The following is a 53488-nucleotide window of genomic DNA, read 5'->3' as shown; positions in this document are numbered from 1 at the left end:
AGGGGTGGGGGCCCGGTCCGTCGAAGCCGATCGCGGCGATTCTCACCGCTTCGTGCACCAGTTCGTCGAGCGTGGCGACGTCTTCGCCGCGCAGGACGAACCGCCCGCGCAGGATGATCTCGTCCAGCCTACCGAACTGCTGCGGGGCGTTCACGGCGACGATCAGCGCCGCCTTCTGGAACTGCGCGTCGTCGACGTGGAGGAGCCCGATCGGCTTCTTCCGCGAAGTCGCACGCTTGCGCGCGGCCGCGCGTCCTCGGGCGGCCTCCCGCATCCGTCCGATCTCGAGGGCGATCCATGACCTGCCCTCGGGGATCTTGATGCCGACGGTCGGTGGCGCCGGCAGCGTCGCATCAGCCACGATCGCTCTCCCTTGGCCTCGCGGCGCGGGTTGCGCCGCATGCTGTGAGGAGAGCGCACACGCGCCTCGTGATACCCCGGCGGACGAACGGATGCCGCGGCCGGGCGGGTCGCGGCATCCGTTTCACGTCGTGCTTACGCCGTCGCGTCGGCGCGCTTGGGGAGCACCCAGCCGGCCCGCGGGAAGTGGCACGTGTAGCCGTTGGGGATGCGGATCAGGTAGTCCTGGTGCTCGGGCTCGGCCTCCCAGAACGGGCCCTCGGGCTCGATCGTGGTGACGGCCTTGCCGGGCCAGAGACCCGAGGCGTCGACGTCGGCGATGGTGTCGCGCGCGACCTCGGCCTGCTCGGCGGACAGCGGGAAGATCGCGGAGCGGTAGCTCGAGCCGATGTCGTTGCCCTGGCGGTTCATCGTCGACGGGTCGTGGATCTGGAAGAAGAACGCCAGGATGTCGCGGTACGAGGTCTTCGCGGGGTCGAAGACGATCTCGACCGCCTCCGCGTGACCCGGGTGCTTGCGGTAGGTCGCGTGCGCGTTCTCGCCGCCGGTGTAGCCGACACGGGTGTCGAGCACGCCGGGCTGGCGGCGGATGAGGTCCTCCATGCCCCAGAAACAGCCGCCGGCGAGGACCGCCGTCTCGGTTCCGGGGGTGCGGGTGATCTCGCCGGTGTCGAAGGGACCGCTGGTCATGATGCGTGCTCCTGGTTCTCGGTGGTGAAGAGGTGTCGGTAGGCGCCGTAGCCCTCGTCCTCGAGCGACGATGCGGGCACGAAGCGCAGTGCGGCCGAATTCATGCAGTATCTCAGGCCCCCGGCCTGCCGTGGGCCGTCGGGGAAGACGTGACCCAGATGGCTGTCGGCGCCCGATGAGCGCACCTCGGTGCGCGGCAGCAGCAGCTTCCAGTCCTTCTTGGTCGAGACGGCGTCGGGCTCGATGGGCTTGGTGAAGCTGGGCCATCCGGTTCCGCTGTCGTACTTGTCGGTCGACGAGAAGAGCGGCTGGCCCGAGACGACGTCGACGTAGATGCCGGGCTCGTGGTTGTTCCAGTAGGCGTTGCGGAAGGCGGGCTCGGTGCCCTCCTCCTGCGTGACGCGGTACTGGGTGTCGGTGAGGCGGCTCAGCGCCTCGGGGGTCTTGCGGTACTCGTTGCTCACGATTCCTCCAGTTCGACGCGGCTGGCTGCGGCGTCATAGAGGAGAACGGATGCCTCGCGGGTTTTGGTCCCGCGAACCTGGGAGCGAGCTTCGAGTTCTGGGCGACGGGTGTCTCCGGCCGTTTCGCATACGCCGACGAAACATCGGTTCGCGTGGACTGGTCCGGCCGGAGCCCCCGATCCCCGGCCGGAAGGCGTCGACCATGAACGACCGCATCACCACGGGCCCGCGCGTCGTCGCCGGCGCCGTCGCCCTCCTCGCAGTGGCGGCACTGACGCTCGGGCCGCGTGCGATCGTCGCGCCGGCGCGCGGTTCGTTCCTGCGCGCCACCGAGGCCGTGGCCGCACCCGTGTCCGCCCTGCTTCCGCACGCGAGCATCGATCAGATCCTCAACGCGCTCCTGTTCGTGCCGCTCGGCGCAGCACTGGCACTGCTCCTCCCGCGCGGGCTCTGGTGGGTGGCGATCGTCGGCGGCCTCGCGCTGTCGGCCACCGTCGAGTACCTGCAGGCCTCGATCCCCGGCAGGGTGCCCGATGTCGACGACGTGCTGTGGAACACCGTCGGAACGACGATCGGCGTGGTCTCGGTGACGCTCGTTGCTCTGGCCGTCGCGGCGGTCGGACGCCTGCTGCGGCGTTCGGTCAGGCCGAGCCGAGCTCACCGCTGAGGCGGCGGTGGAAGCGGGCCGCAGCATCCGTCATCCCGTGCAGCTCGACGGATGTTCCGCGCGCCTCGTACTTCGTGACGATGGTGTCGAGGGCGGCGACCGTCGACGCGTCCCAGACGTGGGTGCGCGAGAGGTCGATGACGACGTGAGGCGGGTCGGCGGCGTACTCGAACTGCGTGGTGAGGTCGTTGCTCGAGGCGAAGAAGAGCTCGCCGTCCACGCGATAGCGGGCGGTGTCGCCGTCGACCTCGCGCGTCACGGTCGTGAAGTGCGCGACGCGCCGGGCGAACAGCACCATGGCGGCGAGCACGCCGAGGATCACGCCGACGGCGAGATTGTGCGTCCACACCGTGGCCACGACGGTCACGAGCATCACGAGGGTCTCGCTCAGCGGCATCCGCTTCAGCGTCGACGGACGGATGCTGTGCCAGTCGAACGTCATGACCGACACCACGATCATCACCGCGACGAGGGCGGCCATCGGGATCAGCCCGACGATGTCGCCCAGGGCGACGACCAGGATCAGCACCCACACGCCCGCCATGAACGTCGAGATCCTCGTGCGACCGCCGGAGGTCTTCACGTTGATCATCGTCTGGCCGATCATCGCGCAGCCGCCGGTGCCGCCGAAGAACGCCGAGGCGATGTTGGCGACGCCGAGTCCCCACGCCTCACGGGTCTTGCGCGAGTGGGTGTCGGTGATGTCGTCGACGAGCTTCGCGGTCATCAGCGACTCGAGCAGACCCACCAGCGCCGCGGCGAACGCGTAAGGCGCGACGATCTGCAGCGTCTCCCACGTCAGCGGGACGTTCGGGATGAGGAGCTCCGGAAGGCTCCGGGGGAGCTCGCCCTGGTCGGCGACGTTCGGAACCGCTGAGAGCCCGAACACCACGACGACCACGGTCAGCACCACGATCGCGATGAGCGGTGCGGGGATGGCACGCGTGACGCGCGGCCAGACGAACAGGATGCCGAGCCCTGCGGCGACGAGCACGTACACCGCCCAGGGCACATCGACGAGCTGCGGCATCTGCGACAGGAAGATCAGGATCGCGAGGGCGTTCACGAAGCCGACCATGACGCTGCGGGGGATGAACCTCATGAGCCGGGCGACGCCCAGCACCGCGAACAGCACCTGGAGGATGCCTGCCAGCGCGATCGTGACGATGAGGTAGTCCGAGCCGTACTCGCGTGCGACGGGTGCGATCACCAGTGCGACTGCGCCCGCGGCGGCGGTGATCATCGCCGGACGGCCGCCGGTGAACGCGATGACGACGGCGAGCACGAACGAGGAGAACAGTCCCACCCGCGGGTCGACGCCCGCGACGACCGAGAACGCGATGGCCTCGGGGATGAGGGCGAGTGCGACGACGAGCCCGGCGACGACCTCACGGGTGAGCAGCCGCGGCCGGCGCAGCGCCTGCAGCACGGTCGGCTCGCTGCGGTAGCGATCGGCGGAATCGGCGACGACGGACACGGGTGCTCCTCGGATTTCGCGCGCACCGTTGCGCCCGCAGGGGGTGGATGAGGGGAGGGATGCCGCGACCCGCGCGGCCCTTCGACTCTAGCCGCGTACCCAACGACGCCATCGAACTCAAGGCCCTCCCCGCCACGCGCCACGCCCGTCAGGCTCGGAGGACGGTGACAAGGAGGAACGATGAAGATCACCGACACGAGCGACCTGTGGTGGAAGAGCGCCATCATCTACTGCCTGGACGTCGAGACGTACATGGACGCCGACGGCGACGGGACCGGCGACATGCAGGGGCTGGCGCAGCGCATCGACTATCTCGCGCAGCTGGGTGTGACCTGCCTGTGGCTCATGCCGTTCTACCCGACGCCGGATCGCGACGACGGCTACGACATCACGGACTTCTACGGGGTCGATCCACGGCTCGGCAACCACGGCGAGCTCGTCGAGGTGATCCGGACGGCCAACGACCGGGGCATGCGGGTGATCATGGATCTCGTCGTCAACCACACCTCCGACCGGCACCCGTGGTTCCTGAAGGCGAAGCGCAGCGTCAACTCGCCCTACCGGGACTACTACGTGTGGCGCGACGATCCGCCGCCCAAGGGGCAGAAGAACACCGTGTTCCCCGGTGAGGCGAAGGGCATCTGGACCGAGGACGCAGCATCGGGCCAGTGGTACCAGCACAGCTTCTACGAGCACCAGCCCGACCTCAACATCGCGAACCCCGTCGTGCGCGACGAGCTGGCGCGGGTCGTCGGGTACTGGCTGCAGCTCGGGGTCGCCGGCTTCCGCGTCGATGCGGTCCCGTTCTTCCTCGAGATGCCGCCGGGCGCGCAGATCCGGGATCCTCACGAGCTGCTGCGCGATTTCCGGCGCTTCCTGCAGCGCCGATCGAGCGAGGCGATCCTCCTCGGCGAGGTGAACCTGCCGTACGAGCAGCAGGTCGAGTACTTCGGCGGTTCCGAGGTCAACGAGCTGTCGATGCAGTTCGACTTCATCGGCATGCAGGCGTGCTACCTGTCGCTGGCGCGCAAGAACCCCGCGCCACTCGTCGAGGCACTGACCTCGCGCCCCCCTCTCCCCGAGGACGTGCAGTGGGCGAACTTCCTGCGCAATCACGACGAGCTGACCCTCGACAAGCTGTCGGACGCGGAGCGCGAGGAGGTGTTCGCGGCCTTCGCGCCCGACGAGCGCCAGCGTGTGTACGGCCGCGGGATCACGCGTCGCCTGCCGCCGATGCTCGGCGACCCGCGACGCATCCGCATGGCCTACAGCCTGCTGTTCACGCTGCCCGGCACCCCGGTGCTGCTCTACGGCGAGGAGATCGGAATGGGGGAGAACATCGACATCCCCGGGCGCCTCGCGGTCCGCACGCCGATGCAGTGGACGGGCGACAAGAACGGCGGCTTCTCGTCGGCTCCGCCGTCCCGTCTCGTCGCTCGCCCGCCGGGGGACGGCTACGCGCCCGAGCACGTCAACGCGGCCGCCCAGATCACGGACCGCAGCTCGCTCCTGCACTTCTTCCGCGACCTGGCGTCGCGGTACCGCATCTCGCCCGAGCTCGGCTGGGGCGCGTTCGAGGTCCTCGAGCAGCCGGTGGAGGCGGTCCTGGTGCACGCGCTGCGCGCGGACGTCGGCCGGATGGTCGCGATCCACAACTTCGACGAGGTGCCGGCGACGACGCAGTTCGCGCTGCCGGACGAGCCCGAGGGCACGTGCCTCGTCGACCTGCTCGGGTCGGACCGCCTCGAGCTCGATGAGAAGGGTCGCGTCGAGTTGGAGCTGCCCGGCTACGGGTATCGCTGGCTGCGGGTCGCACGACCGGGCGACGGGCGCGTGTCATAGGGACGGTCCGGAGTAACGTGGAGGCCGATGTCGGCCTCCGTGTTCACAGGGCATCTGCCCGGCGATCGGGCGTACCGCCGGCTCATCGCGGGGCTGTTCTTCGCGGGCGTCGCGACGTTCGCGCAGCTGTATTCGCCGCAGGCGGTGCTGCCGCTGATCGCCGCCGAGTTCGCCGTGCCGCCCGCGACCGCGGCGCTCACGGTGTCGGTGACGACACTCGCGCTCGCCGTCACCGTCATCCCGTGGTCGGCCGTCGCCGACCGCGTCGGCAGAGTCCCCGCGATGACGGTCGGGATCATCGCGGCGACGGTGTTCGGCCTGCTCGCTCCGTTCAGTCCCGACTTCGGCACGCTGCTCGCGCTGCGCCTGCTCGAGGGTGTGGGTCTCGGCGCAGTCCCGGCGATCGCGCTCGCCTATCTCAGCGAGGAGGTGGATGCTGCGCACACCGCGGCCGCCGCGGGCAGCTACATCGCGGGCACCACGATCGGCGGGCTCGCGGGCCGCATCGTCGCCGGACCGATCGGCGACTTCGCCGGCTGGGAGATCGGGGTGCTCGTCGTCGCGGTCGTGTGCGCCGTCTCGGCGGTCGCCTTCCTGATGCTGGTGCCGAAGGCGCGCGGGTTCGTAGCCCTGCGCCATCGCCCGCACCCCGGGCCGTCGCTGCTGCACCGGCTGGCAGTGAACCTGCGGTCGCGGCGGCAGCTCGCACTGTACGCGCAGGGGTTCCTGCTGATGGGCGGCTTCGTCGCGCTCTACAACTACCTCGGCTTCGCGCTCGCCGAGCCCCCGTACTCGATGCCGCACTGGGCGGTCAGCCTGCTGTTCCTCGCCTACCTCGCCGGCACCGTCGCGTCGCCCATCGCGGGAACGCTCGCGTCGCGCTTCGGGCGGCTTCCGGTCCTGCTGATCTCGAGCACCGTGATGGCGGCGGGAGCGGCGCTCACGCTGGTGCCGGCCGTCCCCGTCGTGCTGGCGGGCCTCCTCGTCTTCACGGCCGGGTTCTTCGCCGCGCACGCCGTGGCGTCGGGCTGGGCGCCTGTCGCGAGCACGCCGGATGCGCGGGCGCAGGCCTCGTCGCTGTACTACCTCGGCTATTACGGCGGCTCCAGCCTGTTCGGCTGGGCGCTGGGCCTCGTGTTCGTCGCGGCCGGGTGGGACGGCGTCGCCGTGGCGGTGCTGGCGCTGATCGCGACGGCCGTGCTGCTGGCGGTGGCGTGGCTGCGTCCGGCGGCGCCGCGCGTGCGGTGAGGGAGGAGCGGATGCTGCGGGTCGAGGCATCCGTGGCCGAATGGTGGAGCGTCTGAGGCGTCGAGTCAAGGGGGTGTCAGCTGTTCACCCCGTCGACCTAGAGTCGCTCGAGTGGTGGACCGAGCCAGCGCCCAGCCCGACCACTCGGGTTTTCGCGCCGATATCCAAGGACTGCGTGCGATCGCAGTCGGCTCGGTCCTGCTCTATCACGCCGGCCTGCCGTTCCTGCCGGGCGGCTACGTCGGTGTGGACGTGTTCTTCGTCATCTCGGGCTTCCTCATCACGTCCCATCTCCTGGGTCAGCTGGAGAGCCACGGCAGGCTGAGGTTCGGGGAGTTCTACGCGCGACGGGCGCGCCGGATCCTGCCGGCATCCTTCGTGGTGCTCACGCTCTCGGTCGCCGCCGCGCTCATCTGGTACCCGCCGCTGCTGATGAAGGACCTCTGGGCGGCGGCCGTCGCCACGGCGCTCTATGTGCCGAACTACTTCTTCGCCTCTGCGAACTCGGACTACCTCGCCGAGTCGTCGAACCCGTCGCTGTTCCAGCACTACTGGTCGCTCGGCGTCGAGGAGCAGTTCTACCTGCTGTGGCCGGCGCTGCTCGCGCTGGTGTGGGTGCTGGTCCGGTCGCGGCGCGCGCTCGTCGGGGTGCTCATCGTCGTGGTGGCCGCGTCGTTCGCGCTCTGCGTGTGGCTCACGTTCGCCGCCCAGCCGTGGGCGTTCTTCTCGCTCCCCTCGCGCGCGTGGGAGCTCGGCATCGGCGGGCTCGTGGCCGTGCTGCTGCAGCGGAGGCGCGGGATCGTGGGCGAACGGTGGGCGGCGCCCCTGGGGTGGGCGGGCATCGCGGCGGTGGCGGCATCCGTCTTCTTCTTCTCGTCCGAGACGCTCTTCCCGGGCGCGGCGGCCGCGCTTCCCGTGCTCGGCACGGCTGCCGTGATCGCGGCGGGCGAGTCGCGGCGCGGACCGACACGGATGCTGTCGGCCCGGGGCATGGTCTTCCTCGGAACGATCTCGTACTCGCTGTACCTCGTGCACTGGCCGGCACTCGTGCTGCCCGGCACCGCGCTGCTGGGGGAGCTGCCGCTGTGGACGACGCTCGGCATCGCGGTCGCGTGCGTGCCGGTCGCGTGGCTGCTGTACCGGTTCGTGGAGGATCCGGTGCGCCGGACGCCGCTGCTCACGAAGCGGCGGGCGCGCGTCACGCTGGCGGGTGCGCTGGCCGGCTCGCTCGCGTGCCTCGGGCTCGCCAGCGGCGCGTACGCGGTGGCCGACACCCGGTCCCTGCACGCGGAGCGCGCGGCGTCGAGCACCGTCATCGCCGACGCCCCGCGCGGCACCGACTTCGTGCCCGACAACCTCGCGCCCGCGCTGCGCGACGCGCGCGACAGCCTTCCCGAGGTCTACGACGACGGCTGCATGCTCGGCATCGCCTCGACGGATGCCGAGGGCTGCGTCTACGGAGATCCCGCGGCGCCGCGCATCGTGCTGTTCGGCGACTCGCACGCCGCGCAGTGGTTCCCGGCGCTCGAGGGCTTCGCGACCTCGGCGGGGTACTCGGTCGAAGTGCACACCAAGAGCTCCTGCCCCGCCGCCGACATCGAGTCGCTCCGCCGCGGTGCACCGTACCCGCAGTGCCCCGAATGGCGTGATGCCGTGATCGACCGCATCAACGCCTCGCCGCCCGCCCTGGTGCTCGTGGCCACGTTCACCGACCCCGAGCTCGCCCCGGGCGTCGACGACGATGCCAAGACATGGGCGGCGGCGTTCGGCCGCACGCTCGACGCGATCGACGCGCCCGTCGCGATGATGGCGGATACCCCCGACATGAGGGAGGACCCGGCGCCCTGCCTGTCGGCGCACCTGTCCGATGCGGCGGCGTGCGCGCAACCGCGGACGGTCGCGCTCGCGGGGGCCGCGCGTGAGGGTGAGGTGACCGCCGCCGAGAATCGCGGCATCCCGCTCGTCGATCTCAACGAATACCTCTGCGACGCTGACGCCTGCCCGCCGATCATCGGCAACACTCTCGTCTACCGCGACTCGCACCACCTCACCGCCGCCATCAGCGCCGACATGGCCGACGTGCTCGGCAAGGCACTGCAGCCGCTGCTGCCACCCGCTTCGGGCGGCTGATCGGGGCGACGCCCGGCGGCCGGCGGGCCGGCCGTTGCGCGCGGCCCCTCCAGCCCGGAACGATGGGGGACATGCGCGCGGTCGTATACGAGCGGTACGGGTCGCCCGAGCGGCTCGAGGTGCGCGACGTCCCCCGGCCGGTGCCCGCCGCCGGCGAGGTGCTCGTGGAGGTCTTCGCGACGTCGGTCAACCTGTCGGATTGGGAAGGGCTGCACGGCAGTCCCGCCTATGCCCGAATCGGCGGGCTGTTCCGGCCCCGCCGGAGGATCCTCGGCTCCGACATCGCCGGCCGGATCGCGGCCGTCGGCGACGGCGCGACCCGCTTCGCGGTCGGCGACGCGGTGTTCGGCGACATCATGCCCCGCTACGGCGGGTTCGCCGAGTTCGTCGCCGTGCCCGAGTCGATGCTGGCTCCGAAGCCTGCCGAGCTGTCGTTCGCCGAGGCGGCCGCTCTTCCGCAGGCTGCGGCGATCGCGACCCATGCCGTCGCGCTGGCGAAGCCGGGAGCACGGATGCTGCTCAACGGCGCCGGCGGAGGCTCGGGGAGCCTCGCGATCCAGCTTGCGGCCCAGCAGGGCGTGCACGTGACGGCGGTCGACAACGCGGGCAAGCTCGACTTCCTTCGCGCGCTCGGCGCGGACGAGGTGATCGACTACCGCCGCGACGACTTCACGCGGCACGGGCCGTACGACCTCATCGTGGACCTGGTCGCCCGCCGTTCGGTGTTCGCCTACGCCCGCGCGCTTGCGAAGGGCGGCCGGTGCGTGATGGTGGGCGGAACGGCACGGACCCTGATACGGATGCTGACCGCCGGCGCGCTGCTCGGGGCCCTGACCCGCACGCACCTGGGCGTGCTCGTCGTGCGCCAGGGGCCGTCCGCGTTCGTCCCGGTCGCCGAACGCTGTGCGGCGGGCGAGGTGCAGGTGCAGATCGACCGCGTGTTCCCGCTCGACCAGGTGCCCGAGGCGCTCGCGTGGCACGGCGAGGGCCATGCCCTCGGCAAGGTCGTGGTGGCGGTGCGCTGATGCGGGGCTCGAGCCATCCTCGAGCCGACGCGACTCGCGGTGGGTATCAGTCCGACGCGCAGTGTGTCAACGGGCAGGCGGATCCGGGTACCTCCGAATAACCTGGCGGAGCAACACAAGCAGTTCAGCGCGTAGCGGTCGAGCTTCGGCGTTCGGGTCGCCGTACCGTCTCCCGCGAACGCGTGATGGTCCCGGTGGGAGGGCAACCCACCGGGACCATCTTGTTCGTCGGGGACTCCGGATGCCGCGTGCCGAGGCATCCGTCCGGTATTAGCCTGTCGGCATGCACCGGATCTTCTCGATCAGCTTCGCCTCGGTCTACCCGCTCTACGTCACCAAGGTCGAGAAGAAGGGACGCACGACCGCGGAGCTCGACGAGGTCATCGAGTGGCTCACGGGGTTCGACGACGCCGAGCTGAAGCAGCACATCGACGAGCACACGACCTTCGAGGACTTCTTCGCGGACGCCGACCTCAACCCGAACGCCTCGCTCATCACGGGAGTCATCTGCGGCATGCGCGTCGAGGAGATCGAGGACCCGCTGATGCAGAAGATTCGCTACCTCGACAAGCTCGTCGACGAGCTCGCCCGCGGGAAGTCGATGGAGAAGATCCTCCGCGCCGCCTGATCGACCGGGTCGACGCCCACCTCGACGCCGTCGAGCCAACGGCGGACGCGACCCGCGTCGTCGACGATCAGGCCGGTCGTCGGGCCGGCGCGTCCGATCCACCCGAGGTCGTCGACTCCGGCCACGACAGCCGCAGTGGCCCAGACATCGGCGTGGGCGAGGCTTGCCGACACCACCGTCGCCGACACGGCTCCCGTGGCCGCGCGGCCGGATCGCGGATCGATGATGTGCGCTCCGCGCTCCGCGCTCCCCGAGGTGGCGACGGCTCCATCGCGCACGGGCACGGTGGCGAGCACCCGCGCCCGGTCGGCGGGATCGACGATCGCGACGTTCCAGGTCCAGTCCGCTCCCGGCGCGGTGAACAGCTGGAGGTCGCCGCCCGCGTTGATCCCCGCGGCGACCACGCCCGGGCGCTCGAGCAGCGGGGCGAGGTGCGCACGGGCCGTCCGCTCCGCGGCCCAACCTTTGACGTAGCCGGTGGGGTCGAACACACCGGCCCACGTCGCGGTGAACAGGCCGCCGGTGTCGGACTCGGCCTGCGCGCACGCCCTGGCGACCTCGGCGACCCAGGGCGAGGCATCCACCATCGCGAGCTCGCCGCGCGCCACGCGCAGCAGGTCGGAGTCGTCGCGATACGGCGAGAAGACCCGATCCACGAGGCGCAGCTCGCTGAAACAGGCGGCGGTGGCGGTGGCGAAGACGTGGGCGTCGATGTCACCGATCACATGCACGCTGATCGCCGTGCCCATGATGTCGGCGACTTCCACGTGCCGGGGCGGACGCCTCATGCCCGTGCCTGGTCGATCGCGCTCTGCAGCGACTGCAGGTAGCCCTGGCTGGTGTACGTCGCGCCCGACACCATGTCGATGTCGGCGGACTGGGCGGCGGTGGTCTCGGCGACGAGCACGGGCAGTGCGCGCTGGTTGATCTGGCGGTCGCGGGGGTTGCCCGACGGGTACTCCGGCACCTGGACGTCGGTGATCTGCCCGCCCGAGACCGTGATCTGCACCTGGACCGGGCCGAAGCGGGTGGTCGCCGACGAGCCCGTGAAGGTGCCGTCGGAGAGTCCGGTCGACGACGCGGATCCTGTCTCCGAGCCCGTCGCCCCGGAGGTCGCACCGCTCGAGCCCGCGGCTGAACCCGCATCTGTCTCGCCGCCGCTGTCGGTCTGGGTCCCGGTGCCGGTCTGAGTGCCGGTGTCGGTTTGAGTGCCGGCGTCGGTTTCGCTGCCCGTCGAGCCCGACGAGCCGGACGAGCTCGACGAAGTGGTCGCGGTGTCCGCGGCGACGGGCTGGACCGCGTCGACGTGCGAGGTGCGATAGCTGAACAGCAGCACCAGGCCGCTGAGGGTAGCGAGGACGGCGTAGACGATCTTCTTCATCGCGGACTCCTGGAACGGTGCATGACGGCCTCAGATCGTGAAGGACTCGGTGTGGATGCGGGCCGGCGCGACGCCCGCCGCACGCAGGTCGCGGGTGACGGCATCCATCCACAGCTGCGGACCGCAGACGAACACGTCGTACGCGGCGAGGTCGGGCGCGAGATGACGGAGGGCATCGGCGCCGTTCCAGGCGGCATGCGTCGCGGGCAGCCACGGCGTCGCGGACGACGCGCGCGGCCCGTCGAGCCGAACGTGTCGCACCCCGCGATCACGCACGAGCGCGGCGATGGCGGCGTCCCGCAATGCGGCGTCAGGGGTCGAGTCACGGGTGACGAGCGTCGCGTCGCCCGGAGCGTACGGCTCGGACTCGAGCAGCGACACGAGTGGTGCGACCCCGGCGCCGGCGCCGACCATGAGCAGCTTGTGCCCGCGGCGCTCGTCTCCGGTCATCCGACCGTACGGGCCTTCGATCAGCACCCGCGTGCCGGGGCGCAGGGCGGCGAGCCGGGCGGTGCCGTCCCCGACGATCCGCGCCGAGATGGCGAGCTCGCCGCCGCGGGGTGCCGAGGAGAGGGAGAACGGATGGCCGCGCGACCACCCTGCGCCGTCGAGGAAGCGCCAGACGAAGAACTGGCCGCCGCGCGCGCCGAGGCGCTCGAGCCGGCGTCCGCGCATCCGCACGGTCACCCCGCCCGAGCCGTCGGCCTCGATGGCGGCGACCCGCAGACCGTGCCGCCACGACCGCACCGCCGGAACGCCGAGGCGGAACACGACGACGGCGGCGGCCGCGAGCGCCCACAGGGTCCACCAGTAGACGGTGGCCCACGGCGACGCCGTGAAGTCGGCGCCGGCCCACAGCTGGTGCGGCAGCGCGATGCCGACGCCGATGTACGCGTACAGGTGGAGCAGGTGCCACGACTCGTACCGCAGCCGGCGCCGGGCGCGCCGCATCGACGTCACCGCGACGAGCACGATGAGCACGGCGCCCGCCGTCGCGAGCAGCATGCCGGGGTAGTCCCACACGAACTCCCACAGCTGCACGAACGGGTTGATCTGGGCGACCGACGCGTAGCCGGCGACGAGCAGCGCGATGTGCGCGAGCATGAGCCACAACGACCAGAACCCGACGACGCGGTGCATCCTCGTGATGCCGTCGCGGCCGAACCCTCGCTCGAACAGCGGCACCCGCGCCATGAGCAGCACCTGGTAGAGCAGGAGGTTCGCCGCGACCAGGCCGCAGAGGCGCCCGACCGCGTTGACTGCCTCCGCGCCGCCTCCGAGGACCGCGTCGACTCCGCCGCCCGACACCCACAGCGCCGCCACGAACAGGCTCGTCAGCCAGATGGCGAGGATCGCGCCGGCGTTCCACGCGGTTGCGCGGTGCGGTCCCGCCGAGACGGACGGATGCCGCAGCGCGACCGGTGCGGTCGGTGACGCGATCGTCGCCATGGCTGCTCCTCAGGACTCAGGGCTCAGAACTCAGACTCAGGACTTAGGGGGAAGGCTCAGGACCCGTCGGAGTCGGTCCCGGAGCCGGAATCGGAGTCGGAGTCGTCGCCGCGCGGGTCGCCCTGACCGGGACCGCCACCGGGTCCGCCGTTCTGCCAGCCGTCGTCGGGGCCGCCGCACTGCCCGGACCCGTCTCCAGGCCGGCCTGGCGCATTGCCGTCCTGGTTCCAGCCGACCGGGCCGCCGGCGGGTCCGCGCGAGCTGCCCGCGGCCCAACCGGTGCCGAAGCCGACGCCGAGGAGCAGGACGGCGGCGACCGCGGCACCGGTGATCTTGACCCACGTGCGCCGCAGGAACGGCGGCTTCTCCGTAGCGGGCGCGGGGGCGGCGGCCACGACCGGAGCGACTGGAGCGGCCGCTGTCGCATCCGACGCGGGGGTCGACGGCGCGACGGGTGGCTGCGGCGGGACAGGCGTCGTCGCCTGGGTGGGCGCCGCAGGGGCGGGTGTGGTGGGCTCGGGCGTGACCGGTTCGGTGGAGGCCGCCTCGTCGGGCGTGCCGGCGGGCTTTTCAGGCGTGCTGTCGGACATGACCACACTGTCGCGCCGCGGTTCCAAGACTGCTCAAAGAGTCGGTCGATCTGGGCATTCTCATAAGTTCACGCCGCGTCATCCTCAGCGTTCGCGCGTGCGCCGGCCACCCGACGGCAGATCCAGCAGGAACGTCGTGCCGGCGGGCGACGTGTTCTCGACACGTACGCTGCCGTCGAAGCGCGTGACGATGTCGCGCACGAGCGCGAGGCCGAGCCCGAAGCCGCGTCGCCCGTCCTCGCTCGGAGCGTCGTTCGAGCGCGCGAAGCGGTCGAACAGTCGATCGGGATCGATGCCGGCGATGCCGCTGCCCTGATCGACGACCCTGATCTCGACGTGGCGACCGGCGGGTCGTGCGTGGACGGCGATCGTCGAGCCGGCGGGCGAATAGCGCACCGCATTGTCGAGCAGCGCCATCAGCGCGCGCGTCAGCGACGTGTGGTCGGCGGCGACGTGCAGATCGGCGGATGCCTCGGCGACGAGCGCGACGCCGCGCTCGACGGCTCTCGGCTCGATGACGGCGATCGCGTCGTGCGCGGCGGCGGCGACCGATGCCACGGCGTCGTCGTCGCCGGCGCGGGCGCCGGCGGTCTCGGCCGTGAGCAGCAGGTCGGTGAGCACCGCGTCCATCACCGCCGCGTCGCGGCGCAGATCGGCGAGGACGGCGTCGACGTCACCACCGCGTTCCACCCGATAGTGCGCGAGCTGGATGCGGCTCGTCAGGGTGGTGAGGGGAGTGCGCAATTCGTGGCTGGCATCGGCGACGAAGGTGCGCTGCACCTCGAGGGCGTCCGCCAGCGGCTGCGCCGCCCGCTTGGAGGCCCACCAGGCGACGAACCCCAGCGCGACGACGCCGATCAGCCCGATGAGGATCGCGAGGGGAACGACGTCGTCGAGGTCGATCACCCGATCGCCCGGTCCGTCCCAGCCGCCACCGCCCGGGCCGGGGTGCGGCGGACCGTGTTCGGGGCGTGAGGTCGCGAACATCACGGCGACGATGACAGCCGTGATAATCGCGACGACCGCCGCCGCGGCGACGGCCACCCACACCCCGGCACGCAGGGCAGCCTGCTGCACGCGCCGCCGGTCGGCGGCGGTCGCAGCATCCGTCCGCTCGCTCATCGGGGCGTCCCGCTGCGATACCCGCGCGCGCGGACGGTCTCGATGATCTCGGGCGTCGACTTGCGGCGCACGTAGTGCACGTAGGTGTCGACGGTGGTGGCCGAGCCGCCGGGGAACACGTGCGCGAGGATCTCGTCGCGCGAGAACACGTGCTCGGGGCTCGAGGTCAGCAGTTCCAGCAGCTCGGACTCCGCCTGCGTGAGCGGGATGCGGCCGTCGGCCGGGGAGTAGAGCGCCTGCGAGGCCGGGGTGAACACCCAGTCGCCGAGCTCGCGGCGATCGCCGGCTCCGCGCCCGCGGCGGAGCGCGCGCAGCCGGGCGCGCAGCTCGGCGAAGTCGAACGGCTTCACGAGGTAGTCGTCGGCGCCGGCGTCGAGCCCGGTCACGCGGTCGTCCACCGCGCCGAGCGCGGTGAGCATGAGTGCGGGCGTCGCGATGCGCGCCGTGCGGACCGCGCCGACGAGCTCGACGCCCGACATCCCAGGCAGACGGCGATCGACCACGATCACGTCGTAGCGGCGACCGAGTGCAAGGCGCAGGCCCTCCTCGCCCGTCGCCGCATGGTCGACGTCATATTCGTCGCCCAGCATCTCGACGACGATGCCGGCGATCTCGGCCTCGTCCTCGACGTACAGCAGGCGCGGCGCGAGCGACGGCGGAGACGACGAAGAGGGCACGTCCACAGTCTGGACGTGCCCTCTTCGAGGCTGTCAGGCGAGCCCTATGGATCGCCTATGAGGTTCGCGGCGGTGATCAGTACCAGCCGGTCGACTGCGAGTGGCTCCACGCGCCGCAGGGGCTGCCGTAGCGGCCGGAGATGTAGCCGAGGCCCCACGCGATCTGCGTCGCCGGGTTGGTCTGCCAGTCGGCGCCGGCGCTGCCCATCTTGCTGCCGGGCAGGGCCTGCGGGATGCCGTAGGCGCCGCTGCCGCGGTTGTAGGCCTGGTAGTTCCAGCCCGACTCCTTGTTCCAGAGCGACACGAGGCAGCCGAACTGATCGTCGCCCCAGCCGTAGCCTCCGAGCATCGATCGAGCGGTCGCCTGGGCGTCGGCCGGGCTGGTGCCGCCCACGGCCCCGCCGGTGGCGAACACCGGCGCGCCGCCGCCGGACGAACGCGGCGCCGACGACTTCTTCGCTGCGGCGGCCGCTGCGGCCTCCTCGGCGGCCTTGGCGGCTGCGGCGGCCTCGGCCTCCTTGCGGGCCTTCTCCTCCGCCTCGCGCTGCGCCTTCAGCGCGATCGCGGCGTCGAGCTTGCCGCGCAGTCCCTGCGCCTGCTCGTTGACCGACGCGGTGAGGGTGGTCACCGCATCCGAGACCTCGGTCGTGTACTCGGCCGGGAGCGACTGCGCGCGCTTCAGCTGAGCGACGGCGCCCTCAAGCTCCGTGGTGTCGACGGTCGTGTCGGGCGTGCCGACGTCGAGGCCCGACGCGGCGATGTCGGACGAGACGGTCGTCGCCGCGGACATCGCGGCGCTCGCGTCGGCCACGGTCTTGTCGAAGTCGCTCGGCGCGGCAGCGGCCTCCGCAGTGACGGAGCCGGTGGAGTACGAGGCCAGCGCGAAATCGGTCAGCGAACCAGAGGCCTCGGCCTGCGAGGCGGGGGTCGCCGTGCTGAACGCGGCGGTGGCCAGCACGCCGACCGCAAGTGTCGCCGCGACCAGCACCGGGCGGCGGCGGAGGCGGCGTTCGGCGCGGCGGAGAGTGCGACGGGCGGGCGATGACGACGTGTGGGAGCGCATGTAAGACCGGGTTCCGTATCAGCGAAATGCGCCTTCGGGAGGCGCGTCGTGACCGTTCGGGCGGGCACAAGTCCCCGAGTCTCCCGGGCCTTTCTGGATGCTTCCGGTGCGTTACCTGAACGTTACATGTGAGTGGAATGTTCGAAAAGGCCAGATCAAAGGGCCGTATCCCGGTCCGCGGGGCCGCCTGGGAAGGTCCTCCGAACTACGATCGAAGCACCCGTCGCACGTCTACAGGAGGCTCATCCGTGCCCTCGTCCACCGCTCCCCCCCGCTCCGCAGCCCTCGCGCACGCCGACGATCTCGCCGCGTTCGTGGCGGCGTCGCCGTCGAGCTTCCACGCCGCCGCCGAGGTGGCGAGCCGTCTCGAGGACGCGGGGTTCACGCGTCTCGATGAGGCCGCAGGCTGGCCGGCGCCGGCCGGCGGGAAGTACGTGGTGGTGCGCGACGGCGCGGCGATCGCGTGGGTCGTGCCCAAGGGGGCGACGGCGTCGACGGGGGTGCGCATCTTCGGCGCCCACAGCGACTCGCCGGGGTTCAAGCTCAAGCCGAAGCCGACCACCGGAAAGCTCGGCTGGCTGCAGGCCGGCGTCGAGATCTACGGCGGCCCGCTCCTGAACTCGTGGCTCGACCGGGAACTGCGTCTGGCGGGTCGCATCGTGCTCGACGACGGCACGGCCGCGCTCGCCGCGACCGGCCCGCTGCTGCGGCTGCCGCAGCTCGCGATCCACCTCGATCGCGAGGTCAACGACCACCTCGCCCTCGACAAGCAGTCGCAGACCCAGCCGGTGTGGGGCCTCGGTGAGGCGGAATCCGCCGACATCCTCGGCGAGCTCGCCCGCGAGGCCGGCGTCGACGCCGCGCGCATCCGGGGCTACGACGTCGTCACCGCCGACGCCGCGCGCGGTGCGACCTTCGGCCGCGACGACGTGTTCTTCGCGTCCGGCCGCCTCGACGATCTCGCGTCGGTGCACGCCGGCGTCGTCGCGCTGGAGCGCGCGGCGGACGGGCACGACGCCGACCACATCGCGATGCTCGCCGTCTTCGACCACGAGGAGGTGGGCTCGGGCACCCGGTCGGGTGCGGCCGGCCCCTTCCTCTCGGACGTGCTCGAGCGGCTGTGGCTGTCGCTCGGAGCGGATCGCGAGCAGCAGCTGCGTGCGCTCGCCGCGTCGTGGTGCGTGTCGAGCGACGTGGGCCACTCGGTGCACCCCAACTACGCCGACAAGCACGACCCCGTCGTGCAGCCCGTGCTCGGCTCCGGCCCGATCCTCAAGATCAACGCGAACCAGCGGTACGCCACGGATGCCGCGGGTGCGGCCGCGTGGAACGGCTGGTGCGCCGCGGCGGGCGTCACGAGCCAGGAGTTCGTCTCGAACAACGCGGTGCCGTGCGGCTCGACGATCGGCCCGATCACGGCGACCCGTCTCGGCATCCGGACTGTGGATGTCGGCATCCCGATCCTCTCCATGCACTCGGCACGCGAGCTCGCCGGCGTGAGCGACCTGTGGGACCTCGCCCGCGTTGCGGAGACCTACTTCCGCGGCTGACCCGTCGATACAGCCGCGGAGGTCTTCGACGGCACGCCGGGCGATGGATGCTGCGCCCCGGCGTGTCGCGCAGGACCTCCGATTCTGTGCGCGAGGTCAGGGGCGCGGGGCGGTGCGCACAGAATCGGACCTCTTCGACGGCACGCCGGGACACGGATGCTGCGCCCCGGCGCGTCGCGAGAACCTCCGATTCCGTGTCCTGCCGTCAGGGGCGGCGGTGCGCACAGAATCGGACCTCTTCGCCGACACGCCGGGGGATGGATGCTGCGCCCCGGCGCGTCGCGCAGGACCTCCGATTCTGTGCGCGCGGTCAGGTTCCGGCCGCGCCGAGCGCGAGGTACTGGTGCGTGAACGCGATCGCCGCGCCGCCCTCGCCCACGCCGGCGACGACGCGCTTGACCGACCCTGAGCGCACGTCGCCGATCGCGAAGACGCCGGGCACGGTCGTCTCGAGGGCGAACGGGCGGCGCGCCTCCCGCCACGACCCCGACTCCGCCGCATCCGTTCCGGTGAGCACGAATCCGCGCGCGTCGCGCGCGATCTCCGCCGAGAGCCACGCAGTCTCCGCGTCCGCGCCGATCATGACGAAGAGCACGTCGACGTCGCGCTCCGCGACGGTGCCCGTCCGCCGGTCGGCGATGTCGGCCGCGCGGAGCGCATCGGCGCCGTGCAGTCCGACCACCTCGCTGCGGGTCTCGACGCGGATGGCCGGGATCGCCGCGATCTGGTCGATGAGGTAGCGCGACATGCTCGCCTCGAGCGACTCGCCGCGCACGAGCATCGTGACGGACCGTGCGTGCCGGCTGAAGAACAGTGCCGCCTGCCCGGCCGAGTTCCCGGCGCCGATGATGCAGACGTCCGCACCCTGCGCCACCGCCGAGTCGCTGCGCGCGGCGCCGTAGTAGACGCCGCTGCCGAGGAACCGTTCGACCCCCTCGACGGGCAGCGTGCGCCACACCACGCCCATCGCGAGGATGACGACCTCGGTGCGCACGACGTCGCCGCCGTCGAGGGTCAGCTCGCGCGTCTCGGGGTCCAGCGCTTCGACCGTGCGCGTCACCACGATCTCGGCGCCCAGCCGCTTGGCCTGCGTGAAGGCCCGTCTCGCGAGGTCGTCGCCCGAGATGCCGAACGGGAAGCCCGTGTAATTCTCGATCCGCGTCGAGGTGCCCGCCTGGCCGCCAGGGGCGAAGGTCTCCACGACGAGCGTCCGCAGCCCCTCGGCGGCGGCGTTCACCGCGGCGGTGAGACCGGCGGGGCCGGCACCCAGGATCACGACGTCGTAGTGGCCCGCCGCGGGCGTCACGTCGAGCCCGACCGCCTCGGCGATCTGCCGCATCGTCGGATTCTCGAACCGCGCTCCGTTCGCGAGCTCCAGCACGGGGTACTGGGAGGCGTCGGCGGCGGCATCCACGTCCACGCGCTCGAAGTCGACCTGGTTGCGCGTGAGGAATCCGATCACGCGATGCGCTCGGGCGCTGCGCCGTGGATGGATGAGCCGGACCTCGTACTCGTGCTGCTCGGCGGCCATCGTCTGCAGCGAGTCCAGGTAGCGCCGCGCGAGCCCCGCGACCCGGTCGGGCACCGACGGCGCGGCCGCCGCGAGGGAGTAGTAGACCGCGGGCTCGAGCTTGAGCACCCGCGTCGGCTCCCCGGCGCGGCCGCTCGCCGGAAACGGCGTGCTGAGGGTCATCGGGACCTCGCCGAAGAACTGGCCCGGCCGGCGTGTGCCGATGACGCGCTCCTCGCCGTTGACCATCTTCGTGATCTCGGCCAGCCCCTCGACCACGACGAACAGGGCCCGAGCGTCGCCCTCGTGCGCGAAGTACTCGCCCGTCACGAGCCGGATGTCTTCGACCGCGCCGGCGAGGTAGGCGAGGGCCGCGTCGGGCACCTCGGCGAAGACGTGCAGGGCCCGCAGGCCTTCGACGGTGATCATGCGGCTCCCCAGCAGCGCAGGCACACGGGGCGCGGTGCGCCCGATGGCGCCGGTGCGCCACGGGGCGAACGTAGCGGCACGGCCGAGCGGCGGTCAACAGGAGGTTCCCTCAGCAGCGACCGCGTGTCGTCGATGCGGCGTAGCCTGAACGGATGCCGCAGCCGTCGACTCCGCAGACCGGCGAGGCACGTCCGGGTCATGCCCTCGGTGCGCGTGCCCAGCTCGCCGCGCTCGCCGACGCGTCCGCGACCGGCGCGGGCGCGCTGCTCGACCTGCCCTCACCGGCCGATCCCCGCCCGGCGGCGGTGCTCATGCTCTTCGGGGTGCTCGACACGCTCCCCAGTGACCACGACGCGCAGGCCCACGCGGTGTCGCGAGACCTCGACGTTCTGCTCCTGTCGCGCGCGACCACGCTGCGCGCGCACCCGGGCCAGGTCGCGTTCCCAGGCGGCCGTCTCGATCCGGGCGACGACGGCCCCGTGGCCGCGGCGCTGCGCGAGGCGCATGAGGAGACCGGCCTCGACCCCGCCGGTGTGGAGGTGCTCGGCGAGCTCATCGACATCCCCCTCGCCTTCTCGCAGCACGTGGTGACTCCGGTGCTGGCGTGGTGGCGGCATCCGTCACCGGTCCGCGTCGTCGACGAGGCGGAGTCCGCCGACGTCTTCCGCGCGCCCGTCGCCGACCTGCTGAACCCGGGGAACCGGGGCGTCACGGTGATCCGCCGCGGCGGCCAGGAGTGGCGGGGCCCGGGATTCCTGGTGCGGCATGCGACCGGAGAGCACCTGGTGTGGGGGTTCACCGGTATGGTGCTCGACGCGCTGTTCGACCGCCTCGGCTGGACCGAGCCGTGGGACGAGGAGCGGGAGCTCCCCCTCACGGTTCCCGACTGACGACGGGCCGTCAGCGGTAGCGGTAGTGATCGGCGCTGCTGTTCACCCAGGTGATGAAGCGCCGGGCCTCGGCATCGCGCGCCGGCGGGAACGGCACGACCCACAACTGCGAGCCGGCGACCACGAGGTGTGGCGCGGCACGGTTGATCGCACGGCTGAGCGTGCGCGGCGTGATGGGACCGGCCGCCGGCCCGAACATCCGCCGCTCGACCGCCGCCTTCGTGAACTCCGGGCGTCGCAGCAGCGCATCGCCCGAGTCCGCCGAAGCGGCGACCTCGCTCACCGGCTGGCTCAGGTCGCCGAGGTGGATCCACCTGCCGTCGATGACCACGCCGGCGAAGTCCTGCTCCTGGCCGCTGTACCGCACCTCGCCGGTCCAGCGCCGGCCGTCCCACCAGCGGGTGCGCCCGCGCTGGTCGTCGTACCAGCCTGGCTGCGCCGGGCCGGAGGCGGCGGGGCCGGCGTCCGTCCGCAGCTCGGTGTCGCGCTCGCGCAGGTCGATGTACTGGTCGGTCCAGTGCGTGCCGTCCCACCAGCGCTGCTTGCCGGAGCCGTCGTCGTACCACCCCGGTGCGGGCTGCGTCGCCATGGTCCGAGCGTAGTTCGTGCCCGGGCGGTGTCCAGCCGGAGCGGTTATGCTCGACCCGTGCATTTCTACTTCTTCATCTGATCCGACGGCGCGGCCACGCCCGCACGTCGCTCGTCGAGTCATCCGAGCGACGCGTGCCCGCAGCATCCGGCCCTTCCCGGGCCTTCCGTCAGATCATCCGCACGCGCGCGCCTCCGGGCTCGGCGTGCCCGCAGAGACCTCGGTCTCGGAAGTGGACACACCACATGCCTTCCCTCACGCACACTCCTGCGCGCGACCGCGCGCAGCTCACCGCCGCGCGCGTCTCGTTCTCGCGTGCGGGCAACCGGATCCTGAACGACGTCGATCTCGTGGTCACGCCCTCCTCGCGCATGGCGATCGTCGGCGAGAACGGCCGCGGCAAGTCCACGCTGCTGCACCTGCTCGCCGGCGTGCTCGTGCCCGACGCGGGCGACATCGCACGCGTGGGCACCCTCGCGCTCGCCGAGCAGGAGATGCCGAAGGGCGATCGCCGGACGGTGGGAGACGCCGTGGCCGAGGCCATCGCGGACGCCCTCGCCGCTCTCCATGCGTTGGACGAGGCATCCGTCGCCCTCAGCACGGATGACCCGACGGGCGCCGCCGCCGACGCGTACGCCGAGGCGCTCGACCGCGCCGTCGCGCTGGACGCCTGGGACGCCGAGCGGCGCGTCGAGGTCGCGCTCGAGGCGCTCGGTGCCGAGACCGACCGCACGAGGCCGCTTGCGGAACTCTCCGTGGGGCAGCGCTATCGCGTGCGTCTCGCGTGCCTGCTGGGCGCGGACCACGACTTCCTGCTGCTGGACGAGCCGACCAACCACCTCGACCGGCACAGCCTCGACTTCCTCACGGCGCAGCTGCGCGCGCGGGCCGGCGGCATCGTCGTGGTCAGCCACGATCGTGCGCTGCTCGCCGATGTGGCCGACACGTTCGTCGACCTCGACCCGACGTCCGACGATCGTCCGCGCGTGTACGGCGGCTTCGATGCCTACCGCGAGGGGCGCGAGGCCGAGCGCGAGCGCTGGGAGCAGCTGTACGACCGCGAGCAGGCCGAGCGGACACGGCTGCAGGATGACCTGAGCGCCGCGCAGAACCGGCTCGTGACCGGCTGGCGGCCGGAGAAGGGATCGCCGAAGCACGGCCGGGCCACCCGCGCCGCCGGCATCACGCAGACGGTGCACCGCCGCCGCACCGCGCTCGAGGCGCATGCGGTCACCGTGCCCCCGCCGCCGATGCGGTTCGCATTCCCGGCGATCCCGTCCCGCGGTGGGGCGGTGCTGCTGGTCGCCGAGGACGTGCATCTGGACGGACGGATGCCGCGGCCTGTCTCGCTGGTGCTCCACAGCGGCGCGCGGGTCGTCGTCACCGGCCCCAACGGCGCCGGCAAGTCGACGCTGCTGGCGGCGCTGGCCGGCGCCGTCGACTCCCACGACGCGGACGCCGCGGGCCCGGAAGGGGGTGCTCGGGCGGGCGCGGTGCGCCGGGGCGGCAGCATCCGTCTCTCCCTGCTGCGTCAGGAGTCCGTGCTCGATCCCGACCGGCGTGCGTCGGAGCTCTACGACGAGCGGATCGGGAAGGCGGTCGCGTCGGGCGCGCTCGCGGCGTCGCAGGCGACGGGGCTGAGTGCGCTCGGGCTGCTCACGTCGCGGGAGACCGGGCGCCGCGTCGGGCAGTTGTCGATGGGGCAGGTGCGCAGGCTCGATCTCGCGCTCGCCCTCGGGGTGCGCCCGCACGTGCTGCTCCTCGACGAGCCCACGAACCACCTCTCGTTCACGCTCGTCGACGAGCTGACGGCGGCGCTGCAGGCGACGGATGCGGCCGTGGTCGTGTCCACGCACGACCGGCAGCTGCTCCGCGACGTCGGCGAGTGGGACCGCATCGACCTGGGGGTGCGCGTGTGACGCCGTTCGACCCTCGCCCTGCGGGGCCACGGCAGACTGGAGCCATGCCCCACGTCGACGACATCGTCCCCGCTGACCGCCGCCACCTGCTCGAGCTCCCGGTGTACGCGCACCTCGGGACCATCCGGCCCAACGACACCGTGCAGGTCAACCCGATGTGGTTCGAGTTCGACGGCGAGCACGTTCGGTTCACGCACACGAACTACCGGCAGAAGTACCGCAACCTGCAGCACAACCCGTCGATGTCGCTGTCGATCATCGACCCCGACTCGCCCTTCCGGTACCTCGAGGTCGCGGGCAAGCTCGTCGACGTCGTCCCCGACCCCGACGGCGCGTTCTATGTGCGGCTGCAGAACCGCTACGGCAACCCGAGCTCGACGCCGCCGCGCGACAAGGAGGACCGCGTGATCCTCGTCATGTCGATCGACCGCGCGACCCAGCAGTAGAGCTCGCAGACGAAGAGGGGGACGGATGCTGCAGCCGCAGCATCCATCCCCCTCTTCTGTTCGTCGGGTCAGGCGTTGACGCGCGAGGCCTCCACGGCGGTGCGGAGGCCCTCGGCCACCGGCGTGGTGGGGCGGCCGAGGAGGCGCGCGAGCGTCGGGTCGGCGTCGGCCAGGACGCCGCGCGCGATGCCGGCCTCCATCTCGGCGACGAAGCCGACCGTGCCGGCATCGAGCCCCGCCTCGGCGAGGGCCGCCTCGAGCTGCTCGCGAGAGACCGGCACATAGGCGACCTCGCGGCCGAGCACCTCGGCGGCCGCCGCGGCGAGGTCGGCGTACGACACGGCGGTATCGCCCGAGAGCTCGTACGTGCGGCCCAGGTGGCCGTCCTCGGTGAGCACGACGGCCGCGGCCTCGGCGTAGTCGGCACGGCTCGCGGCGGCGACGGTCGCATCGCCGACGGACGCGGCGACCACACCGGTCTCGGCGGCGCGCAGCACGTCGGGCGTGTAGTTCTCGGTGTACCAGTTGTTGCGGAGCACGACGGCGGGCACGCCGCTGGCGGCGAGGTACTCCTCGGTCGCCTTGTGCTCGGGCGCGAGCACGAAGTCGACGGAGTCGGCGTGCGCGAGGCTGGTGTACACGACCTTCGCGGTGCCGGCGGCCTTCGCCGCGTCGATCACGTTCACGTGTCCCTCGTAGCGGCGGCCGGGCTCGGATCCCGAGATGAGCAGCACGGCGTCGACGCCCTCGAGCGCAGCGGCGACGGTCTCAGGAGCGTTGTAGTCGAGCGGGACGACACGGATGCCGCGGTCCACCAGGTCCGCGACCTTCGAGGTCGTGCGGGCGCCGGCGACGATGTCCGCCGGGGCGACGCCGCGCTCGAGGAGCGCATCGATGACGAGGTGGCCGAGCTGTCCGCCGGCGGCGGTCACGAGGATGGTCATGGGTGTCCTTTCGGTGGGGAGGCGCTCGGGGCGCGCTCACCGGACGCCAACGTGCTCGGAGCCCGACAGCATTCCAGTCGGAGGGTACCCACTTTGAGGTAAGGTACCCACGTGGTGGTGAGTTTTGCGGAAATCCGGGCAGAGATTCCCGGCGTCTTCGACGAGGCGTGCCCGACGCGGGTCGTCCTCGACCACGTCATGAGCAAGTGGGGTGTGCTCGTGCTCATGGCCCTCACCGAGGGCACGATCCGGTGGGGCGAGCTGCGTCGCACCGTCGAGGGCATCAGCGAGAAGATGCTCGCCTCGACGCTGCGCACGCTCGAGAAGGACGGCTTCGTCGCGCGCACGTCTTATCCCGAGGTGCCGCCGCGCGTCGAGTACTCCCTGACACCTCTTGGCGACGAGCTGATGGAGCGCATGATGCCGCTCATGGCGTGGATCGGCGTCCACGCGGGCGACATCGTCGAGCGCTGAGACGCCCCGGGCTGCCCGCCTGCCAGGATGTCGGCATGGCGACCGTCCTCTTCTGCCCCGTGACGTTCAACCTCGCCGAGGTGACGCGCATGATCGAGGTGGCGCGGGCCCTCGATCCCGCGCATCGGCCCGTGTTCATGGGGTACGAGCCGGACTTCGCGCACCTGATCACCGACGCGGGCTTCGACTACCGCTCGACCGAGCCTTCGATGAGCGCCGCGCAGCGCGAGCAGCTGATGCGGTTCGACCAGGGCAAGACGCTGCGCAGTCCGCTCACCGACGAGCTGGTGTCCGCGCGGGTGGACGCCGAGCGCGCGCTGATCCGGCAGACGGATGCCGCAGCCGTCGTGATCGGATCGAACGTGACGTCGATGATCTCGGCGCGGGCGGAGAAGGTGCCGTTGTTCTATGCCGTGCCGTTCGCGCTGACTCGCCCGCAGGTCGCCCAGACCGCGCGACTCGGGATGGTGCGGGGGAGCGGCCGGATCGCCCACGCGCTCGACCGCGTGGCGACGAGCGCGCTGCGCCTGGCCTACAACCGGCTGCCGCTCGCGCCCCGGGCGTTCGGCCGGGTTGCGAAGGCCAACGGCGTGCCGCCTCTCACGACCGTGGTGTCGCTGCTCGAGGCCGACCACAACCTGCTCACCGTGATGCCCTGGGAGCTCGAGGGCTACACGCTTCCCGCCGCCTACCAGCGGGTCGGGCCGATCTTCGCCCACATCGACGCGCCGATGCCGCCCATCGTGACCGAGCTCGCGGAGCGCTCCGAGCCGCTCGTCTACCTCGGGCTCGGCTCGTCGGCGAACCGGGAGATGGTGCTCGCGGCCGCATCCCAGCTGGGGACGCTCACCGTGAACGTGATCGCGCCGGTGCAGCACTACCTGCGAGACGACGACGCCCTGCCTCCGAACGTCCACGTGACCGGGCTCCTGCCGGCGCACCGCCTCGGCGGGCTCGTCGACGCGGCGGTGCTCCACGGCGGGCAGGGAACCGTGCAGACGGCCTGCGCTGCCGGAATCCCGTTCGTGGGCATGGGGCTCCAGCCCGAGCAGGTCTGGAACGTCGACCAGTGCGTCAGGCAGGGCAACGCGCTCGCGCTGACGCCGAAGCAGGCGGGCACGCCCGCGCTCGCGGACGCCGTGCGGCGGCTCCTGGCAGACGAGGGGATGCGCACCGCGGCCGAGCGCGTGCGCGCCGCCTCCGCGAACGAGGACGGTGCTGCAGCATCCGCTCGCGTCATCGAGAAGAACATCGCGACGCGGGCCTGACCGCCCGCGGGGGCGAGACGGGGGCTGTCGGGCTGTCGCCGCCGCGGGCTAGCGTGGGGCGCGACCGCACGTCCCATCGGAGGTTCGCATGCCCGCCGTCGTCGCCACGATGTCGCTCTCGCTCGACGGGATCGGCGCCGGAGTCCATCAGACCGAGGAGCGCCCGTTCGGCGAAGTGCCCGAGGACGCGCTGCACCGCTGGATGTTCGAGACGCCCGACGAGAACCGCCCCGAGATCGACGCGATCGTCGACGCCGGCGCGTTCATCATGGGACGCCACATGTTCGGGCCGGTGCGGGGCGCGTGGGACCGCGACTGGCGGGGCTGGTGGGGGCCGAACCCGCCCTATCACGCCCCCGTCTTCGTGCTGACGCACTATCCGCGGGCCTCGATCGAGATGGAGGGGGGAACCACCTTCCACTTCGTGACCGACGGCATCCACGCGGCCCTGGATCGCGCGCGCAACGCGGCAGGCGACCGTGACGTCCACGTTGCGGGTGGCGTGTCGACGACGAACGCCTATCTGGCCGCCGGGCTCGTCGACGAGCTGGCGCTGCAGATCTCACCGAGCATCATCGGGGGCGGGCTGCGCCTCTTCGACGGGATCGGCCCGTACCGGCTCGAGCAGATCTCGGGCCGGACGACGTCGCTCGTCACGCATGTCCGGTACCGCGTGCTTCCGGCGGAAGCCGCGGACTCCGCGTGACGACGCATCAGCTCACGCGGGATCAGGCGCGGCGCATCGTGGTGCGCGCGCAGCTGCTCGACGCGGAGCGCCCGGGCGACGTCGTCGAGGTGGCCGAGCAGCTGGGCTACATCAAGATCGATCCGACCGCGACGATCGCGCCCTGCGAGCACACCGTGCTGTGGTCGCGGATCGGCTGGTCCTACGAGCCCGGGCAATTGCGCAAGGTCGTCGAGGACGACCGGCTGCTCTTCGAGTTCGACGGCACATTCCGGCCGACGAGCCTGCTGCCCCTCATGCTTCCGGCCATGCGCCGGTGGCCGCAGCGCGAGAGCAGCCGGCAATGGCTCGAGGCGAACGCCGGATTCCGCGCCGACGTGATCGCACGGCTGCGTGCCGAGGGTCCGCTGCTCGCGAGCGACATCCCCGATACCGCGCAGGTGAGCCGCGCGCCCGACGGCTGGTCGGGATCGAACCAGGTGCCCCACATGCTCGACTTCCTGCTGCGCCAGGGCGAAGTCGCGGTCACCCGCCGTGAGGGTCGGCATCGCGTGTGGGACCTCGCCGAGCGCGTCTACCCGCAGGACCTGCCCGAGTACGCGGACGATGAGGCCGCGGCACTGCTGGCGGCGCGCCGGCTCCAGTCGGCGGGGCTCACGAAACCCCACTGGTACTGGAGCGGCGTCGCGAAGGACACCGGCGAGCCCGCCGTCATCGAGGGCAGCACCACGAAGTACCGCGTCGACCCCGAAGCCCTCGCCGCGCTCGGCGAGGAGGACTCCGGCGGTCGTGTCGCCTTCCTGAATCCGTACGACAGCCTGCTCTTCGACCGGAAGCGCCTCGAGGAGGTCTTCGAGTTCACCTACGTGCTCGAGCAGTTCAAGCCGAAGGCCCAGCGGCGGTACGGCTTCTTCGCCCACCCGATCCTGATGGGCGACCGGTTCGTCGGCATGCTCGACGCAGAAGTCGACCGCGAGCGCGAGGTGCTCAAGATCAACGCCCTGCACGAGTTCCTGCCGTTCGAGCCCGAGGAGTCCGAGATGGTGCGCGCCGAGATCGCCGAACTCGCGGAATGGCTCGGGGTCGCCGTCACGGGTCTGCCCTGACGGGTGGGGCGAGGCGGCCGGGGCGCCGGGGCCGAGAGTCAGGGCACGCGGTTCGAGACGGTCAGCAGCACGACCGAGTCCTCGAGCGCCGCGAGACTGTGGCGCTGCGGCGGGACCGTGAGGTGATCACCGGATGCCCCGTCCCAGGCGTCGTCGCCGGCGATGAGGCGTACGCGCCCCCGCAGCACCTGCAGCGTGGCTTCGTGCGGGCTCTCGTGCTCAGCGAGTTCGTGCCCGGCGCGCAGCGCGATGACGGTCTCGCGCAGGGCGTGCTCATGCCCGCCGCGGATGGTGCGTGCGGCGCGCCCGCTCGACGCGTCGCGCGCCTTCGCGGTCAGGTCGTCGATCAGATCGGCCAGATCCGTGCTGTCCATCCGCGTCGCCTCCATCGCCTCGACAGGCCGGAGTCTACCCGCGCAGGTCGTCGTGGAGACAGGGTTCAGCCCGGGATCAGGCTCAGCCGACCGATTCCGCCGAGCCCCCTTCGTCGGGAGGTTCGGGCACGACGTGAAGACCGGCCGGGGAGTTCGCGGTGCGCATCAGCGCCTCGAGCCACGTGCGGTTGGTCTTCGCCGGCCGCCCTCCGTAGAAGGAGAAGACGAGGCTGGCTCCCGCGTGCACCCAGATCGTGGTGCGGCCGCCGCCGGTGCTGACGTCGCCGGCCCACGTGAAGAAGAAGGGTTCGTTGCGGCGCAGCTTGGTGCCGATCGCGACCTGGAGGTGCGAGAGCACCCGGTCATCGAACTCCGCCCGGATGCCTCCTTCGTAGATGAACTTGCCCACGTGCCTCCTTCACGGGCCCTCCGCCCAGAGAGAGCCTCTCAGGCGGACCGACTGCGGCCCGGGGCTGCTGGCCGTCGCGCGAAAGCGCGGCACTCGAAACGAAACGGCTCAGTGACCGCGCATCGTCTGGCGCGGCGATCGTCCGTACGCGTCGCGGTAGTGGCGCGCGAACCGCGACGCGCTCGCGAATCCCCAGCGCTGGGCGATCTCGGCGACCGATGCGCCTGTCGCGACCTGCAGTTCCGCATGCGCTCCGGCGAGGCGCTGCGTGCGCAGATACTCCATCGGGGTCTGGTCCAGAGCGCGACGGAAGGCGTACTGCAGTCCGCGCGGGGAGATGTCGGCGGCCAGCGCCACGTCGTCGATGGTGATCGCCTCGTGCGCGTGCTGCTCCATGTACGCGATCGCGCGGCGAACGGTCCGGGGCGCCGCGGTGCGCTGCGTGGAGCGCTCGAGAGCGGTCATGAACGCGGGGGAAAAGGCGGCGAGCGTGGTGTGCAGCGCATGGCGCCGCAGTTCCGCCTCGACGATCGCGGAGGTCGGCACGCCCGCGAAGAGGGTGCTCGCCACGTGCTGGAAGACGCGCTCCCAGTGCGTGGCGAAGTCGCGATCGACAGGGGAAGATCCCACCGTCGCCGACCGCAGGGAGAACCTGTCGTCGCCGGTCATGCGTCGGGCGTCGTCCTCGGCCTCCGCCCGGTCGAACACGAAGGCGCGCACATCGGCCTGCTGCCGCCAGCGAGCCGACGTCGGCCCGTCGAGAGCGAGCCACGGCAGGCCGGCGTTCAGGTCTCCGCGGGGTGTGCCCACCCACGCGCCGCGAGACGCGACGCGGCAGGCCATCATCTGACCGTCCGGTTCGATGGCGGACTGGACCGACGCACTCAGGCGATAGCTGACGAGGGAGAAGCCGGACAGCGCCGCCGACGTCCACGAGAAGCCGAACGTGCGCGGGTCGACCTTCTGCAGCGCGGCCGACGGCACGAAGCGGCGCCATGTCTCCTCGACGTCGCCGACCTCGCGCGACGCAAACTTCAGCAACTCGCCCAACGTTCCCCCGTATCAGCGTGCAGGCGAGTGCCCGCTCCGCGCGCAGGGCGAGTACGCGGCAATCTCGATACTCTATCCCGCCGGTCGGCGGTCGGCGGTCGGCGTGGGGCGGCCGGCGCCGAGTCACGCGTCGGCGCTGGATCGCAGCATCCGGGAATCCACACGCGGCGCTCGCGGTTGGAGGATCATTGCGCTGAAGGGAGCCCTCATGAACGGACTCGAGGTCACCGTCCTCCTCGGAATCACCGTCCTCACGGGCGCGATCCTCGCCCCGAGGTTCCGGGTGGCGATGCCGCTGCTCCTTCTGGTCGCGGGGCTCGCGCTCGGGTTCATCCCCGAGGTGCGCGAGATCGTCCTGCCGCCGGAGACCGTGCTGCTGCTGTTCCTCCCGGTGCTGCTGTTCTGGGAGAGCATGACCACCTCGCTGCGGTCGATCCGCCGCGACTTCCGCGGCATCTTCCTCATGAGCACCGGGCTCGTGGTCGCCAGCGCCCTCGCGGTCGCGGGGATCGCGTACGCGCTCGGGCTCCCGTGGGACGCCGCGCTCATCCTCGGTGCAGCGGTGGCCCCGACCGACGCCACCGCCGTGGCCGCGCTCGGCCGCATGCTGCCCCGCCGCAACTTCATGAACCTCAAGGCCGAGAGCCTCACCAACGACGGCACTGCGCTCGTCATCTACGGCGTCGCCGTCGGCGTCGCGGTGGGCGGGCAGTACACGCCCCTCGACATCACAGGGCTGGTGCTGCTGTCGTACGTGGGCGGCGCGGCCGCGGGCGTCGTCGTGGCCGGGATCGCCTACCTGGTCATGCGGCGCCTGCGCAACACGCTCAACCTGAACATCGCGCTCCTGCTGGTGCCCTTCACGGCGTTCCTCATCGCGGAACTCGTCCACGCGTCGGGGGTCCTCGCCGTGGTGGTGGCGGGCCTCATCGTCGCGTACATCCAGCCGCGCATCAGCACGGCCGCCTCGCGCCGCCAGGCGGCGTGGACGTGGCCACTGGGCTCCTTCCTTCTCAACGGCTCGCTGTTCGTCCTGATCGGGTTCGAGGTGCAGGCGGTGGCCCACGAGATCCCCGGCCGCGAGATCGGCTGGCTCGTGGTGATGACCGTCGCCGTGTGGCTCGTGCTGCTCGTCGCGCGGTTCGTGTTCCAGACGACCTCCGCCATGATCATCCGCCTGCTCGACCGACGCCCGTCCCAGCGTCTGCGCCGGACGACCTACCGGGCGCGCATCGTGAGCGCCGTCGCGGGGTTCCGCGGCGCGGTGTCGCTGGCGATCGCGCTGTCGGTGCCGCTGACCACGGCCGCGGGGGAGTCGCTCCCGGGCCGCGACGAGATCATCTTCGTCACCGCCGGGGTCATCGTGCTGACGCTCCTCGTGCAGGGGCCGCTGCTGCCGGTGGTCGTGCGGTGGGCGCGTCTGCCCGACGACTCCGCGCTGCAGCACGAGCTGGAACTCGCCGAACGTGCCATCACGGGTGCCGCGCTGACCGCGGTCAAGGAGCTCGCCCACGACCACGGCATCAGCGAGGAGATCCGCGATCGCCTCACGCGCGACTACTACGAGTACCTCGAGCGCAACAACGAGCGTGTCCAGGCCCGCGAACAGGCCGAGGTCGACCGTCAGATCGTGGACCTCGATCGGAGGTTCGAGGGCACGGAGACGGCTGCCGAGGCATCCGCGACCGCCACGGCTCTCCTGGAGGCGCCTGCGCCGCTGCCCTCGCCCCGCGAGCGCGACGAGGAGTACTCGCGGCTGCGCATCGCGGTGCTCGATCGCAAGCGCGAGGTGCTCTACCGCCTCCGCCGCGAAGGCGCGGTCGACGATGCCGTGGTGACGCAGATCCAGACACGCCTCGACGTCGAGGAGCTGCGGATCACCGGCATCGAAGTGCTCGACTGAGTCTGCTCCGGCAGGTCACGCCGCGGATTCGCGCAGGCCCGCTGTGATCAGGTCCGCGAGGGCGGGCAGGTCCGCCGATTCCGCGGAGTCGATCGGCGTCTCCTCGCCCGTGATCGGCTCATCGTCCCCGACGCGGTCGAGGAGCGTCGGCGTGGTGATGATCGCGACCCACGCCGCGGCCGCGGTGCGCACCCGGCGCGCGGCGATCGGGTGGAGGATGCTGGCGCCGAGCACACGCTCGACGATCGCCTGCAGCTGGCTGCGGTAGTCGTGGAGCTTCTCGCGCACCTCCGGGTGCGTGCGATGCTCGCGCCACACGATGACCCGCCGCACCGCCGAGTCCGCCTGCAGTTCGCGCAGCCGGTCCGTCACGTTCAGCAGGGTCTGTGCCGGATCCCCCCGCGCGATCAGTCCGGAGGTGTCGATCGGATCGAGGTCCAGACGCTCACCCACGAGCGCCCGCAGCAGATCGGTCTTGGTGGGGAAGTAGTAGAAGAGCAGCCCTTTCGGGACGCCGGCGAGATCGGCGATCGCCATCGTCGGCGTGGCATCGAAGCCGCGCTCCGCGAAGAGGCGCTCGGCCGCGTCGAGGATCAGCGTGCGGCTTTCGCGACTGCGGGTCATGTCGTGTCCTGGAGAAAGACGGCGGGGGCGTCGGTCTGATCCGGCGCCCCCGTCTCGGCTCGCACCTCAGTGCGGGATGGCCTGGTCGTGCATGTGCATGGCGGGTCTCACGGCGAGCGCGGCGACGATCACCGCGACCGCTCCGCCGATCCAGCTGACCCAGGCGGCGCTGGACTGCATGCTGGCGTAACCGCCGAGCCACGGAGCGACGAACAGCAGCGCGCCGAGCGCCAGCTGCACGTACTCCATCGCCACCATCCCCGGCATGGCGAGGTTGGCGACGCCCGCGGCGATCAGCAGAACGCCGACGATGAGCATCCAGGGCATCGAAGCGCCCATCTGCGGCAGCGCGAACGCGCAGACTGCGGCCACGAGGCCGACTCCGGCTGCGACCCAGTCCTCCCAGCGAGTCCACTTCTTCATTCGGATCTCCTCCTTCCGAGACCTGATGGCTCCCGATCGGGGGTCGATTCGAACGGTACGCCTGACTGACCGACCGGTCAAGAACCATGCGGACGGATGGCGCGGATGCCCCGGATTCAGGCGCGCGTGGACTGCCAGCCCAGCTCGGGCGCGACGTACTTCGCGAACGATTCGACCACGCGCAGGTTGAACTCGACGCCCAGCTGGCTCGGGATCGTGAGCATGAGGGTGTCGGCTGAGGCGATCGCGGCGTCCTCCTTAAGCTGCTCGACGAGTTCGTCGGGCTCCGCCGCGTAGGTCTTCCCGAAGGTCGAGCGGATGCCGTCGATCACGCCGATCTGGTCGCCGTCCTGGCGCCCGCCGAAGTACATCCGCTCTTCGGCGGTGGTGATCGGGAAGATCGACCTGCTCACCGACACGCGCGGTTCGCCGGCGTGCCCGGCTTCGCGCCACGCGGCGCGGAACGCGTCGATCTGCTGCGCCTGCAGCAGGTCGAACGGGGTGCCGTCGGCTTCGGTGAGGAGGGTGGACGACATGAGGTTCACGCCCGTGCGGCCGGCCCATTCCGCCGAGTCGCGGTTGCCGGCGCCCCACCACACGCGAGAGCGCAGGCCGGGGGAGTGCGGCTCGATGCGCTGCAGCCCCGTGGCGCCGGTGCCGAAGGGGGACGAGGCATCCCGTTCCGCGAGGCCCTCGCCGTCGATCGCCCGGAGGAACAGATCGAAGTGCTCGCGCGCGAGGTCCGCGCCGCGCGGGTCCTCCGAGCCGGTGTAGCCGAACGCCTCGTAGCCGCGGACGACCGTCTCGGGTGAGCCACGGCTCACGCCGAGCGCGAGCCTGCCGTCGGAGATGAGGTCGACCGCGGCCGCCTCCTCGGCGAGGTAGAGAGGGTTCTCGTACCGCATGTCGATGACGCCGGTGCCGACCTCGATGTTCTCGGTGCGCGCGGCGATGGCGGCCAGGAGCGGCATGGGCGAGGACTGCTGGCGCGCGAAGTGGTGCACGCGGAAGTACGCGCCGTTCACCCCCAGCTCGTCCATGCCCTGGGCGAGGTCGATCGCCTGCAGCATCGAGTCGGCGGCGGTGAGCTGCCGCCCGCCGCCGAGCGGGCCGTAGTGTCCGAACGAGAGGGTTCCGAATCGCTGCATGACGTCTGCAACCGTACGCGCGCAGCATCCATTCCGGTGAATGAACTCTCGCTGCGGGGGCGCCGCGCCCGATCGCGAGGCGTCATGTCGCGTCATCGGGGAAGCGATCGGCGCGTCGCATGGTTGCCTCGAAGCATGACCTTCATCGGAACCAGCTCCCTCGACGTTCTTCCCCTCTCGCTCGGCGGCAACGTGTTCGGCTGGACGGCCGACCGCGAGGGGTCGTTCGCGATCCTCGACGCGTTCCACGCCGGCGGCGGGAACTTCATCGACACCGCCGACTCGTACAGCGCGTGGGTCGACGGCAACTCCGGCGGCGAGAGCGAGACGATCATCGGCGAGTGGCTCGCGGCACGGAAGCCCGGGAACGTCGTCGTCGCGACGAAGGTGAGTCAGCACCCCGAGTTCAAGGGCCTCTCGGCGAAGAACGTCCGGGCCGCCGCGGAAGCGTCGCTGAAGCGCCTGGGCGTCGACACCATCGACCTCTACTACGCACACTTCGACGACGAGACGGTGCCGCTGGAGGAGACCGTCGCTGCCTTCGGCGAGCTCGTCACCGACGGACTCGTGCGTTACATCGCGGTCTCGAACTACAGCGCCGACCGCATCCGCGAGTGGGTCGGTCTCGCCCAGGCTGCGGGCAGTGCGCTTCCGGTCGCGATCCAGCCGCACTACAACCTCGTGCACCGCAACGACATCGAGGAGCACATCATCCCGCTGGCGCAGGAGTTCGACCTGAGCCTGGTGCCCTACTTCTCCCTCGCCAAGGGCTTCCTCACCGGCAAGTACCGGACGACGGATGCTGCGGGCCAGTCCTCCCCGCGGGCCGGCGCTGCGTCGCAGTACGCGACCGCGCAGGGGCTCGAGATCATCGACGCGCTCGAGGGGATCGGCCGTGCCCACGGCGTCTCGATCGCGGCGACGGCCCTGGCGTGGCTGCGCGCGCAGCCGACGGTGGCAGCGCCCATCGCGAGCGCGTCGCGCGTGGAGCAGGTCTCGGATCTGCTCGACGGCGCCCGCGTCGAGCTCACGGCCGACGAGGTCGAGACCCTCAGCCGCGTGTCGGAGTGGACGCCCGCCGCCGTCTGATCCCAGGTTGGGCCTCGCGCCGGCTCAGGCCGGTTGCGGGGCCACCGTCTGCAGCACCTCCACGACGGGCGCGAGCTCGGGCTGTTCCGCCGCCTCGGCGAGCACTCGGACGAGCGTCTCGTCGTGGATGGGGTGGGCGCGGTCGTACAGCGCGCGCCCGGCCGGAGTGAGCTCGGTGTAGATGCCGCGCCGGTCGTCGGCGCACAGGATGCGCGTGATGAGAGCGCGGTCCTCGAGTCGGTTCACGAGGCGCGTGGTGGCGCTCGGGCTCAGCGCGGTCGCGCGCGCGAGCTGCTGCATGCGCATGTGCCAGCCGTCCTGGCGGCTGAGGGCGTCGAGCACGGTGTACTCGACCACCGAAAGCTCGACCGAAGCGGCGAGCGCGCGCTCGAGCTCGGCCTCGATGAGTCCGTGCAGGGCGGCGAGGGTGCGCCAGCCCTGTGCGCGCACCTCGACGGCGTCGTCTGCGATGCCCATGAGTCCTCCTGATCGATGCGACGGGTCGATGCGAACGCATAGTTGTTTGCGCGTTTATCTAGCGTGTGCAACTATTTATCTCGCTTACGCAATATCCCGCGTGTGCAACTAAACCCCAGCATACCAGGAGACCCCTCATGCCACTCGGACTCGTCGCGCTCGCCATGGGCGCCTTCGGCATCGGACTCACGGAGTTCGTCATCATGGGCCTGCTGCCCGAGGTCGCCCGCGACTTCGCCGTCAGCGAGGCGGCGGCGGGCTGGCTCATCTCCGGCTACGCCCTCGGCGTCGTCGTCGGTGCTCTCGGGCTCACCGCCGCCACGACCCGTCTGCCGCGCAAGCCCGTGCTGCTCGGCCTCATCGTGCTCTTCATCGCCGGGAACGTGCTCACGGCGCTAGCCCCGGACTACGGCATCGCGATGACCGGTCGCATCCTCGCCGCCCTGTCGCACGGTGCCTTCTTCGGTATCGGCTCCGTGGTCGCGGCGAGCCTCGTGGCACCCGAGAAGCGCGCCGGCGCGATCGCGATCATGTTCACCGGTCTCACCGCGGCCAATGTGCTGGGGGTCCCGTTCGGCACGTTCCTCGGTCAGCAGTTCGGATGGCGGTCGACGTTCTGGGTCATCGCCGGCATCGGCGTCATCGCGTTCGCCGGCATCGCCGCCCTCGTCCCCGCCCCATCGGGCGTGCAGGAGCGCATCAGCCTCCGCCGCGAGCTGCGGGCATTTCGCTCGACCCAGGTGTGGCTGTCGCTCGCCGTCACCGTCCTGGCCTTCGGCGGCATGTTCGGTGCCTTCACGTACATCGCCTACACGCTCACCGAAGTGAGCGGCTTCGCGTCCGGTGCCGTGCCGTGGCTGCTCGTGCTCTTCGGCGCCGGTCTCGTCGGCGGCAACTGGCTGGGCGGACGCCTGGCCGACCGGCGCCTGGACGCGACGCTGATCGCGTTCATCGCGGCTCTCGTGGTCGTGCTCGTCGCGTTCGCCCTGTTCGCCGGCTCTCAGGCCGCGACGATCGCCGGACTCGTGCTCATGGGCGCCTTCGGCTTCGGCACCGTGCCGGGGCTGCAGAGCCGCATCATGGACTACGCCGACGGCGCTCCGACGCTCGCCTCGGGTGCCAACATCGGCGCGTTCAACGTCGGCAACGCGCTGGGCGCGTGGGCCGGCGGCGTCGGGATCAGCATGGGACTCGGCTACACCGCTCCCGTCTGGATCGGCGCGGTCATCTCGGCCGCGGGGCTCGTCGTGATGATCGTCGCCGCTCTCCTGGCCCATCGCGCGCGAGGCCGCGTCGTGCGGACCGCGCGGCGCGCGACGCCCGCCACCACGCGCACGGTCCCCGTTCCGGTCGTCTGATCCCGCAGCCCGGACGACACCGCGCGCACACCCCCCTGTCCCGGGTGTGCGCGCGGTGCCTACGATGGCCCGAGAGAAGACGGCGCCGACGGATGCCGCGAGCCGAGGGGGTGCGCAATGGTCCAGGTCCGCGTGGCCGGTGTGGCCCTCGACGCGTCGGGGCAGCACGTGCTGCTGCTGAAACCCGTCGACCAGATCCCCGGCGACGGGCTCGTGCTTCCGATCTGGATCGGCCAGCTCGAGGCGACGTCGATCCTGGTCGCCGTCGAGAACGCCGATGTGCCGAGGCCGCTCGCGCACGACCTGATGGGTCTCATCCTGACCGCGCTCGACGCGGTGGCGACGAAGGTCGAGGTCACCCGCATCGAGGACGGCACGTTCTACGCCGAGATCACGCTCTCGACCGCGCTCGGGGACCGCATCGTGGATGCCCGCCCGTCCGATGCCGTCGCGCTCGCCTCGCGCGTGGGTGCGCCGATCTGGGTCGCCGACGCGGTGCTCGCCGAGGCGGGCGTGCCCGACGTGCTCACCGAGACCGATGCCGCCGAGCGGCTCGACGAGTTCAAGCGATTCCTCGACGACGTCGAGCCGGAGGACTTCGAGAGCTGAGCCGGATTCGCGCCGCCATGTATCTGGGGCGGTGGAGCCCGCTCTTTCGTGGGGTGGCCGCCGCGTGTGGCGCGGTCACGCGGACGGAGCCCGTCGTGATGCTCCGTCGCGCTCCCTCATCGAAAGGCATCTCCATGTCCCTCAACGACCTCGCCCTCGACGTGCCCCACGCCGCCGTGGCCGCCGCCGCGGCCGAGCTGCGCGCGGCGCTCGGTGACCGCGCCCTGCTGCGCGGCGACGCCGGCTACGACGCCGCCCGGACGCCGTGGAATCTCGCCGTGGCGCAGCATCCGTTCGCCGTCGTGATCCCCGGCTCCGCGCAGGACGTCGTCGACGTCGTGCGCGCAGCGACGCTCTCGGGGCTGCGCATCGCGCCGCAGTCGACTGGCCACGGTGCGGGCGCACTGAGCGACACCGACCTCGCGCACACGGTGCTGGTGTCGCTGCGATCCCTGCGCGGCGTGGCCGTCGACCCGGTGGCGCGCACGGCGCGCGTGTTCGGCGGCTCGCTCTGGAACGACGTGCTCGAGGCAGCCGCCCCGCACGGGCTGACGGCCCTGCACGGCAGCGCCGGCGACGTGTCGGTCGTCGGGTACTCGCTCAGCGGCGGGCTGTCGTTCTACGCCCGCGCGCACGGACTAGCCGTGAACGCGGTGCGCGCCGTCGAGGTCGTGACGGCCGACGGCTCGCTGGTGCGCGCGACGGCCGACGAGCACCCCGACCTGTTCTGGGCGCTGCGCGGCGGATCAGGCTCGTTCGGTGTCGTCGTCGCGATCGAGATCGACCTGCTCCCGCTCGCCGACGTCTTCGCGGGCATGCTGCTGTGGGACGCGTCGCGCGCCTCGGAGGTCTCGCACGCGTGGGCGCAGTGGACGCAGTCCGCGCCCGAGTCCGCGACCACGACCCTGCGCATCCTCCACATCCCGCCCATGCCCGAGCTGCCGCCGTTCCTGTCGGGCCGTTCGGTGGTCGTGATCGACGGGGCGATCGAAGACACGGATGCCGCGGCATCCGCTCTGCTCGAACCGCTCCGTGCCCTGCAGCCCGAGGTCGACACGTTCGCCCGCATCCCCGCGCCCGCTCTCGTCGGCGTGCACATGGACCCGCCCGAGCCGTCGCCGTCGGTGACGTGGCACGCGGTGCTGGGAGAGCTGCCGGCACGTGCCGTCGACGCGTTCGTCGAGGCGGCTCAGACCCCGGGGATCTTCGTCCAGGAGCTGCGTCATCTCGGCGGCGCCGTGAATCGGCGGCCGGCGGGCGGCGGCGCGATCGCCTCGCTCGACGGCGAGTACCTCGTGCACTCGGTCGCGATGGTGCCCGCGCCCGAGGCCGCGGCCCCGGCGACAGCGGCGGTGCGCGCGGGCGTCGCCGCCATGGTGGCGTGGCGGGTCGATGCGCTCGCCCTGACCTTCGTCGACGCCCCCGGAGTGGACCGCTCGGTGGCGTTCGGCGCGGCGTGGGCGCGACTGCGTCAGCTCAAGCTCGACTACGACCCCGCGAACCTCTTCGCCGCCGCCCGGCCGGTCTGAGTCCGCGCGTTCCGTCGAGACCGGGGCTTCTCGCTGAGACCAGGGGCGACGTCCCCCGGTCTCGGCGAGAAACCCGGTCTCGACGTTCGGCGTTCGGCGGTGGGCGGTGGGTGTCGAGGCGGTGGGGGCTCAGGCCGCGCCCGCGCGGACGGCGGCTGCGACGTCGGCGGGGGAGCCCTTCCAGGGCGCGCCGTGACCGGGAAGCACCCACGAGGCCTGCAGCCCGGCGAGGTGTTCGAGCGACGTCAGCGCCTCGGCGGGATCGTCGGTGAACGGCGCCGGCTGGATGCCCTCTCGCCCGGTGAGCACGTGGCGGGTGGTGAGCGCATCGCCCACGAACACGGCATCGGCGACGGGGATGTGCACCGCGATGCTGCCCGGCGAGTGGCCGGGCATGCCCACGATCACGGGTGAGCCCGGCAGATCCAGCACATCGCCGTCGTGCACCTCGACGACCTCCGACACGTAGGTCGTGGGCATCGCGCGCTTGCGCAGGGCGTAGGTGAAGAACCCGAGCGTCGGCCCGAGCTTCATCGGCCCGGTCGACACCTTCGGCTTCTCGCCGGTGCGGGCGCGCTCGGCGTCGGCCTCGTGCACGTACACGGGCACGCCGTGGTCGCGGCGCAGGCGCTCGGCGAAGCCGATGTGGTCGCTGTCGCCGTGGGTGAGGACGACGCCCTTCACGTCGGCGGGGGAGAGGCCGAGTCCCTCGAGTTCGCGCACGAGGTCCTTCCAGTGGCCGGGAAGCCCGGCGTCGACGACGGTGACGCCGTCGTCCGTCACGACGAGGTACGCGGCGACGATGTCGTTGCCGATGCGGTGGAGGTGGGGTGCGAGCTTCATGGGGGATCCTTCGCGGGAGCCGTCGGTGTCTCCGAACTTGGCATGGCTACGATACGTAGCTATCATGGCTACTGTCAATAGCCATCGAAGGAGGCTCGCATGCCGACGCCGGAACGCACGTCGTACGCCGAGATCGTCGCGGCGGGTCGCGACATCCTGGAGGAGTCCGGTCCGACGGGCCTCACGATGCAGAGCGTCGCGCAGCGCGTGGGAGTGCGGGCGCCGTCTCTGTACAAGCGCGTGCGGGACCGCGACTCCCTCCTGGAGGCCGTCGCCGCCGCCACCGTGGACGACCTGACCGGCCGGCTCGAGGCATCCGATCGCTCTCTGGAAGGCCTCGCGCGTGCCTACCGGGCGCTCGCGCACGAGCGCCCGGAGGGGTTCCGGCTGATGTTCGCGGCCGCCGCTCCTCAGGAACTGCTCGACCGCGCGGGACTCACGATCGTCGACAGTGCGGCGGCCATCACCGGTGAGGACCACGCTCTCGACGCCGCCCGTCTCGTGACGGCGTGGGCGACGGGCTTCATCCACATGGAGCTCGCCGGCGCCTTCCGGCTCGGCGGCGACGTCGACGGCGCGTTCGACTACGGGCTCGCCGCCCTGCGCCGCGGTCTCGCCGCCTGAGCCGATCGCGTCAGGCGGTGCGGCCGGGGACGCGGTGGATCGTGAGGCTCGCAGGTCCCGTCATCTCGGACGACACGAGTTCGAGGTCGACGGCGTCGGGGAAGAGCCGGCGCCCGGCGTTCACGGCGGTCGGGAACGCGATGAGCCGGTACTCGTCGACGAGGCCGTGCTCGCGCAGAGCTTGAACGACGGATCCGCTGCCGATCACGACCACGTCCCGCGTCGTGACGGTCCCGGCGATCCACTCGGCGAGGGGTCCGTCGACGCCTCGCGAGTTGGTCCACCCGTCCTCGGGGAGTGCGCGGCTCGTCACCACCGCCTTGTCGGCCCGGTTCATGGCGCGTGCGAACGGGGTGTCGCGGCCGGGCCACAGCCCGGCGAAGTGGTTCCAGGTGCGGCGTCCGAACAGGAGCACCCCGGTCTCCAGCATGCTGCCGAGCCGGAACTTGTCTCCCGCGACGCCCTCTGGCCCATGGCGCATGGCCCATCCGCCGAACGGCGTGCCGCCGCTGCCGTCGGGATCCTCGACCACGCCGTCGAGCGTGATGTACTGCACGACGATCACTCGTCCCATCGTCTCCTCCTCGTGAAGTGGGTTCACAAGGACATACGGATGGGATGCCGCGAACTCATCGCTCTGCGGAGAACTCCTTCTCGAAGAGGGCGAAGAGCCGCGGGTCCTGGTAGACGAGCACGTGCGCGATCGTGCCCGACTCATCCGCATCGAAGATCTGCACCGTGTGCGGTTCGCGCCCATCGGGAGTGAGCCGGTAGAGCAGGATCCCGGGCTGGCCGTTCGCCGAGATCGGCATCGTCGCCCAGTCCTCGCCGCGCCGCACGAAGAAGTCCGCCATGAAGTCGCGGTAGGTGTCCCGGCCGCGCGACCACGCGGGCACCGGCGGCATCTCGAAGACGAGGTCGTCGGCGACGAGGGCGGCAAGGGCGGCGACATCCGCTCGTTCGATCGCCCGGGCGTACTGCTCGACGGCGGTCGGGGCGAGGGTGTGCGGACGCCGGGTGCCGGTCGAGAGGGCCGCGCGGGCCCGCTGCAGGGCGGAGTTCGCCGACGCGACGGACACCTCGAGGGCGTCCGCGGTTTCCCTGGCCGACAGCCCCACGAGGTCGCGCAGCACGAAGGCCCCGCGCTGGAGCGGGGAGAGCGACTGCAGCATGGCCGTGACGGCGAGGCGCACGTCGCTGCGACGCTCGGCGGCGGATTCGACCTCCGAGCCGGAGAGCCAGCCCGTCGGGGCGGGGATGAGCCACGGCACGTCGAACGCGGGCACGAGCGGGGCGCCGATCTCGATCCCCGGCTCCTGCAGATCCCTCGGCAGTGGGCGCCGTGGAGCCTCGCGGAGCCGATCGAGGCAGACGTTGCGCGCGATGCGATACGCCCACGTCGTGACGCTCGCACGTGCCGGGTCGAAGGTGTCGCGGGCCCGCCAGATCCGTTCCATCGCGTCCTGGACGGCGTCCTCCGCCTCGAACGGCGACCCGAGCATCTGATAGCAGAACGGCAGGAGCCGTCGACGGATGCCCGACAGCTCGACCTCGTCGAACGCAGCCACACGGCGAGCATAGGGTCCCCGCGCGACACTCGGAGCCTGTCGTGCGGGCACCGGCGGCGGTCGGCGTCGATAGAATTCGGTCCATGAAAGGCGCGGCCCAGCGCGGACTCACGATCCTCGCCGACCCGACCCGTGCCCGCATCCTTCGCCTGATCCGTGACGCGGACGGCGGGCACGCCCTGGTCGGAAAGCTCGCCGATGCGCTCGGCCTCCGGCAGCCCACCGTGAGCCACCACATGAAGGCGCTCCTGTCCGAAGGCGTCGTCCTGCGGGAGCGCGACGGACGACGTGTCTGGTACTCCATCGCGCCGGATCAGATCGATCGGGTGAACGCGCTCATCGGCGACGGCGACGGCGGGGTGGCGCCGGCGGCGCCCGATCTCGGACGGATCGTCGACGATCTCGCGCTCCGATTCCGCGGCACCTTCAGTCCCGAGACGGTTCGTGCCAGCGTCGAGAGCAGCTACGACCTCCTGGCCACCGGCTCGAGTTCGCCGCTCCTCGCTTCGCGCACCGCCGCCTTCGCGGCGACGCGGCTCGAAGCGCTCAGCCGAGCCCAGGGTGATCTGCCCGCCCGACCCGAGGTGCTGTTCGTCTGCGTGCAGAACTCCGGGCGCTCTCAGCTCGCCGCGGGAATCCTCCGGCACCTCGCGGGCGATCGTGTCGGGGTGCGCAGCGCCGGCTCGGCGCCGGGCCCGGAAGTGCGCACGTCGGTCGTCCAGGCGCTCGACGAGATCGGCGTCTCCGTCGGCGGGGAGTTCCCGAAGCCCCTCACCGATGACGTCGTCCGCGCGGCCGACGTCGTCGTGACGATGGGATGCGGCGATTCCTGCCCCGTCTTCCCCGGCAGGCGGTATCTCGACTGGCCGCTCGAGGACCCCGTGGGCAAGCCGATGGACACGGTCCGCAGCATCCGTGACGACATCGAAAGCCGTGTGCGCGCGCTCCTGGACGAGATCCTCGCGTACTGACCCCCGGGTGGGCCGTCAGCTCCTGGTGGTGCGGATGGTCGCCCCCGCGACGAGGAACAGCACGGCGGCGACCGGCTGCGCGGCCGTCCAGAAGGGCCCGTCGAAGGCGAAGGGGAAGATCGGGTTCCAGAGCACGGCGATCGCCGCGAACACCGGGATCCACCACCAGTGCCGAGCCTGGAACGCGAACCACGCGACGATCACGGCAAGGATCGCGACGACGAACCGGATGAGCAGGAACCACTCGCCGCCGATGAGCAAGGGTGCCAGGAACAGGGCGATCGCCGCGATCAGGCTGGGCGCGAAGGCGTTGCGCTGATACGTCGAGGCGGTCCGGTCCTTGTTCGTCATGCTCCGACTCTCTCACCGCTCAGCGTCCGGTGAAGAATCGGACTCCGGTCGCGCCGTCGCTCCGGTCGCGGATGCGGCAGGCTGGCGGAATGGAGTCTCGTGCGCCGATCGCCTGGTCGTGGACGAACCTCGCCCACGGCGCGGCCCTCGCGGTGCCGGCGGCGGTGACGTCTCTCTTCGACCCCGCGATCGGCGTGCCGCTCGCGGTCGGGGTGCTTCCCGCCGCGGCGCTGGGGTTGCGAGGGACCCGGCGCGAGCGGACCCTCGTGATCCTCGTCGGCGCTGTCGCCGGCCTGTCGATCTTCCTCGGCGCGCTCGTCGCGCCCCGACCCGTGCTCGCCGTGTTCGCGATCTTCGCGCTCTGCGTGGTCGTCGCGCTCGCGACCGCCGATGGCTCGCGCCGCCTTGCCCCGCTCGCCCTGATGCTCGGGCTCCCGCTGTACGGCGCGGGATTGTCGGAATCCTCGTGGACGACGGGGATCACCGCAGCCGTGCTGATCCTCACCGGCTCGGGCTACGCATGCGCGGTGTCGCTCCTGTGGCCGCCGCATCCTGCTCCGCCACGCGCCTCTCGGTCCGCGCCGCCCCGCCCCGCGATGCTCGTGTACGGCATCCAGATCGGCCTCGCCGCCTCCCTCGCCGCGGCCGCGGGCTTCCTCCTCGGGGTCGACCACGCGGGCTGGGCGTGCACTGCGGCACTGCTCGTGAGCCGCCCGGATCGCCATCAGCTCGGAACACGAGCCTGGGGTCGCGCGCTGTCGGTCACGGCAGGCGCGATCGTCGCGTGCGCGATCGCCGCGACCGCGCCGACGCCGGTGGCGATCGCCGCGCTCATCCTGCTGACTCTCGCTGTCGCGACGGCGACCGCGGGCAGTCGTTGGTACATCTTCCCGTTCTTCTCGACGGTGATCGTGCTCTCACTCCTGCAGCTGGGGGAGGCGGATGCGGCGGCGCACTGGTTCCTCGAACGAGTTGGGCTCACCCTGCTCGGCGTCGCGCTCGCACTGGGCGCCGCCTGGTCGGTGCCGGCGCTCGCCCGCACCTTCCGAGTCGGCGATCCCGCTCGGTGACCCGGGACGCCGCTTCCGGCGGGGAGCCGCGTACCTCGGGGTTATTGGTCGTCGGACGCCCGGGACGCCCGGCGGCGTTCGAGGCGCCAGTGGATCTCGTGCGTCTCGGGGTGGCGCCATTCGTGCATCCGGTACTCGAAGCCCGGCAGGAGGACGATCGGGATCGGATCCGGGGATGCGGGAGCGACGGCGCCGACCACGATCTTGGCGTCGGTCGGAATGAACGGCGACTGCGCGGGAACGGGTGCGGTGATGATCTCGACGGGGTCTCCGTAGGGGCGCGCCATGCGGGCACCTTAGCACGGCCAGGGAACACGCTGAGAGTTACCTTGAGGCATCTATACACGAGCCATAGAGCAGTCATAGAGTCTCCATAGAAGACGAAGCGCTCGTCGTGTCGAGGCCCACCCGAAGGCCTCGTTCCTCGCCGGTGTGTGGGGCTGGTGAGCCGGCAGCGCTACCCGCCGTCTTCTAGCCGGTGCTGGTTTGGGGGCGTACTCGTTACGCGGGGGAACCCGGCCCACAGCACTGCGGCGGCTCGCCCCTGGATGCCCGGCGTCCAGGGGCGGGTCGGCCCGGCTCTTGTGCGACGAAAGGAACTCCCATGTGTGACCCGGCGCCCGCCACCGCGAAGGCCGGCTGGTACCCCACTCGCCTGCACGGGAGCGAGCGCTACTGGGACGGAGTCCGGTGGACGGAGATGTTCCGCCAGGCTCAGGCCGGTGTGCCGCGACCGATCGGTGAGAGCGTCACCTCCGAAGCCTCCACCTGAGCGTCGTCGCGCGGGCCGTCGGCGGGATGGTGAGCGGATAGCACGACCGTCGATCGGGCACAATCCCTGCGCGTGAGTCGGCGTCGGTACGTACCGTCGGCCTCATGGCCACAACGACGAAGAACTCCACCACGTCCGCCACCCGCAACAAGCGGCGCGCTCCCCGCGGCGCCCAGCTCACCAAGGAACAGAACGCCGAGAGCGGGTTCACCGCCTCCGCCACGCTGAGCGACAACCTTCAGAAGGTGCTCGTCGATCTCATCGAGCTCGCCTCTCAGGGCAAGCAGGCCCACTGGAATGTCGTGGGCAAGAACTTCCGTGACACGCACCGCCAGCTGGACGAGATCATCGAGTCGGCTCGCGAGTTCGGTGATGCCGTCGCCGAGCGGATGCGGGCGCTCCACGCGCTTCCCGACGGTCGCAGCGACACCGTCGCGGAGACCACCAGCCTCCCCGAGTTCCCTCAGGGCGAGATCGCCACCACCGACGTGATCGACCTCGTCACGGAACGGCTCGAGAACACGGTCGCCACCTGTCGGGACGTGCACGACGCGGTCGACGAGGAGGACCCGACCAGCGCGGATCTGCTGCATCAGATCCTCGAGAAGCTCGAGCAGTACGCCTGGATGGTCAGCGCGGAGAATCGGGTGCCGAAGCAGGGCTGAGCCCAAGCGCGAGAAACGGGGTGCAGCCTTGCGGCTGCACCCCGTTTCCGTCACGGCGGGGGATGGCGACCATCCGATCGCCCGTTCGGTCAGCGGTAGAGGTCGCCGTAGTAGGTGTCGAGCCGGCCACGGTACGCGTCATCCTGACCCGTCGTGGACTGGTCCCACTCCGGAGAGTTCTTGATCTGGTCCTTGGTCAGATCGACGTACACCTTCTCGTCTTCATCGTCGACACGCTCGACAGTCCCGGCCGGAAGGATCACCTTCCGCCCGAAGATCCACGGTCCGGTGTCCACGACGAGCCGGCTGCTGCCGGCATCATTGCTCGCCTCGTCGATCTTTCCGATGTCGCCATCCGTGGCGTGCACGTGGTAGCCCACCAGGTCGCGGGAACCGGCCCCGCGGTCGACCGACTGACGGTAGTCCCAGGCGTCCCAATTCGTGGACATGAGTGCTCCTTGTCTTCATGCGAGGGATGGATTCGGAAATCGACCCGGGTGGTCGCTCCGATGTCCACGCTAGGAAGTGCTCCGGAAATCGGGGACCCCCTGGCGCATCCCGCGTAGGAGGCGTAATGGCATCGAAGAGACCGTACGGAATCTTCACGAATGTCGTCGGCCGCTGACACCATGATCAGAACAGATGTTCGATCGGAGGCGGCATGCGGGGTGAGGCGACCGTGCTGCACGCGGACCTGGACGCCTTCTACGCCTCGGTCGAGCAGCGCGATGCTCCGGCACTGCGCGGCCGGCCTGTCATCGTCGGCGGCGGCGTCGTGCTGGCGGCCAGCTACGAGGCGAAGGCTCGCGGGGTGCGTACGGCGATGGGGGGCCGTCAGGCGCGCGACCTCTGCCCGGATGCGGTGGTGGTGCCGCCGCGGATGGACGCGTACTCGGCGGCCAGCAAAGCGGTCTTCGCGATCTTCCGGGACACGACGCCGCTCGTCGAAGGGCTCTCCATCGATGAGGCGTTCCTCGAGGTCGGCGGCCTCCGGCGCATCGCGGGCACGCCGGAGCAGGTCGCCGTGCGTCTGCGAGAGCGGGTTCGTCAGGAGGTCGGGCTGCCCATCTCCGTCGGGATCGCCCGCACCAAGTTCCTCGCCAAGGTCGCCAGCGCCGTCAGCAAGCCCGACGGGCTGCTGGTGGTCGAGCCTGAGCGGGAGCAGGAGTTCCTGCTCCCGCTGCCGGTGGAGCGACTGTGGGGCGTGGGTGCCGTGACCGCCGAGAAGCTGCACCGGCTCGGCATCCATACCGTCGGACAGCTGGCCGAGCTCGAGGCCGCGACCGCGGAGAGGCTGCTGGGGAGAGCGGCCGGCGCGCACCTGCACGCACTCGCCCGGCTGCGGGATCCGCGTCCCGTCGACACCACGCGTCGCCGCGGGTCCATCGGCTCGCAGCGTGCCCTCGGCACCCGTCCGCGTGCGCCCGAAGAGCTGGAGGTCATCCTCACGCAGATCGTCGATCGGCTCTCCCGTCGCCTGCGCGACGGTGACCGCGTCTGCCGCACGGTGGTGCTGCGGCTCCGCTACGGCGATTACGCGAAAGCCACCCGATCCCGCTCGTTCCGCTCGCCCACCGACCGCACCGCGCTGATCCTCGCCGTCGCGCAAGGACTGCTCGCCGCGGCGCAGCCCGAGATCGCGGAACGCGGCATCACCCTCATCGGCGTCTCGCTGTCGCAGCTCGGCCGCGTCGACAGCGTCCCTCCGGAGCTTCCGATCGACTGGGACGACGGCGTGCGCCTCGACACGGTGCTCGACGCGGTCCGTGATCGCTTCGGCGCAGCTTCGGTGTCGCGTGCGGCCCACCTCGGCCGTGATCCGGGCTGGTCGACGCCGCTGCTCCCGGAGCACGAATGAACCGGTCAGCGCGCCCGACGGCTCCGCGCCGACAGTGCGTCCGTCATGCGACTTCGGAGGGGTCGCACTCCCGCCGCGGGTCGACGGGCTGCACAAGCAGCGGCTCCCGGAGACGCTGCGCGAGCGGGACGAGGTCTTCCCGCAGGTAGCGGGAGTACCCGCCGGGGGCGCGACCGATCGGGCGGCCGCTCGTGCGCACCCACGCGGCATCCGTCGCGACGAGGCGGCCACCGCGGGAGCGGATCTCGTCGACGAGCCAGACGTCCTCATGCGCGACCGCGTCGGTGAAGCCGCCGGCGGCCAGCAGGGCGCTCGCACGGATGCCGAGATTCGCACCATGGACGTGTCCATTCGCGACACCGGGCGTGTGGGTCGCCCACCACGCCTCGGTCTGCTCCGCGTCGAGGTCGCGGAAGTCCGGGCGCACCGTGCCGACCACGACGTCGGCGCCCTGGCGGGCGAGATGCAGCTGATGCGTCAGCCAGTTCGGCGGCACGACCGAGTCGGCATCGGTGTGCGCGGTCCACACGGCCCGGCGGCCGACGTCGTCGAATCGATCGAGTGCGGCGCGAACCCCCACGGCGCGGGCGGTGCCGACGCTGTGCGCGTCGATGCTGATGAGGTCGACGTCTGCCGCGCGTGCGACCGCCGCCGAGGCGTCGGTGCAGGCGTCGAGCACGACCCACACGCCGATCCGCGGCACCACCGAGCGCGCTGCGTCCACCGCCACCTCGATCGAGTCCAGGCAGCCGCCGAGCAGCTCTTCTTCGTCGTGCGCGGGCACGACCACGGCGACGGCCCGCATTCGGCGGTTCATCGGGAACGCCCTCCGCCGGCAGATTGCTCGAACACGTCGAGCACGAAGTCCCGCTCGATGTGGTGCAGCGTCTTCGTCCAGGAGAGGTCGTCGTCGAGCGCGGCGTGTACATCGTCGCCGGTGAGCGGCGCGTCCGACATCGGATGCCGCCAGTGGCACGCGACCAGAACGCCATCGCGCGTGAGGGATGCCGCGATCCGGGCCTGTGCGGTGGCCAGATCCTCCGGCGACCAGTAGTAGCCGAGTTCGGAGAGCACGATCAGGTCGAAGGATCCGCGCGGCCAGTCCGTAGGCAGCGTCCTGCGCTCGAACGAGACTCCGGCCGCTCCGGCGGCTCGGTCGGTCGCGCGGCCTAGTGCAGTGGGCGAGGCGTCGACGCCGAGCACGGCGTCCGCGCGCCAGGCGAGGTCGAGCGTCAGCACACCGGTCGCGCATCCGAGTTCGAGCACGCTCGTGAAGCGCTCACGGGGGAGGGCGGCCAGCACGATGGAGCGCTTCCGCTCCTCGTACCAGCTCGTCTCGAAGCTCCAGGGGTCGGCGTGGGCGCGGAAGCGCGCGTCGAACGTGGCGGGATCGGTGGAAGCGGCAGCCTGCGACGGCTCGGTGTCGATGAACAGCTCGTAGGGGCGCGCGAAGTGGGCTCGCATGCCGTCGTGCAGCATCGCTTCGTCGCCTGCGGCGGCGGACAGGGGCTCGACCTGCGACACGTGCCGGGCGAGGGCGGCGGACTTCGCATCGGCCATATCCGGGGTGAGAGGCAGCATCCGCCATCGACCCGGCTCCACGACGGCGTCGATGCTCTCCGGTTCGCCCCAGTGCCAGAGCCAGATGGGGTAGCCGATCACATGCACGCCCGGGCCGCGGAGCGTCAGTGCCGTCTCGCCCGCCACCCGATGATCGCGGTGACCGTCGCCCCACCAGGGCGCCGCCAGCAGGACGCCGTGCGGCAGGCCGCCGAGTTCGCGGGCGAGTGCGTCGCGTAGTGCGGGCGTCGACTCGCGAAGTCCTCCGTCGGGAAGACCCAGGAACCTGAGGCGCGCACCGGGGGCGAGTTCGCGCAGGGCGGCGACGGCTTCGAGTCGCCGTCGTGCGCCGAGATCCTCGCTCCCGGCAGACCCGGGGTGTGAGGCCTCACCGTCGGTCGCGACGATCACCGAGACGTCGGTCCCGGCGGCCGCGGCAGCCGCAATGAGGCCGCCCGCACCGAGGGTCTCGTCGTCGGGATGCGCGGTGAGGACGATGAGTCGTGCGGCAGGGTGGCGCAGGGGCGTCGCTCGGGCCCAGAGGCGGGCGGCCGTCCAGTCGGCCTCAGCGGTTCCCGGATCCCGGTGGTCGAACGCCACGCTCACGGCAGGACCCTCCGTCCGAGGCGCGCCAGGTCGCGTTCGCCGTGGTGCTGCCGTACGTAGATCCGCAGATCCGCCACCCGGCGCGCGTGATCCTCGTCAGAGGTCAGCGGGCCCGGACCGAGTGCGTGATCTGCGAGGGTGAGGACCCGCTCGACGGCGTCCGCGACGACAGCCCTCGCGCGCGCGGCGAGCGTGCCGGCGTCCTCGTCACCCAGCCCGGTGTCGACCGCGTCGGCCGCCTCGGCCAGCACCGCGCGCGCCGCCCAGAGAACAGCATCCGCGCTGCCGGCGGAGAGCGCGGCGATCTGGTCGGCGCCTTGGCGCGCCGCGGCCGCCCCGAGGGAGTCCTGCAACGGGAGCGCGCCGCCCCACCACGCCGCCGCGACGCCGATGCCGCCCCAGGCGAAACCGGGACGGGACAGATACCAACCCGGCTCGCCGATGGGCACCACGCGGACCGCGTCGAAGTCGACGGGGGCGCTGACCACCTGGCGGAGTCCTCGCGAGAACCACGGCCCGGATCGGGCGGTGACTCCGTCGGCTCCGAGAGGCACCGCGAACAGACGTCGGGCGTCGGGTGACACCCAGGCGGTCACCAGCGCGTGGCTCAGCGACCCCGCGAGAGAGCACCACGGCTTCGTACCGTCCAGCCGCCAGCCGTCGGAGCCATGCGAGGATGCCTCGAGCCGAGCGCCGGGACCCTCGGCGGCGAAGACTCCCCAGGACGCGGCATGATCGGCGCCGACATCGTCGAGCGCGCCGGCGACGTCGACACCGTCGCCACCGGCCTGGTCGAGGATCGCGAGTGCGTCGAGATGCGGCTCAAGGATGCGGGCGGCCGCGACGTCACATCGGGCGGCATTCGCGAGCAGTTCCCACAGCCGTACCGTTCGTCCACTTCCGGGCAGGGGTGCATCGCGTCCGACCCGCACTGCCCACTCGATCGTCGCGGGCACATCGGTGCCCAGGCCATCGATCGCCTCCGCCGGCGCGGCGCTCTCGGCGGAGGGGCGCCAGGGGTTCAGGGTGAGCGCTGCGGGTGCCATGCCGCCGACGCTACGGATTCCCCGCTCCCGGCTCGCCGGGATTGCGTGAGGGTGTGCCGAGTGCTACTCCGGTGGGGGATACGCCGGAACGGGGCGGCGTCGACGGTCAGGCCGACGGGCTGACCTCGCGGATGAGGGCCTCCACGCGGCCGCGGATCTCGTCGCGGATGCGGCGGACCGTGGCGGCGTCCTGGCCGGCGGGGTCGTCGAGCTGCCAGTCCTCGTAGCGCTTGCCGGGGAAGATCGGGCAGGCGTCGCCGCAGCCCATCGTGATCACGACATCGGATTCCTCGACGGCGTCGACGGTGAGCAGCTTCGGGGTGTTGTCCGCGATGTCGATGCCCTCCTCCGCCATCGCCTGGACCGCCACCGGGTTGATCTGATCCTTGGGCTCGGATCCCGCGGAGAGCACCTCGACCCGGTCGGCCGCGAGGGCCCGCAGGTACCCGGCGGCCATCTGCGAGCGGCCGGCGTTGTGGACGCAGACGAACAGAACGGTGGGCTTGCTGCTCATACGGACTTCACCTTCCTTTCAGATAAAGCATAGACAACTGTCTATTGATCGTTGCGGACGCGGCGACAGCTGCGCGTCTGCGCTCGCCGTCGGAACAGCCCTCGACCACCGAAGTGATCGAGGGCTGCTTCCGTCCTGCGGTCGCGTCATTGAGACCGCAGGTTCGTCACGGCATCGGTCAGAGCGCTTTGCCGTTGACGAACAGCGCGGTCGCGCCGTAGGTGGGGCTGCCCACGTTCTTCACCGGGTCGATGTACGCGACGTCGCCCTCGGCGACATCGCCCTCCGAGACGGAACCCGCCACCACGTCACCGGCGACGGTCGCGCCGGGCGTGACCGCACCCTCCAGAACTGTCCCGTACGAGACGGACTCCACGATGTCGGTGGCCTTGGCGTTGCCTCGACCGCAGTCACCGGGAGCCTCGCCCGGCTCGTTCTGCCAGCCGCCCCAGGTCACGTCGCCGAAGGCGTAGGCGCCGAAGGTGTACTCGCCGAAGGACCAGTCGCCCGCCGGGGACCAGCTGCCGTCCTCGGACCATGCGCCGAAGGCCCAGTCGCCGAACGAGGTCGGCTCGTTCCAGACCGGCGCGGCCGCCATGCTGGTCGTCTGGTCCTTGATGCTCTTGATGATGAAGCCCGTCCACTGGCCGGTCTTGCGGGCCTGGGTGTCGATGGACGCGTCCACGACGCCCGACAGGACGCCGGAGCGCACGCCGGTGCGGACGCCGTCGCGCGAGGCGGTGCGGGTGGCGTCGCGCTCGGCCGTGCGGGATCCGACGGCGGTGCCGGCACGGACGCCATCACGGGTTCCCTCGCGGTGGAACTGCTTGTTCTTGTTGTCGATCGTGCACGACAGGTCCCACGAGACCGTCTGCGTGCCGGTCTGCGTCGCCGACTGGGTGCCGGACTGGACGCCGCTCTGCGTGCCCGCCTGGGTGCCGGCCTGAGTGGCGTCCTGAGCGACGGCCTGCGAGACGCTCTGCTTGCTGGTGAACGCAAGGGTGCCCGCGTCGACGGCCTTCTGCAGGGCGGCGTTGTTCATGCCGAGCGCGGTCTGTACCTCGCCTTTGCCGATGAACCCGGTGCCGTTGGGCGCCAGCGTGTAGGCGTTGGCGGCGGCGGCTGTGCCGACGAGTGCGCACGCGAGGACGGTGCCCGCGGCGAGCTTGGTGATGCGGTGCATCGCATATCTCCTTCGATAAGCATCGCCGGAGCGATGGTACGCAGCATTGCGTTCCATCGGTGCGCTTTCGGGTCGCTATCCGGCTCTTAATAGTAAGTTATGGACCCTCAGACGCGCCTCAGATTCCGCTCAGCCATTCCCGCGGGGGGGGGTGCCCCTATGTCTTCTGTCAAGCGGCGAGGGCAGGTTCGGTGAGCTGTGGCTGATAGAGGGTGCCGTCGCGGAGCATGGCGAACAGGAC

General features: G+C 71.4%; 57 protein-coding genes (1 of these 57 cut by a window edge). 25 read left to right on the top strand and 32 right to left on the bottom strand.

Annotated elements, in window-relative coordinates:
- The 3 genes from ACFVSU_RS04895 to msrB form a co-directional block, all read right to left on the bottom strand.
- Positions 1 to 361, bottom strand: partial view of a hypothetical protein gene (locus tag ACFVSU_RS04895; protein WP_387138894.1) — the 5' portion only. 587 nt of this gene lie to the left of the window's left edge; only the first 361 of its 948 coding nucleotides appear in the window; it begins with the start codon at positions 359 to 361; its stop codon lies off the left edge, out of view.
- A 134-nt stretch (positions 362 to 495) separates the two neighbouring features.
- Positions 496 to 1050, bottom strand: coding sequence for a peptide-methionine (S)-S-oxide reductase MsrA (gene msrA / locus ACFVSU_RS04890; protein ID WP_387138891.1), 555 nt, complete (start codon positions 1048 to 1050; stop codon positions 496 to 498).
- Positions 1047 to 1514, bottom strand: a complete 468-nt coding sequence (gene msrB, locus ACFVSU_RS04885) for a peptide-methionine (R)-S-oxide reductase MsrB (RefSeq protein WP_387138888.1) — start codon at positions 1512 to 1514, stop codon at positions 1047 to 1049. Before msrB ends, msrA begins: the two co-directional genes overlap by 4 nt.
- A 202-nt stretch (positions 1515 to 1716) precedes the next feature.
- Between msrB and ACFVSU_RS04880 the strand changes: the two genes are divergently transcribed.
- On the top strand, positions 1717 to 2181 hold the full coding sequence (locus ACFVSU_RS04880) for a VanZ family protein (RefSeq protein WP_387138885.1): 465 nt from the start codon (positions 1717 to 1719) through the stop codon (positions 2179 to 2181).
- Here the strand turns inward: ACFVSU_RS04880 and ACFVSU_RS04875 are convergent.
- On the bottom strand, positions 2156 to 3658 hold the full coding sequence (locus tag ACFVSU_RS04875; protein ID WP_387138882.1) for a SulP family inorganic anion transporter: 1503 nt from the start codon (positions 3656 to 3658) through the stop codon (positions 2156 to 2158). The two genes, ACFVSU_RS04880 and ACFVSU_RS04875, sit on opposite strands and share 26 nt — an antisense overlap.
- 180 nt (positions 3659 to 3838) lie before the next feature.
- Between ACFVSU_RS04875 and ACFVSU_RS04870 the strand changes: the two genes are divergently transcribed.
- From ACFVSU_RS04870 to ACFVSU_RS04850, 5 genes are all read left to right on the top strand, one after another.
- Positions 3839 to 5500, top strand: a complete 1662-nt coding sequence (locus ACFVSU_RS04870; RefSeq protein WP_387138879.1) for an alpha-amylase family protein — start codon at positions 3839 to 3841, stop codon at positions 5498 to 5500.
- Positions 5501 to 5527: 27 nt separating this feature from the next.
- Positions 5528 to 6748 carry an MFS transporter gene (locus tag ACFVSU_RS04865; protein WP_387138876.1) on the top strand — a complete coding sequence of 407 codons (1221 nt, stop codon included), beginning with the start codon at positions 5528 to 5530 and terminating at the stop codon, positions 6746 to 6748.
- A 111-nt stretch (positions 6749 to 6859) separates the two neighbouring features.
- Positions 6860 to 8878 (top strand): acyltransferase family protein, encoded by a 2019-nt coding sequence (locus ACFVSU_RS04860; protein WP_387138873.1) that lies wholly within the window; start codon positions 6860 to 6862, stop codon positions 8876 to 8878.
- Positions 8879 to 8949: 71 nt separating this feature from the next.
- Positions 8950 to 9903 carry an NAD(P)-dependent alcohol dehydrogenase gene (locus ACFVSU_RS04855; RefSeq protein WP_387138870.1) on the top strand — a complete coding sequence of 318 codons (954 nt, stop codon included), beginning with the start codon at positions 8950 to 8952 and terminating at the stop codon, positions 9901 to 9903.
- Positions 9904 to 10186: 283 nt separating this feature from the next.
- Entirely contained in the window at positions 10187 to 10531 is a 345-nt protein-coding gene (locus tag ACFVSU_RS04850; RefSeq protein ID WP_387138867.1) for a DUF2200 domain-containing protein, read from the top strand.
- Here ACFVSU_RS04850 and ACFVSU_RS04845 read toward each other — a convergent pair.
- The 7 genes from ACFVSU_RS04845 to ACFVSU_RS04815 form a co-directional block, all read right to left on the bottom strand.
- Positions 10462 to 11319 carry an FAD:protein FMN transferase gene (locus ACFVSU_RS04845; RefSeq protein ID WP_387138864.1) on the bottom strand — a complete coding sequence of 286 codons (858 nt, stop codon included), beginning with the start codon at positions 11317 to 11319 and terminating at the stop codon, positions 10462 to 10464. The genes ACFVSU_RS04850 and ACFVSU_RS04845 overlap by 70 nt on opposite strands.
- Positions 11316 to 11912: an FMN-binding protein gene (locus ACFVSU_RS04840; protein ID WP_387138861.1), complete on the bottom strand. Its 597-nt coding sequence runs from the start codon at positions 11910 to 11912 to the stop codon at positions 11316 to 11318. The genes ACFVSU_RS04845 and ACFVSU_RS04840 overlap by 4 nt, the downstream gene beginning before the upstream one ends.
- Positions 11913 to 11942: 30 nt before the next feature.
- Complete coding sequence (locus tag ACFVSU_RS04835) at positions 11943 to 13361, bottom strand: ferric reductase-like transmembrane domain-containing protein (RefSeq protein ID WP_387138858.1); 1419 nt, start codon at positions 13359 to 13361, stop codon at positions 11943 to 11945.
- A 56-nt stretch (positions 13362 to 13417) separates the two neighbouring features.
- Positions 13418 to 13951, bottom strand: coding sequence for a hypothetical protein (locus tag ACFVSU_RS04830; protein ID WP_387138855.1), 534 nt, complete (start codon positions 13949 to 13951; stop codon positions 13418 to 13420).
- An 84-nt stretch (positions 13952 to 14035) separates the two neighbouring features.
- Complete coding sequence (locus ACFVSU_RS04825) at positions 14036 to 15073, bottom strand: sensor histidine kinase (RefSeq protein WP_387138852.1); 1038 nt, start codon at positions 15071 to 15073, stop codon at positions 14036 to 14038.
- The gene (locus tag ACFVSU_RS04820) at positions 15070 to 15750 is read right to left on the bottom strand and encodes a response regulator transcription factor (protein WP_387138849.1); all 681 of its coding nucleotides are present in this window, start codon (positions 15748 to 15750) and stop codon (positions 15070 to 15072) included. Before ACFVSU_RS04820 ends, ACFVSU_RS04825 begins: the two co-directional genes overlap by 4 nt.
- A gap of 76 nt (positions 15751 to 15826) precedes the next feature.
- Positions 15827 to 16813 carry a lytic transglycosylase domain-containing protein gene (locus ACFVSU_RS04815; RefSeq protein WP_387138846.1) on the bottom strand — a complete coding sequence of 329 codons (987 nt, stop codon included), beginning with the start codon at positions 16811 to 16813 and terminating at the stop codon, positions 15827 to 15829.
- 248 nt (positions 16814 to 17061) lie between these two features.
- Here ACFVSU_RS04815 and ACFVSU_RS04810 point away from each other — a divergent pair, with 248 nt between their 5' ends.
- A complete protein-coding gene (locus ACFVSU_RS04810; RefSeq protein ID WP_387138843.1) occupies positions 17062 to 18363 on the top strand; it encodes a M18 family aminopeptidase in 1302 nt (433 codons plus the stop codon).
- A 310-nt stretch (positions 18364 to 18673) separates the two neighbouring features.
- Here ACFVSU_RS04810 and ACFVSU_RS04805 read toward each other — a convergent pair whose 3' ends face one another.
- Entirely contained in the window at positions 18674 to 20302 is a 1629-nt protein-coding gene (locus tag ACFVSU_RS04805; protein ID WP_387138840.1) for an FAD-dependent oxidoreductase, read from the bottom strand.
- A gap of 152 nt (positions 20303 to 20454) precedes the next feature.
- Between ACFVSU_RS04805 and ACFVSU_RS04800 the strand changes: the two genes are divergently transcribed.
- Entirely contained in the window at positions 20455 to 21192 is a 738-nt protein-coding gene (locus ACFVSU_RS04800; RefSeq protein WP_387138837.1) for an NUDIX hydrolase, read from the top strand.
- Between the two features lie 10 nt (positions 21193 to 21202).
- On the opposite strand, the gene ACFVSU_RS04795 is transcribed toward ACFVSU_RS04800, so the two are convergent.
- Positions 21203 to 21781 (bottom strand): DUF2510 domain-containing protein, encoded by a 579-nt coding sequence (locus ACFVSU_RS04795; RefSeq protein ID WP_387138834.1) that lies wholly within the window; start codon positions 21779 to 21781, stop codon positions 21203 to 21205.
- A gap of 245 nt (positions 21782 to 22026) precedes the next feature.
- On the opposite strand from ACFVSU_RS04795, the gene ACFVSU_RS04790 reads away from it, so the two are divergent.
- Together ACFVSU_RS04790 and ACFVSU_RS04785 are read left to right on the top strand one after the other, a co-directional pair.
- Positions 22027 to 23700 (top strand): ATP-binding cassette domain-containing protein, encoded by a 1674-nt coding sequence (locus ACFVSU_RS04790; RefSeq protein WP_387138831.1) that lies wholly within the window; start codon positions 22027 to 22029, stop codon positions 23698 to 23700.
- Between the two features lie 44 nt (positions 23701 to 23744).
- Positions 23745 to 24146, top strand: a complete 402-nt coding sequence (locus ACFVSU_RS04785; RefSeq protein WP_310284930.1) for a PPOX class F420-dependent oxidoreductase — start codon at positions 23745 to 23747, stop codon at positions 24144 to 24146.
- Between the two features lie 68 nt (positions 24147 to 24214).
- On the opposite strand, the gene ACFVSU_RS04780 is transcribed toward ACFVSU_RS04785, so the two are convergent.
- Positions 24215 to 25090 carry an SDR family oxidoreductase gene (locus ACFVSU_RS04780; protein WP_387138827.1) on the bottom strand — a complete coding sequence of 292 codons (876 nt, stop codon included), beginning with the start codon at positions 25088 to 25090 and terminating at the stop codon, positions 24215 to 24217.
- A 111-nt stretch (positions 25091 to 25201) separates the two neighbouring features.
- Here ACFVSU_RS04780 and ACFVSU_RS04775 point away from each other — a divergent pair, with 111 nt between their 5' ends.
- The 4 genes from ACFVSU_RS04775 (at position 25202) to ACFVSU_RS04760 (ending at position 28623) form a co-directional block, all read left to right on the top strand.
- Positions 25202 to 25564: a helix-turn-helix domain-containing protein gene (locus tag ACFVSU_RS04775; protein WP_310245260.1), complete on the top strand. Its 363-nt coding sequence runs from the start codon at positions 25202 to 25204 to the stop codon at positions 25562 to 25564.
- Positions 25565 to 25599: 35 nt separating this feature from the next.
- Complete coding sequence (locus ACFVSU_RS04770; protein ID WP_387138823.1) at positions 25600 to 26832, top strand: glycosyltransferase; 1233 nt, start codon at positions 25600 to 25602, stop codon at positions 26830 to 26832.
- 88 nt (positions 26833 to 26920) lie between these two features.
- A complete protein-coding gene (locus ACFVSU_RS04765) occupies positions 26921 to 27538 on the top strand; it encodes a dihydrofolate reductase family protein (RefSeq protein ID WP_387138820.1) in 618 nt (205 codons plus the stop codon).
- The gene (locus ACFVSU_RS04760) at positions 27535 to 28623 is read left to right on the top strand and encodes a DNA glycosylase AlkZ-like family protein (protein ID WP_387138817.1); all 1089 of its coding nucleotides are present in this window, start codon (positions 27535 to 27537) and stop codon (positions 28621 to 28623) included. Before ACFVSU_RS04765 ends, ACFVSU_RS04760 begins: the two co-directional genes overlap by 4 nt.
- Before the next feature lie 38 nt (positions 28624 to 28661).
- Here the strand turns inward: ACFVSU_RS04760 and ACFVSU_RS04755 are convergent, their stop codons facing one another.
- From ACFVSU_RS04755 to ACFVSU_RS04745, 3 genes are all read right to left on the bottom strand, one after another.
- Positions 28662 to 28997, bottom strand: coding sequence for a cupin domain-containing protein (locus tag ACFVSU_RS04755; RefSeq protein ID WP_116196053.1), 336 nt, complete (start codon positions 28995 to 28997; stop codon positions 28662 to 28664).
- A gap of 82 nt (positions 28998 to 29079) precedes the next feature.
- The gene (locus tag ACFVSU_RS04750) at positions 29080 to 29406 is read right to left on the bottom strand and encodes an ATP-dependent DNA ligase (RefSeq protein ID WP_387138814.1); all 327 of its coding nucleotides are present in this window, start codon (positions 29404 to 29406) and stop codon (positions 29080 to 29082) included.
- Positions 29407 to 29514: 108 nt separating this feature from the next.
- Positions 29515 to 30447 (bottom strand): helix-turn-helix domain-containing protein, encoded by a 933-nt coding sequence (locus ACFVSU_RS04745; protein ID WP_387138811.1) that lies wholly within the window; start codon positions 30445 to 30447, stop codon positions 29515 to 29517.
- A 217-nt stretch (positions 30448 to 30664) separates the two neighbouring features.
- Between ACFVSU_RS04745 and ACFVSU_RS04740 the strand changes: the two genes are divergently transcribed.
- Positions 30665 to 32359 carry a Na+/H+ antiporter gene (locus ACFVSU_RS04740; protein WP_387138808.1) on the top strand — a complete coding sequence of 565 codons (1695 nt, stop codon included), beginning with the start codon at positions 30665 to 30667 and terminating at the stop codon, positions 32357 to 32359.
- A 15-nt stretch (positions 32360 to 32374) separates the two neighbouring features.
- Here the strand turns inward: ACFVSU_RS04740 and ACFVSU_RS04735 are convergent, their stop codons facing one another.
- From ACFVSU_RS04735 to ACFVSU_RS04725, 3 genes are all read right to left on the bottom strand, one after another.
- The gene (locus ACFVSU_RS04735; RefSeq protein WP_387138805.1) at positions 32375 to 32983 is read right to left on the bottom strand and encodes a TetR/AcrR family transcriptional regulator; all 609 of its coding nucleotides are present in this window, start codon (positions 32981 to 32983) and stop codon (positions 32375 to 32377) included.
- 66 nt (positions 32984 to 33049) lie between these two features.
- Positions 33050 to 33406, bottom strand: coding sequence for an SPW repeat protein (locus ACFVSU_RS04730; protein WP_387138802.1), 357 nt, complete (start codon positions 33404 to 33406; stop codon positions 33050 to 33052).
- 116 nt (positions 33407 to 33522) lie between these two features.
- Positions 33523 to 34554 carry an LLM class flavin-dependent oxidoreductase gene (locus tag ACFVSU_RS04725; RefSeq protein ID WP_387138799.1) on the bottom strand — a complete coding sequence of 344 codons (1032 nt, stop codon included), beginning with the start codon at positions 34552 to 34554 and terminating at the stop codon, positions 33523 to 33525.
- A gap of 135 nt (positions 34555 to 34689) precedes the next feature.
- Between ACFVSU_RS04725 and ACFVSU_RS04720 the strand changes: the two genes are divergently transcribed.
- Positions 34690 to 35643, top strand: coding sequence for an aldo/keto reductase (locus tag ACFVSU_RS04720; RefSeq protein ID WP_387138796.1), 954 nt, complete (start codon positions 34690 to 34692; stop codon positions 35641 to 35643).
- Positions 35644 to 35667: 24 nt separating this feature from the next.
- On the opposite strand, the gene ACFVSU_RS04715 is transcribed toward ACFVSU_RS04720, so the two are convergent.
- On the bottom strand, positions 35668 to 36120 hold the full coding sequence (locus ACFVSU_RS04715) for a MarR family winged helix-turn-helix transcriptional regulator (RefSeq protein WP_376008368.1): 453 nt from the start codon (positions 36118 to 36120) through the stop codon (positions 35668 to 35670).
- A 137-nt stretch (positions 36121 to 36257) separates the two neighbouring features.
- Here ACFVSU_RS04715 and ACFVSU_RS04710 point away from each other — a divergent pair, with 137 nt between their 5' ends.
- The 3 genes from ACFVSU_RS04710 (at position 36258) to ACFVSU_RS04700 (ending at position 39616) form a co-directional block, all read left to right on the top strand.
- Positions 36258 to 37478 (top strand): MFS transporter, encoded by a 1221-nt coding sequence (locus tag ACFVSU_RS04710; RefSeq protein WP_387138792.1) that lies wholly within the window; start codon positions 36258 to 36260, stop codon positions 37476 to 37478.
- Positions 37479 to 37595: 117 nt separating this feature from the next.
- The gene (locus tag ACFVSU_RS04705) at positions 37596 to 38087 is read left to right on the top strand and encodes a bifunctional nuclease family protein (RefSeq protein ID WP_387138789.1); all 492 of its coding nucleotides are present in this window, start codon (positions 37596 to 37598) and stop codon (positions 38085 to 38087) included.
- A gap of 134 nt (positions 38088 to 38221) precedes the next feature.
- Positions 38222 to 39616, top strand: coding sequence for an FAD-binding oxidoreductase (locus ACFVSU_RS04700; RefSeq protein ID WP_387138786.1), 1395 nt, complete (start codon positions 38222 to 38224; stop codon positions 39614 to 39616).
- A 129-nt stretch (positions 39617 to 39745) separates the two neighbouring features.
- Here the strand turns inward: ACFVSU_RS04700 and ACFVSU_RS04695 are convergent, their stop codons facing one another.
- Positions 39746 to 40459: an MBL fold metallo-hydrolase gene (locus ACFVSU_RS04695; protein ID WP_387138783.1), complete on the bottom strand. Its 714-nt coding sequence runs from the start codon at positions 40457 to 40459 to the stop codon at positions 39746 to 39748.
- Between the two features lie 99 nt (positions 40460 to 40558).
- On the opposite strand from ACFVSU_RS04695, the gene ACFVSU_RS04690 reads away from it, so the two are divergent.
- Entirely contained in the window at positions 40559 to 41083 is a 525-nt protein-coding gene (locus ACFVSU_RS04690) for a TetR/AcrR family transcriptional regulator (RefSeq protein WP_387138780.1), read from the top strand.
- Positions 41084 to 41093: 10 nt separating this feature from the next.
- Here ACFVSU_RS04690 and ACFVSU_RS04685 read toward each other — a convergent pair whose 3' ends face one another.
- Positions 41094 to 41657: a dihydrofolate reductase family protein gene (locus ACFVSU_RS04685; protein ID WP_387138777.1), complete on the bottom strand. Its 564-nt coding sequence runs from the start codon at positions 41655 to 41657 to the stop codon at positions 41094 to 41096.
- A 55-nt stretch (positions 41658 to 41712) separates the two neighbouring features.
- Positions 41713 to 42651 (bottom strand): RNA polymerase subunit sigma-70, encoded by a 939-nt coding sequence (locus ACFVSU_RS04680; RefSeq protein ID WP_387138774.1) that lies wholly within the window; start codon positions 42649 to 42651, stop codon positions 41713 to 41715.
- 83 nt (positions 42652 to 42734) lie between these two features.
- Here ACFVSU_RS04680 and ACFVSU_RS04675 point away from each other — a divergent pair, with 83 nt between their 5' ends.
- A complete protein-coding gene (locus tag ACFVSU_RS04675) occupies positions 42735 to 43622 on the top strand; it encodes a metalloregulator ArsR/SmtB family transcription factor (RefSeq protein ID WP_387138771.1) in 888 nt (295 codons plus the stop codon).
- Positions 43623 to 43637: 15 nt separating this feature from the next.
- Here ACFVSU_RS04675 and ACFVSU_RS04670 read toward each other — a convergent pair whose 3' ends face one another.
- Entirely contained in the window at positions 43638 to 43973 is a 336-nt protein-coding gene (locus ACFVSU_RS04670) for a DUF6804 family protein (RefSeq protein WP_387138769.1), read from the bottom strand.
- An 89-nt stretch (positions 43974 to 44062) separates the two neighbouring features.
- On the opposite strand from ACFVSU_RS04670, the gene ACFVSU_RS04665 reads away from it, so the two are divergent.
- Positions 44063 to 45043: an FUSC family protein gene (locus ACFVSU_RS04665; protein WP_387138767.1), complete on the top strand. Its 981-nt coding sequence runs from the start codon at positions 44063 to 44065 to the stop codon at positions 45041 to 45043.
- A gap of 41 nt (positions 45044 to 45084) precedes the next feature.
- Here ACFVSU_RS04665 and ACFVSU_RS04660 read toward each other — a convergent pair whose 3' ends face one another.
- The gene (locus ACFVSU_RS04660) at positions 45085 to 45330 is read right to left on the bottom strand and encodes a hypothetical protein (protein WP_387138764.1); all 246 of its coding nucleotides are present in this window, start codon (positions 45328 to 45330) and stop codon (positions 45085 to 45087) included.
- Between the two features lie 317 nt (positions 45331 to 45647).
- Here ACFVSU_RS04660 and ACFVSU_RS04655 point away from each other — a divergent pair, with 317 nt between their 5' ends.
- The gene (locus tag ACFVSU_RS04655) at positions 45648 to 45815 is read left to right on the top strand and encodes a DUF2510 domain-containing protein (RefSeq protein WP_387138761.1); all 168 of its coding nucleotides are present in this window, start codon (positions 45648 to 45650) and stop codon (positions 45813 to 45815) included.
- 104 nt (positions 45816 to 45919) lie between these two features.
- Complete coding sequence (locus ACFVSU_RS04650; RefSeq protein WP_387138758.1) at positions 45920 to 46480, top strand: Dps family protein; 561 nt, start codon at positions 45920 to 45922, stop codon at positions 46478 to 46480.
- Between the two features lie 89 nt (positions 46481 to 46569).
- Here ACFVSU_RS04650 and ACFVSU_RS04645 read toward each other — a convergent pair whose 3' ends face one another.
- A complete protein-coding gene (locus ACFVSU_RS04645; protein WP_387138755.1) occupies positions 46570 to 46929 on the bottom strand; it encodes a PRC-barrel domain-containing protein in 360 nt (119 codons plus the stop codon).
- 212 nt (positions 46930 to 47141) lie between these two features.
- Here ACFVSU_RS04645 and dinB point away from each other — a divergent pair, with 212 nt between their 5' ends.
- On the top strand, positions 47142 to 48338 hold the full coding sequence (gene dinB, locus ACFVSU_RS04640; RefSeq protein ID WP_387138753.1) for a DNA polymerase IV: 1197 nt from the start codon (positions 47142 to 47144) through the stop codon (positions 48336 to 48338).
- Between the two features lie 43 nt (positions 48339 to 48381).
- Here the strand turns inward: dinB and ACFVSU_RS04635 are convergent, their stop codons facing one another.
- The 5 genes from ACFVSU_RS04635 to ACFVSU_RS04615 all read right to left on the bottom strand — a co-directional run bounded on the left by ACFVSU_RS04635 (position 48382) and on the right by ACFVSU_RS04615 (position 53247).
- On the bottom strand, positions 48382 to 49155 hold the full coding sequence (locus tag ACFVSU_RS04635) for a glycosyltransferase (RefSeq protein ID WP_387138750.1): 774 nt from the start codon (positions 49153 to 49155) through the stop codon (positions 48382 to 48384).
- Positions 49152 to 50504: a PIG-L family deacetylase gene (locus tag ACFVSU_RS04630; RefSeq protein WP_387138747.1), complete on the bottom strand. Its 1353-nt coding sequence runs from the start codon at positions 50502 to 50504 to the stop codon at positions 49152 to 49154. The genes ACFVSU_RS04635 and ACFVSU_RS04630 overlap by 4 nt, the downstream gene beginning before the upstream one ends.
- Positions 50501 to 51550, bottom strand: coding sequence for an acyl-CoA dehydrogenase (locus tag ACFVSU_RS04625; RefSeq protein ID WP_387138744.1), 1050 nt, complete (start codon positions 51548 to 51550; stop codon positions 50501 to 50503). The genes ACFVSU_RS04630 and ACFVSU_RS04625 overlap by 4 nt, the downstream gene beginning before the upstream one ends.
- A gap of 106 nt (positions 51551 to 51656) precedes the next feature.
- Positions 51657 to 52064 (bottom strand): arsenate reductase ArsC, encoded by a 408-nt coding sequence (locus tag ACFVSU_RS04620; protein ID WP_387138741.1) that lies wholly within the window; start codon positions 52062 to 52064, stop codon positions 51657 to 51659.
- A gap of 178 nt (positions 52065 to 52242) precedes the next feature.
- Entirely contained in the window at positions 52243 to 53247 is a 1005-nt protein-coding gene (locus tag ACFVSU_RS04615; protein ID WP_387138738.1) for a hypothetical protein, read from the bottom strand.
- Positions 53248 to 53488: the final 241 nt, after the last annotated feature.

This window comes from Microbacterium sp. NPDC058062 (assembly GCF_042885375.1).
Taxonomy (GTDB): Bacteria; Actinomycetota; Actinomycetes; order Actinomycetales; family Microbacteriaceae; genus Microbacterium; species Microbacterium trichothecenolyticum_C.
Note: the sequence above shows the minus strand (reverse complement) of the source record. Positions and strands in the feature narration are given on the sequence as shown.

Excerpts from the sequence above, each read along its gene's own strand:
- ACFVSU_RS04855 (WP_387138870.1), top strand. The coding sequence starts at position 8,950 with ATGCGCGCGGTCGTATACGAGCGGTACGGGTCGCCCGAGCGGCTCGAG.
- ACFVSU_RS04740 (WP_387138808.1), top strand. The coding sequence starts at position 30,665 with ATGAACGGACTCGAGGTCACCGTCCTCCTCGGAATCACCGTCCTCACG.
- ACFVSU_RS04880 (WP_387138885.1), top strand. The coding sequence starts at position 1,717 with ATGAACGACCGCATCACCACGGGCCCGCGCGTCGTCGCCGGCGCCGTC.
- ACFVSU_RS04865 (WP_387138876.1), top strand. The coding sequence starts at position 5,528 with ATGTCGGCCTCCGTGTTCACAGGGCATCTGCCCGGCGATCGGGCGTAC.
- ACFVSU_RS04845 (WP_387138864.1), bottom strand. The coding sequence starts at position 11,319 with ATGAGGCGTCCGCCCCGGCACGTGGAAGTCGCCGACATCATGGGCACG.
- ACFVSU_RS04700 (WP_387138786.1), top strand. The coding sequence starts at position 38,222 with ATGTCCCTCAACGACCTCGCCCTCGACGTGCCCCACGCCGCCGTGGCC.
- ACFVSU_RS04805 (WP_387138840.1), bottom strand. The coding sequence starts at position 20,302 with ATGATCACCGTCGAAGGCCTGCGGGCCCTGCACGTCTTCGCCGAGGTG.
- ACFVSU_RS04665 (WP_387138767.1), top strand. The coding sequence starts at position 44,063 with ATGGAGTCTCGTGCGCCGATCGCCTGGTCGTGGACGAACCTCGCCCAC.
- dinB (WP_387138753.1), top strand. The coding sequence starts at position 47,142 with ATGCGGGGTGAGGCGACCGTGCTGCACGCGGACCTGGACGCCTTCTAC.
- ACFVSU_RS04780 (WP_387138827.1), bottom strand. The coding sequence starts at position 25,090 with ATGACCATCCTCGTGACCGCCGCCGGCGGACAGCTCGGCCACCTCGTC.
- ACFVSU_RS04655 (WP_387138761.1), top strand. The coding sequence starts at position 45,648 with ATGTGTGACCCGGCGCCCGCCACCGCGAAGGCCGGCTGGTACCCCACT.
- ACFVSU_RS04870 (WP_387138879.1), top strand. The coding sequence starts at position 3,839 with ATGAAGATCACCGACACGAGCGACCTGTGGTGGAAGAGCGCCATCATC.
- ACFVSU_RS04690 (WP_387138780.1), top strand. The coding sequence starts at position 40,559 with ATGCCGACGCCGGAACGCACGTCGTACGCCGAGATCGTCGCGGCGGGT.
- ACFVSU_RS04790 (WP_387138831.1), top strand. The coding sequence starts at position 22,027 with ATGCCTTCCCTCACGCACACTCCTGCGCGCGACCGCGCGCAGCTCACC.
- ACFVSU_RS04720 (WP_387138796.1), top strand. The coding sequence starts at position 34,690 with ATGACCTTCATCGGAACCAGCTCCCTCGACGTTCTTCCCCTCTCGCTC.
- ACFVSU_RS04730 (WP_387138802.1), bottom strand. The coding sequence starts at position 33,406 with ATGAAGAAGTGGACTCGCTGGGAGGACTGGGTCGCAGCCGGAGTCGGC.
- ACFVSU_RS04815 (WP_387138846.1), bottom strand. The coding sequence starts at position 16,813 with ATGCGCTCCCACACGTCGTCATCGCCCGCCCGTCGCACTCTCCGCCGC.
- ACFVSU_RS04645 (WP_387138755.1), bottom strand. The coding sequence starts at position 46,929 with ATGTCCACGAATTGGGACGCCTGGGACTACCGTCAGTCGGTCGACCGC.
- ACFVSU_RS04800 (WP_387138837.1), top strand. The coding sequence starts at position 20,455 with ATGCCGCAGCCGTCGACTCCGCAGACCGGCGAGGCACGTCCGGGTCAT.
- ACFVSU_RS04770 (WP_387138823.1), top strand. The coding sequence starts at position 25,600 with ATGGCGACCGTCCTCTTCTGCCCCGTGACGTTCAACCTCGCCGAGGTG.
- ACFVSU_RS04615 (WP_387138738.1), bottom strand. The coding sequence starts at position 53,247 with ATGCACCGCATCACCAAGCTCGCCGCGGGCACCGTCCTCGCGTGCGCA.
- ACFVSU_RS04685 (WP_387138777.1), bottom strand. The coding sequence starts at position 41,657 with ATGGGACGAGTGATCGTCGTGCAGTACATCACGCTCGACGGCGTGGTC.
- ACFVSU_RS04635 (WP_387138750.1), bottom strand. The coding sequence starts at position 49,155 with ATGAACCGCCGAATGCGGGCCGTCGCCGTGGTCGTGCCCGCGCACGAC.
- ACFVSU_RS04670 (WP_387138769.1), bottom strand. The coding sequence starts at position 43,973 with ATGACGAACAAGGACCGGACCGCCTCGACGTATCAGCGCAACGCCTTC.
- ACFVSU_RS04765 (WP_387138820.1), top strand. The coding sequence starts at position 26,921 with ATGCCCGCCGTCGTCGCCACGATGTCGCTCTCGCTCGACGGGATCGGC.
- ACFVSU_RS04850 (WP_387138867.1), top strand. The coding sequence starts at position 10,187 with ATGCACCGGATCTTCTCGATCAGCTTCGCCTCGGTCTACCCGCTCTAC.
- ACFVSU_RS04620 (WP_387138741.1), bottom strand. The coding sequence starts at position 52,064 with ATGAGCAGCAAGCCCACCGTTCTGTTCGTCTGCGTCCACAACGCCGGC.
- ACFVSU_RS04830 (WP_387138855.1), bottom strand. The coding sequence starts at position 13,951 with ATGTCCGACAGCACGCCTGAAAAGCCCGCCGGCACGCCCGACGAGGCG.
- ACFVSU_RS04625 (WP_387138744.1), bottom strand. The coding sequence starts at position 51,550 with ATGGCACCCGCAGCGCTCACCCTGAACCCCTGGCGCCCCTCCGCCGAG.
- ACFVSU_RS04705 (WP_387138789.1), top strand. The coding sequence starts at position 37,596 with ATGGTCCAGGTCCGCGTGGCCGGTGTGGCCCTCGACGCGTCGGGGCAG.
- ACFVSU_RS04660 (WP_387138764.1), bottom strand. The coding sequence starts at position 45,330 with ATGGCGCGCCCCTACGGAGACCCCGTCGAGATCATCACCGCACCCGTT.
- ACFVSU_RS04795 (WP_387138834.1), bottom strand. The coding sequence starts at position 21,781 with ATGGCGACGCAGCCCGCACCGGGGTGGTACGACGACGGCTCCGGCAAG.
- ACFVSU_RS04825 (WP_387138852.1), bottom strand. The coding sequence starts at position 15,073 with ATGAGCGAGCGGACGGATGCTGCGACCGCCGCCGACCGGCGGCGCGTG.
- ACFVSU_RS04755 (WP_116196053.1), bottom strand. The coding sequence starts at position 28,997 with ATGGACAGCACGGATCTGGCCGATCTGATCGACGACCTGACCGCGAAG.
- ACFVSU_RS04840 (WP_387138861.1), bottom strand. The coding sequence starts at position 11,912 with ATGAAGAAGATCGTCTACGCCGTCCTCGCTACCCTCAGCGGCCTGGTG.
- ACFVSU_RS04735 (WP_387138805.1), bottom strand. The coding sequence starts at position 32,983 with ATGACCCGCAGTCGCGAAAGCCGCACGCTGATCCTCGACGCGGCCGAG.
- ACFVSU_RS04695 (WP_387138783.1), bottom strand. The coding sequence starts at position 40,459 with ATGAAGCTCGCACCCCACCTCCACCGCATCGGCAACGACATCGTCGCC.
- ACFVSU_RS04725 (WP_387138799.1), bottom strand. The coding sequence starts at position 34,554 with ATGCAGCGATTCGGAACCCTCTCGTTCGGACACTACGGCCCGCTCGGC.
- ACFVSU_RS04675 (WP_387138771.1), top strand. The coding sequence starts at position 42,735 with ATGAAAGGCGCGGCCCAGCGCGGACTCACGATCCTCGCCGACCCGACC.
- ACFVSU_RS04710 (WP_387138792.1), top strand. The coding sequence starts at position 36,258 with ATGCCACTCGGACTCGTCGCGCTCGCCATGGGCGCCTTCGGCATCGGA.
- ACFVSU_RS04785 (WP_310284930.1), top strand. The coding sequence starts at position 23,745 with ATGCCCCACGTCGACGACATCGTCCCCGCTGACCGCCGCCACCTGCTC.
- ACFVSU_RS04835 (WP_387138858.1), bottom strand. The coding sequence starts at position 13,361 with ATGGCGACGATCGCGTCACCGACCGCACCGGTCGCGCTGCGGCATCCG.
- msrA (WP_387138891.1), bottom strand. The coding sequence starts at position 1,050 with ATGACCAGCGGTCCCTTCGACACCGGCGAGATCACCCGCACCCCCGGA.
- ACFVSU_RS04715 (WP_376008368.1), bottom strand. The coding sequence starts at position 36,120 with ATGGGCATCGCAGACGACGCCGTCGAGGTGCGCGCACAGGGCTGGCGC.
- ACFVSU_RS04650 (WP_387138758.1), top strand. The coding sequence starts at position 45,920 with ATGGCCACAACGACGAAGAACTCCACCACGTCCGCCACCCGCAACAAG.